This window comes from Phenylobacterium sp. (assembly GCF_036963605.1).
Taxonomy (GTDB): domain Bacteria; phylum Pseudomonadota; class Alphaproteobacteria; order Caulobacterales; family Caulobacteraceae; genus Phenylobacterium.
This window is the reverse complement of sequence record NZ_JBALUY010000016.1, coordinates 1-46,258: the sequence shown is the minus strand read 5'-3', so window position 1 is coordinate 46,258 and position 46,258 is coordinate 1. Positions and strand designations below refer to the sequence as shown.

Sequence of the window (46,258 nt, the reverse complement as noted above, 5' to 3'; positions counted from 1 at the left end):
TGCCGTCGACCCGGCCCATCAGAAGCCCTTCAGGTCAGGGTCGAGGGTCTGGCCCTCGTCCAGCTGGACGCCGAAGCTGTTCAGCATCATCGAGACCTGGGTGTACTGGCCGGCCGAGAACACCACGTCCATCTTCTGCTTGTCGCTGAAATGGGCGTTGAGCGCCTTCCAGGTCGCGTCGGTGATGAACTGGTCGTGGTGCAGTTCGTCGGCCGCGCGGATCAGGGCCGCATCGGCGGCGCTCCAGCCTGGGGCGTCGGGGCCAGCCTTTATGCGGGCGACCTCTTCGTCGGTGAGGCCCGCCTGCTTGCCGATGGGCACATGCTGCGTCCACTCATAGCCGGAGCGGCACAGAAAGCCGATGCGCAGGATGACGATCTCCCGCTCCCGGGCCGGCAGGCCGTTGCGGCGCGACAGGATGTAGTTGCCCCAGCCCATGAAGCCCTTCATCGCCTTGGGCTCGCGCACCAGGGTGCGGAAGATGTTGAGGACCCGGCCGCGCTCGGCCATAGGCGCCAGCAGCTCGCGCTGATCGGCGTCCATGTCCTTGTCGGCGAGGGGTTCAATTCTGGGCTTGGCCAGGCGCATGGGTCGTCCTCCGGTCGTTTCCTGCGACGTACCGACATCGCACCCCTCGCCCCGGATTTCTAGGCTCCGGTGTGCTCAGGGGGCCGCGTACGCAGCATCTTCGCCCCAGTCATGGGACGGTGGCCCCACCAGGGGCAAACACCCCTGACGCCTGGACGCCAGCGTAGATCAGACCTTGGAGGGCGCCGCTTCGCCGACTGGCGTATCCGACGCTGCGGCCCGCCGAGGCGCCTTGTGGCTGATCGCCAAGCCGATAATCGTCGGGATAAGGATGCCTGGCAGGCCTTCATAGACCTGCACGTGCCAGCCCTGCATCCGCCACAGGAAGGCGATGGCGACACCGCCCAGCATCAGGGCGATGGCCGTCGGCTGGTTCAGCCGCCGGCCCAGGGACTGGACAATCATCAGCGGGCCAAAGGCGCAGGCCAGTGTCGACCACGCCAGAATGACCAGGCTGAACACGCTGCGCGATCCGCTGAGCGCGAACACCAAGGCCATGATGGTCACGCCTGCAGTGACCATTTTCATGATCCAGGGCTTCTGGATGCGGCCGTCTGCCAGATCACTGGTGATCGCCGCCGAACAGGCCAGCACCAGGGAGTCGGCGGTGGACATGGTCGCCGCGAAGATTCCGGCCAGGACCACGCCGACCAGGGCGGCAGGAAGGAGCTCCACGGCCATGGTCGGCAGGGCAAGTTCAGGGTCCAGGGCGCCGAGGTCCGGCAGATAGAGCCGCGACATCAGGCCAACGCCGGTGGCCAGCAGATAAAAGACCGTGAAGTAGCCATAGTACCAGCCCCGGGCCGCGGCCATGTCATCCGGCGTCTTGAGGGCCATGAATCGAACCATCACATGCGGCTGGCCGATGACGCTGACGCCGGCGAACATCCAGCCCACGACGAACAGCGCCATGCCGAGCAACCCAGGAAACAGCAGATCGGCCGGGAAGAGGTCGAGGAAGCCGGGGATGGCCGCCATTTCCATATAGGTATTGTCGATCCCGCCGCGTCCGGCGACCGCCACCCAGAGCAGCATGGTCATGGCGAAGATCATGACCAGCGACTGGGCCGCATCCGTCCAGATCGACGCACGGATGCCGCCGACAGCGCTATAGGCCAGGATCAGGGCCGCCGAGATCATGGCGCCGGTCTGCGGCGTCCAGCCCAGCACCCCTTGCAGAGCCTTGCCTCCAGCCGCGATCTGGGCGGCGGCATAGGCGCCGAGGAAGACCACCGCGATGACCGCAGCGATCTTGCGCCAAAGGCCGAAGTCCTGCCCCGACCAGTTGGCGACCACCGCGCCGAACGAGACCTGGCCAGACGATTCCGTCACCTCACGCAGGCGGCGGTGAATGAAGATGGAGGCTATGAAGTCGCCAAGAATCCAGCCGATCATCAGCCAAATGGCGGCCAGCCCTGTGGCATAGGTGAAACCAATCACCCCGATGAACATGTAGCCCGAATTGTTCGTCGCCACCGCCGACAGGCCCGCCATCGCGGGGTGCACGCTGCTGCTGGCGAGGTAGTAGTCCTTCTTGGAGGCCTGGGCCTTGCGCACCGATGCCAGGCCAATCCCGACGAAGGCGGCCAGGCAGAGCAGGAAGACGATCATGGTCATGGGGCAGGCCCGGAAGATTTGAAAATGGTCAGATAAAAAAAGCGAAAGGCCCGCGGCGCTGACGCCGCGGGCGAAAACAAGAAGTCAGGCTGCGCTTCGAAGCGGCCGGGCTAAGGCGTCGTCCTCTTCGACCAGGCGTCGATGGAGCGCGGTGACAGCGGCGTCGTAGCCATCTTCGGCCACGACAAACTGGATGTCCACCCGACGGGACAGCTGCTGCAGCCCCAGGATCTCGACACCGGCCTCGCCGAGCGCGAGCGTGGCCCGACTAGTCAGGTTGGGCACGTTCAGGTCGCTGCCGATGGCCGCGACGATGGCCACCTTGCGGGTGGAGACCGCGGCGTTGGGGAACAGCGTCTCCAGGTCGGCGATGACCCGTTTGACCTGCTTCGGATTGGCGTCGAGATGGTGGGTGATGGTGTTGGCGTTGGAGGCCTTGGACACGATGCGGACGTCGTGGCGTGACAGCACATCCAGAATGCCGGCGTCGTAACCCTTCACACCGACCATGTCCTGCTCCAGCAGCTCAAGGGTCGTGACCCCCTTCATGCCGGCGATGATCTCCACCCGCGGGGTCTCCGAAACGAAGTCGCCGCAGATCGAGGTGCCCTTGTCCTCGGGTTCGAAGGTGTTCTTGACGATCAGCGGGATGCCGGCGTGGCGCAGGCCCCGGGCGGCGCGGGGATGGATCGCCTCCATGCCCAGATTGGCCAGCTGGTCGGCCACGTCATAGTTGGTCCGGCCGATCTTGCGCACCGCATCCTGGCCGACCAGGTTCGGGTCGGCGCTGGAGAGATGGAACTCCTTGTGGATGATAGCTTCCACAGCGCCGGTCAGCACGCCGACCCGGCTGAACACCACCTCGCTGTAGCCCCGGCCAAACTCCCGCATCAGCCCTTCGCGGCGCTGGGCGAAGCCGGTGACGATCGGAAGCTCCCGGGCCACGTCCACGTCCTTGAAGGCGTCCTGGATGCGCTCGTCCAGGGTCAGGGGCCGCTTGTCATGCCAGGCGGTCAGATCCACGAACCGGGCGTTCACGCCGCGGCGGCGCAGCTCCAGCGTCAGATTGTGGGCGCTGTGGGCCTCGCCCAGGGAGGCGAGCATTTCCCGAGCCGCGCCCAGCTGAGTGTCCAGGCGGAAGTGACCGTGGGCGCACAGACGCTGCAGGTCGGTCAGCGCCGAGCGCGCATCCTCGATGCGGGCCAGGATGAACTCATCGGCCGGCCGGCGGTCTTCGCTATCGCCAAAACGATCGGCATTTATGGCGAGCATGTCAGCCTGCACCCGGGCCAGGGCGTCCAGCCAGGCCGACGCCTCCATGGCCGAGGCCCCGGCGAACAGCGCGTAGACCCCAGGCCTGCCGGTCTTCTTGTGCTCGAGCAGGCCATTGGTCATGCCGGCATAGGCCGAGACCACGAAGATGCGGCCGTAGAGCTCAGGCCCCTTTCGGTCGGCGATCAGAATGTTTTCCAGCACTGCATCGGTGTTGGAGATCGATGTGCCGCCGATTTTCTCGACTGTATGTCCGCTCATCAGGCCGCCCTTACCTGTTTGGCCAGGCTCCCGGAGACGGGAACCAGCCGTTGTGTATGCTTGCGCGCGCCGACAAACTCCGGACGCGGCGTCTCAGCCCCGAAGGGCGCGACGAGGCGATTGGCCTCGGCGTTGTAGACCATGAAGGCGTTGGCCCTGGGGAACGGCGTGATGTTGCCGTTCGACCCGTGCATGGTGTTGCAGTCGAAGATCACCACCGAGCCTGCCGGGCCGGTGGGCGCCACGATGCCATGCTGCTCGGCCAGCTTGGCCAGGCTGTCACGGTCGGGCACGCCGTACTCCTGCTTGCGCAGGGACTGCTTGTAGTGATCGTCCGGCGTCTCACCGACGCAGGTGACGAAGGTCTTGTGCGAGCCGGGCATCAGCATCAGCGGCCCGTTGAACTCGAAATTGTCCACCAGCTGGACCGACATGGAGATGGCCCGCATGCGCGGCATGCCATCCTCGGTGTGCCAGGTCTCGAAATCGGAGTGCCAGTAGAACTCCTTGCCGTCGAAGCCGGGCTTGTAGTTCAGCCGGGTCTGATGGAGGTACACCTCATCGCCCAGGATGTGATGGGCGATGGAGACCAACCGCTCGTCGGCGGCCAGGCGGCCGATCAGGGCGCTCTGCCGATCGATGGCGAAGATCGAGCGCACGGCGCCGGACGCCGGCTCGGCGATCACGGTTTCGGGGTCGATGGAATCCGGCAGGCCACGCAGGCGGTTCATCTCCGCCTGCAGGGCGGCGATTTCCTCAGTCTCGAAGACGTTCTGCAGCACCAGGAAGCCGTCGCGTTCGAAGGCTTCGTGCTGGGCCTGGCTCAGCGGCGACTCATAACGCCACGGGCTGTGGATGACGGGGTCCTTGCGTTCAAGCCATGTCGGCTGGTCGGCGACCCGCGAGGGGTAAAGATCGGTCATGAAAGGCTTCCTTTCGCCTCTGGTCCCACCCCGGCGGCCATCTCGGCGCCGGGGGCGGGCTCACGGTTAAAGGGGGATGGGCGCAGACCCCGACGGGACCGGCGCCGAAGCCTCAGACGGTTTCGGCTTCCAGCGGATAGGCGCCGGTGTCGTCGTGCACTTCCAGGCCGTTCAGCGGCGGATTGAAGACGCATGCCATCTTCATCTCGCTCTTGGCGCGCAGGACGTGCTTGTCGTGCTTGTCCAGGGCGTACATCACACCGGGCTTGATCGGATGAACCTCGCCCGTGGCGAGATCCTCGATCGAGCCCTCCCCGGAGACGCAGTAAACCGACTCCAGGTGGTTCTGGTAATGCATGGGCAGCTCGGCGCCCTCGTAGATGGTGGTCAGGTGGAAGGAAAAGCCCATCTTGTCGTCCTTCAGCAGGAGACGGGTGCTTTCCCAGCCCTGGGAGACCACGCGACGTCGGGTCTGGTTGGCTTCATTCAGGTCACGAACGATCATGTTTGAACTCCTTTAGGCCGCCGAACCGAGCGCTTGGCGCCCAGCCACTTCGGCCACACAGTCAGCAAGAATATCGAGGCCGGCGTCGAGGTCGGCGTCGGTGATGTTGAGGGGCGCCAGCACCTTCAGGATCTGATCGTGGGCGCCGCTGGTCTCGATGATCAGGCCCCGCTTGAAAGCTTCATCGACCACGGGATCGGAGATCTCGCCCGAGCCCACGTCCAGGCCGCACATCATGCCCCGGCCTTTCACGCCCTTGACCACGCTGCGGTTCTGGAGGGCGATCTCGCGCAGACGCTTGCGCAGGCGCTCGCCCTTCGTCTGAACTTCAGCGGCGAAGCTGTCGTCGGACCAGAAGGTGTCGATGGCCGCCTTGGCGGTGACGAAGGCGTGGCAGTTGCCGCGGAAGGTGCCGTTGTGCTCGCCCGGCTTCCACTGATCGAATTCCGGCTTCACCAGCACCAGGGCCATGGGCAGACCCATCCCCGAGAGGGACTTGGCCAGGGTGACGATGTCAGGCTTCAGACCCATGCCTTCAAAGCTGAAGAACTCGCCCGTGCGGCCGCAGCCGGCCTGAATGTCATCGACGATGAAGAGGGCGCCGTGCTTGTGGGCGATCTTCTCGATCTTACGCAGCCAGTCGGCCGAAGCGACGTTCAGACCGCCCTCGCCCTGGACCACCTCAACGATGATCGCGGCCGGCTTGTCGACGCCGCCCGACGGGTCGCTGAGCATCTGGTCGAGCTGGGCGGCCGTATCGACGCCCTCCCCGAAATAGCCGTCATAGGGCATGCGGGTCACGCCGCTGAGCGGCGTGTGCGCGCCCGTGCGGTGGTGGCTGTTGCCGGTGGCCGCCAGGGCGCCCAGGGTCACCCCATGGAAGCCGTTGGTGAAGGCGATGACATTGGTGCGTCCGGTCACCTTGCGCGCCAGCTTCAGGGCCGCCTCAACGGCGTTGGCGCCGGTGGGGCCGGTGAACTGGGCGCGGTAGTTCATGCCGCGGGGCTTGAGGATCTTGCCCTCCAGCGCCTCGAGGAACTCGGCCTTGGCGCGGGAATGCATGTCCAGGCTGTGCACCACACCGTTGCTTTCGATGTAGTCCATCAGGGCGCGCTTCATGGCCGGGTGGTTGTGGCCATAGTTCAGCACCGAGCAGCCGGTGAGAAAGTCGATATAACCGCGGCCTTCCCGGTCATACTGCCAGGAGCCCTCGGCCCGGTCGAAAACGGCGGGGAAGCTGCGCGAATAGGAGCGAACCTGGGATTCCATCCGCTCAAAGGTGGCGAAGGGGCGCGGTTCGCGGGTCTGGGTTTCGGCGTCGTACATGTTGATTTCCCTTCCTTGGGGTCGGGTCCGTGAATGGGTTTAGGCCGCTGGGCGGCTCGGAATGGTCAGCGCGTCCCGCTCGAAGGGGCCGATGGTGACCAGGTGTTCGGTGTCGTGGCCGGACGGAAAATGCCGGTCCTTGAGGAACCAGGGCGCGTCGCTGAGCGGCGCCGACAGCTTCCGGGCGATCCCCTTGAACAGGCCCCAGGAGGCCGCGTTGTCCGGGGTGATGGTGGTCTTGATCCGGGTCACGCCCTCGCACGCGGGACGCTCAAGGATGTGGCCGATCATGCGACCGGCCAGGCCCAGGCCGCGGGCCTCGGCGGCGACGGCCACCTGCCAGACGAAGAGCACATCGCGCTCTTCAGGGGGACGATAGCCGGACACCCACCCGACCAACCGCCCGTCCCGCTTCACCGCCACGCAGGTGTCGGCGAAGTGCGTGCATTGCAGGAGGTTGCAATAGACGGAGTTCTGGTCGAGCGGCGGACACGCCGCGATCAGGGCGTGAACGTCAGGACCGTCCCCGGCGCCGGGCGCCGCGAAGTCCAACCTACCCCCCGAGCGCTCGGCGACGCCCAACCCCTGGGTCATCGACTGATTGCTCTCAATTTCCATGGCTGTTATTTGGTTCGTCGATCTAACTATGTCAACCCCGACTGCCCAGCGTTTACGCACCAAATCGGCAGCGGTTCCCGGCATTCGCGGGAAAAGCGTGCATATCGTTGAGAAATCATCAGCACGTTTCGTTTATCCTTCAAATCATCCCGATCCTATGAATTCGAGACGCTTGCGTCACCGAGGCATCTGGAGGATCACCAAGGCCGCAAAGACTCAGCGAACCCTTGGGGAATCAGGATGGAAGGCCGCGTCAGCGACGCCCTGGTGGCGATCCGCCGGATCGTGCGGGCGGCGGAGTTCGCCTCCCGCGACCTCTCGCGCAGCACCGGGCTCACCCCCTCACAGTTGATCGTCCTGCAGATCGTGGCCCGGGAAGGCGAACCGGGCGCCGGCGCGATCGCCGAGGCCGCCCGGCTGAGCCAGGCCACCGTCACCGCCCTGCTGGACAAGCTGGAGGCCCGCGGCCTAGTGGTGCGCCACCGTCGCAGTGAGGACCGGCGACGGATTTCAGTGGAGCTGACGCCCGAGGGACGCCGCACCCTGGCGGAGATGCCCGACGTCCTGCAGGACCGCTTCGCCGCCCGCTTCGAAAAGCTGGCCGACTGGGAGCAGGCCTCGGTCATCGCCGGCCTGGAACGGGTGGCAGCCCTGCTGAACGCCGAAGGCATCGACGCCTCGCCGGTCCTGGACGTCGGGGCTTTGGATTAGAAGGCGGGCGCACCGCACCCCATCACGTCATTCTCGGCCTTGTGCCGAGAATCCCTTTCGCCGCCCGCGCCTCCCTTCGACAGGGATGCTCGCCACAGGGGACGAGCATGACGAGGTGTGGGCGAATGGCGGGGGATCGCGAGCCGAAGTTCACCCAGCGACTCCGCCCCTCAGCCCTTCAACCGCTCCGCATGGAAGGCCACGTGGTCGGCGATGAAGCTGGCCATGAAGAAGTAGGAGTGGTCGTAGCCGTCCTGGCGGCGCAGGGTCAATTTCTGGCCGGCGGCGGCGCAGGCGGCCTCCAGGAGTTCGGGCTTGAGCTGATCGGCCAGGAAGTTGTCGCCTAGGCCCTGGTCCACGAGGATGTCGTCGAACCGGCCCTGGGCGGCGCCGGCCTCGATCAACAGCGCCGCGTCATGGTCCGCCCAGGCGGCGCGGTCCTCGCCCAGATAGGCCGAGAAGGCCTTCTCCCCCCAGGGGCAGCGGGTGGGCGAGCAGATGGGCGCGAAGGCCGAGACGGAGCGGAAGATGTCCGGATGGCGCAGGGCCAGCGTGAGCGCGCCGTGGCCGCCCATGGAGTGGCCGGAGACGCCGACCTTCTCCCGCGCGATGGGGAACTCGGCGGCCACCGTATCCAGCAGTTCGCCGGTGACATAGGTCTCCATCTGGAAGTGCGGCGTCCAGGGCGCCTGCGTGGCGTCCACATAGAAGCCCGCCCCCTGGCCGAGATCATAGGCGGGGTCATCGGCGACGCCCTCGCCGCGCGGGCTGGTGTCGGGGGCCAGGATGGCCAGGCCGTGGGCGGCGGCCGGGCCATAGGCGCCGGCCTTGGTGGTGAAATTGTCCTCGGTGCAGGTCAGACCCGAGAGCCAGACGAGCATGGGGAACGGCCCCTCCCCCTCCGGCAGGAAGAGGGAGAAGCGCATGGGCGTGCCGGTGACGGCGCTCTGGTGGCGAAGATAGCGCAGGGTCCCGCCATGGACGCGATGCTGCTGGAGAACCTCAATACTCATCGGATGACCTCAGAAGACCACGACGCTGCGGATGCTCTCGCCCGCATGCATCAGGTCGAAGGCCTTGTTGATGTCTTCCAGCGGCATGGTGTGGGTGATCATCGGGTCGATCTCGATCTTCCCGTTCATGTACCAGTCGACGACGGTCGGCACGTCGGTGCGCCCACGGGCGCCGCCAAAGGCCGTGCCCTTCCAGACCCGCCCGGTGACCAGCTGGAACGGCCGGGTGGCGATCTCCTTGCCGGCCTCGGCCACGCCGATGATGATGCTCTCGCCCCAGCCGCGATGGCAGGCCTCGAGCGCCTGGCGCATCACCTGGACATTGCCGGTGCAGTCGAAGGTGTAGTCGGCGCCGCCGCCGGTCATCTCCACCAGATGGGTGACCACGTCCCCGGAAATCTCCTTGGGATTGACGAAGTGGGTCATGCCGAACCGCCGGCCCCATTCCTCCCGGTCGGGATTGATGTCGACGCCGATGATCATCGAGGCGCCGACCATGCGCAGGCCCTGCAGGACGTTCAGCCCGATGCCGCCCAGGCCGAACACCACGGCGTTGGCGCCGGGCTCCACCTTCGCGGTGTTGGTCACCGCGCCCACGCCGGTGGTGACGCCGCAGCCGATGTAGCAGGCCTTGTCGAAGGGGGCGTCGGACCTGATCTTGGCCAGGGCGATCTCCGGCAGGACCGTGAAGTTCGAGAAGGTCGAGCAGCCCATATAGTGGTGGACCATCTGGCCCTTGTAGGAGAACCGGCTGGTGCCGTCGGGCATGACGCCCTTGCCCTGGGTGCCGCGAATGGCCGTGCAGAGGTTGGTCTTGCGCGACAGGCAGCTTTTGCACTGGCGACATTCGGGTGTGTAGAGCGGGATCACGTGGTCGCCGGGCTTCAGGCTGGTGACGCCGGCGCCCACCTCGACCACCACGCCCGCGCCCTCGTGCCCGAGGATGGAGGGGAAGACCCCTTCGGAATCCAGGCCGTCCAGGGTGTAGGCGTCGGTGTGGCAGATGCCCGTAGCCTTGATCTCCACCAGCACTTCGCCCGCCTTGGGCCCCTCCAGATCCAGTTCAACGATCTCCAACGGCTTCTTGGCTTCGAAGGCGACGGCGGCGCGGGTCTTCATGGGGGGCTCCTTAGGCTGACCCGCCTTCGGTGGCGCCTCGCGGGCGACAGATCAAGCCGGTTAGGGAAGACATGGACCGGGCCGCGGGCCTAGACTTGCCGCCGAGCGGACGGAGAGGGATGCGGCGATGCGGCGTCAGACGACGCAACCGACCACTTGGGGCCTGATGGCGGGACTTCTCCTGCTGATCGCCGCCGTCTGGATCACCTACGCCCCAGCCGCCCGCGCCCAGGAAGGTCCTGGGCCTCTAGTCCTCGTCCTTGAGCTGGACGGCGCCGTCGGCCCCGGAACCGCCGAATATCTCAGCCAGGGCCTGGAAACCGCCCGCGAGCGATCGGCCGAGCTCGTGGTCATCACCATGGACACGCCGGGCGGCCTGGACTCCTCCACGCGCGACATCATCGCCGACATCCTGGCCTCGCCCGTACCGGTGAGCGTCTTCGTGGCCCCGGCTGGATCCCGGGCTGCCAGCGCCGGGACCTACATCCTCTATGGCAGCCATCTGGCGGCCATGACTCCTGGCGCGCACCTGGGCGCCGCCACCCCGGTGCAGATGGGCGGGAGCAGCCCCTTGAGCCCCGCCCAGCCCGAGGGCGAAGAGGGTGAAGCCGCCCCCGCCAAGGGTGGCGACGCCATGACCGCCAAGATCACCAATGACGCGGTGGCCTATATCCGCTCGCTGGCAGGCCTCCAGGGCCGCAATGCTGAATGGGCCGAGCTGGCTGTGCGCGAGGCTGCGACCCTTACCGCGCGGGAGGCCTTTGATCAGCAGGTGGTCGAGATCCTGGCGCGCGACCTGGACGACCTGCTGACCCAGGCCGACGGCCGGACAGTGCAGCTGAACGGCGACCCTCGGGTGCTCAGCACCGCCGGCGCGACCGTGGAGCGGTTGTCGCCGGACTGGCGCGCAAGGGCGCTGGCCGTGATCACCAATCCCAACATCGCCTACATCCTGCTGATGATCGGAATCTACGGCCTGATCTTCGAGTTCATGTCGCCTGGCGCGGTGGGACCGGGGGCGGTCGGGGCCGTCTGCCTGGTGGTGGGACTGTTCGCCCTCAACATGCTGCCGGTGGACTATGCAGGCGCAGCCCTGATGCTGCTGGGGGTCGGCCTGCTGGTGGCTGAGGCGGTGATGCCAGGGCTCGGCGTCTTCGGGGTCGCCGGCGCGATCAGCCTGGCCATCGGCTCCATGCTGCTGATCCGCGACATGCCGGGCTACCGTCTCTCGCCCTATGTGGTCTTCGCCACGGTGGGCGTCAGTCTCGCCTTCTTCCTGATCGCCCTTCGCTCGGCCCTGAAGGCCGCGCGGCTCCAGGTGATCACCGGCGCGCAATCGCTGAGCCACGCCCTGGGTGAGGTGCGCCACTGGGCCGGCGGTGAAGGCCTCGTCCACACCCAGGGCGAGGACTGGCAGGCCCGCTCGCCGGCCCCTCTGGTCACAGGCCAGAAGGTGCGCGTCACCGGTCGGGACGGCCTCACCCTCATCGTCGAACCCGCCCCGGAAACCGAGCCACCGGCCGCCTGACGGCCAAAGGAAGGAAAGCCCATGTTCGATATCGCCAGTTACGGCGCACTTCTGATCCTCGTCATCGTCGTCCTGCTGCAGGCCGTGAAGGTGATGCGGGAATACGAACGTGCGGTGGTCTTCACGCTTGGGCGCTTCTCCGGCGTCAAGGGACCAGGCCTGATCCTGCTGATCCCGGTCGTGCAGCAGATGGTTCGGGTCGATCTGCGCACCATCGTGCTCGACGTGCCAAGCCAGGACCTGATCAGCCGCGACAACGTCTCGGTGAAAGTCTCGGCGGTGATCTATTTCCGGGTCATCGACGCCGACCGGGCGGTGATCCAGGTGGAGAACTACATGGACGCCACCAGCCAGCTGGCCCAGACCACCCTGCGCTCGGTGCTCGGCAAACACGACCTGGACGACATGCTCGCCGAACGGGACAAGCTCAACCAGGACATCCGCTCAATCCTCGACAGCCAGACCGAGGAATGGGGCATCAAGGTCGCCAATGTGGAGATCAAGCACGTCGACATCGACGAGAGCATGATCCGCGCCATCGCCCGCCAGGCCGAGGCCGAACGGAACCGGCGCGCCCGCGTCATCAACGCCGAGGGCGAAAAGCAGGCGGCTCACGCCGTGCTGGAGGCCGCTCAGACCCTGGCCACCATCCCCGAGGCCATGCAGCTGCGTTACCTGAACACGCTGTCCGACATTGGGGCCGACAAGAACACCACCATCGTCTTCCCCATGCCCATGGAGATCGGCACGGCGCTGGCCAACATGGCCAAGCCGAAGGCCTGATCCTTAGGCTGAGGCGACCACGCCCGCGTCGTGAAGGCGGGCGATCTCTCGGGCGTCCAGGCCCAGGAGATCGCCCAGCACCTCCTCGGTGTGGGCGCCCAGGGCCGCGGCCGGCGCTGGCGGCTGGCGCTCGTCCTGCGGCAGGCTCGCCGCATAGCCCGGCGCGGGATAGGTCGCGCCGCTGGGCTGGGTGAGGTCCGAGAAGATCGGGTTGTCCTTGAACAGGCGCGGGTCGTCCATCGCCTGGGCCAGGGTCTGGTACGGCCCCCAGCAGACGCCGAGCGCATCGAACCTTGGCAAGAGGTCCGCGCTGTCGGCGCGGGCGAACCCGGCCTCGAAGATCGGCATCAGCGCATCGACATGGGCGAAGCGCACACCCTCGTCCTTGCGGAAGTCGACGCCGCGCGACGCCTCCACCGCCGCCACGGCCTCGCCCACGCCGAGCACCTCGATCAGGCCGGTCCATTGGCGGGGCGTGATGGCCACCACCATCAGCCGTTGGCCATCGCGGGTGAGGAAGTCACGGCCGAAGGCGCCGAACAGGGTGTTGCCCTGGCGAGGCCGCTCGCCCTCGCCGGCCAGGATCTCGGCGGTCATGCCCATATTGGCCAGGGCCGAGGCCGCCACATCGGACAGGGGAATGCGGATCTCGCGCCCCCGCCCGGTGCGATAGCGATCCAGCAGGGCGGCGGTCAGGTTGAAGGCCGCAAAGGCGCCGGTCAGCAGGTCCCAGGCCGGCAGGACGTGATTCACCGGCCGCGGATCGTCAGGATGGCCGGTCATCAGCGGCACGCCCACGGCGCTGTTGATCGTATAATCGACGCCCGGACCACCGTCGGCCCAGCCCATGACCCGCACGCAGATCACGTCGTCGCGGATGGCCTTCAGCCTGTCGTAGGCGAGGAAACCCTCGACCGGGAAGTTGGTGACGAACAGGCCGGCGTCCTTGCCCGGGGCGGCGGCCAGGCGCTGGGCCAGCTCCCGGCCCTGGGGGCTGGACAGGTCGATGGCCACCGACTTCTTGCCCTTGTTCAGCCCCTCCCAGTAGAGGCTCGATCCATTGGCGGCGAGCGGCCAGCGGCGGAAGTCGGGCCCCCCGCCGATATTGTCGAACCGGATCACCTGGGCGCCCAGCTGAGCCAGATAGAGCCCGCAGGTGGGGCCGGCGATGAAGGCCGAGCCCTCGACCACGGTCAGGCCCTTGAGCAGGTCGTACATGGCGGCGTCCTCCTGTCGATGCCGGCGGCGGTCAGGGTCCGGCCATAACATGCGGCCGGGTTGACGCCAGGGGCGCCCTGGCCGACCGCGCCCGGTCAGTGTCATATCCTGCGCCGACGACTCGCAAAGCCCGTCCGGAGGATGCTTGGCCCAGTTCCGCTCGCTCCTGTTCACGCCGGCCAGCCGGCCCGACCGCTTCGACCGCGCCCTGGCCAGCGGCGCCGACGCCGTCTGCCTGGACCTGGAGGACGCGGTCGCCCCGCCGGACAAGGCGACGGCGCGATCGGCCGCCCTGGACTATCTGGCGAGCCGCCCAACCGGCGAGGTCAAGGTGGGCCTGCGCCTCAACGGCCGCGCCACCCCCTGGTTCGATGACGACCTGAAGGCCGCCGCCCACGCCCGGGCCGACTTCTTCATGATCCCCAAGGCGTCCGGCGCTCAGGAGTTCGCCATGCTGCAGCGGGCGCTGGGCGAGGCCCGCCCCTTCTGGCCCCTGGTGGAGACCCCTGAGGGCCTGATGCGCGCCTGGGAGATCGCGGCGGCCCCGGCCGTGGGCGGGGTGCTGTTCGGCGCCTTCGACTACAGCGCCGAGGTGGGCTGCGAGATGGGCTGGGAGCCGCTGTTGTTCGCCCGCAGCCAGATCGCCGCAGCCTGCGCCCGGGCCGGGGTCGAGGCCCTGGACGCCCCGCCGGCCGCCGTCGGCGAAGATGAGGCGCTGCTGGCCGAGACCGACCGCGCCCGGCGCCTGGGCTTCACCGGCCGGGCCTGCATCCACCCTAGCCAGGTCGGGCCGGTCAACGCCGCCTATACGCCCAGCGCCGAAGAGCTGGCCAAGGCCCAGGCGGTGGTCACGGCTTTCGACACCGCCGCCGGGGGTCCGGCCCTCTTGGACGGAAAACTGATCGAACTGCCCGTGGCCCGCGCCGCGCGGCGGATCCTGGAACGGGCGAGAGGATAAAGCCGATGAAGACCGTCAAGGAAATCGCGCCGGGGCGCTACCGGGAGACCTTCGGCCGCTACTATGACGACTTCGTCGTCGGCGATGTCTATGAGCACCGGCCGGGCAAGACGGTGACCGAGGCCGACAACCACCTTTTCACCCTGCTGACGCTCAACACCCATCCCCTGCATTTCGACGCCGAGTACGGCAAGCAGACGGAGTTCGGCAGGAACCTGGTGGTCTCGACCTATACGCTGGCCCTGCTCATCGGCATGAGCGTCAGCGACTGTTCCCAGAAGGCCATCGCCAATCTCGGCATGGACGAGGTCAAGTTCCCCGCCCCGGTCTTCGCCGGCGACACCCTCTATGGCGAGAGCGAGGTGCTGGCCAAGCGCGAGAGCAAGTCGCGCCCCGGCCAGGGGATCGTCACCATCCGCACCCTGGGCAAGAACCAGGAAGGCAAGGTCATCGCCACCTTCCGGCGCGACATGCTGATCCCGGCCCGGGGCCAGGCGGTCGAGGATAAGCCCGGCAGTCACTACTGAGCCGACAACAAAAAGAACGAGGGGAACGCCATGACCGCACCCAAGGACGCCACAGAGGCCACCCTGCGCGCCCACGCGACGCTCATGGAGCATCTGCCAGCCGATGACGGTCAGGACTTCGCCGACGCCCGCCGCGGATTTATGGGCTCCATTCCCGACGCCCGGATCGGGGGCGCCACAGGCGGCGTGGTCTGGAACATGGGCGCCTTCGCCTTTGAAGAGGCCGAAGAGCCGCCGCCCACGGTCAATCCCAGCCTGTGGCGTCAGGCCCGGCTGAACGCCCTGCACGGCCTCTTCGAAGTGACCCCGGGCGTCTATCAGGTCCGCGGCTTCGACCTGTCGAACATCACCTTCATCGAGGGTGAGCGGGGCTACCTCGTCATCGATCCGCTGATCTCGGCTGAGCCGGCGGCCGCAGCGCTGGCCCTGATGCGCAAGCACCGCGGCGACAAGCCGGTGACCGGCGTCATCTACACCCACAGCCATGTGGACCACTATGGCGGCGTGCGCGGGGTGATCTCCGACGACGACATCGCCGCCGGCATGCGGATCATCGCGCCGGAGGGCTTCCTGGAGGAGGCGGTCAGCGAGAACGTCCTGGCCGGCAACGCCATGGGCCGGCGGGCCACCTACATGTACGGCGCCCTGCTGGCCCGCGACGCCCGCGGCCACGTAGACTCCGGCCTCGGCAAGACCACCTCCATGGGTTCGGTCAGCCTGATCCCGCCCACCGAGAGCATCAGCGAGACGGGGAGCAAGCTCACCATCGACGGGATCGACATCGAGTTCCAGGTGACGCCCGACACCGAGGCGCCGGCGGAGATGAACTTCTTCTTCCCGCAGTTCGGCGCGCTGTGCATGGCCGAGAACTGCTCCTGCCACCTGCACAACATCTATACGCCCCGGGGGGCCCAGGTGCGCGACGCCAAGCGCTGGGCCTATTATATCGACGAGGCCGCCGACCTGTTCGGCGACCGCACCGAGGTGCTGTTCGCCAGCCACCACTGGCCCCGCTGGGGCCAGGACCGAGCGCGGAAGTTCCTGAAAAAGCAGCGCGACCTCTACAAGTTCATCCACGACCAGACCCTGCGGATGGCCAATCACGGGATGACGCCGCTGGAGATCGGCGAAGCGCTGAAGCTGCCGCCCAGCCTGGAGGCCGAGTGGTACACCCGCGGCTATTACGGGACGCTCAATCACAACGCCAAGGCGGTCTATCAGCGCTATCTGGGCTGGTTCGACGGCAACCCGGCCAACCTGCATCCCCATCCGCCGGTGGAGGCGGGCAAGCGCTACGTCGATCTGGCTGGCGGGCCTGAGCCTCTGCTGGCCAAGGCCCGTGAGGCCTTCGCCGCCGGAGACTATCGCTGGACCGCGCAGCTGGTGAACCACCTGGTCTTCGCCCAGCCTGACAACGCCGAGGCCCGCGAGCTGCAGGCCGACGCCCTGGAGCAGATGGGCTATCAAGCGGAATCTGGCCCCTGGCGGGCCTTCTATCTCACCGGCACCCAGGAGCTGCGCAACCCGCGGCCGCCCTCCCCCACCCCGCGCCAGGGCGCCGCCGGCCAGATCCGCAACCTGCCGGCCGAACAGCTACTGGACTCCCTGTCGGTGCGGCTGAACGGCGAGCGCGCCGGATCGCTGGAGCTCGCCCTCGATCTCACCTTCACCGACACCCAGGAGCGCTTTGGACTCAGTGTCGAGAACGCCGTGCTGCATCACGGCCGCGATCGCATGGCGCCCGACACCGCCCCCGTCCGCCTGAGCCGATCGACCCTGGTCGCCCTGGTGCTGGGCGAGCTGGAACTTGAGGCCGCGCTCGCCGATGGCGCGGTCGAAACCGCCCAGCCCGATCGCTTGGCCGCCCTCCTGGCCTGCCTCGACCGCTTCGACTTCTGGTTCGAGATCGTCACGCCCTGAGGCGCCGAAACTGAAGGCGCCTTCAGACAATCTGCGTATGGCGAATTTATTTCCTACTGACTCCATGGGTATTGTGGTGTTTAGCTGCATCTCTCGTCGAATGGGAGATCGACATGCAGACAGCACTTGGACGCCGAACGTTGCTGCTGGGGCTGGCTGGCGGAGGATTCGCCGCCCTTACGGCCTGCGGTCAGAGGAAGGCCGACGCGGCCGCCGCCCAGCTGCTGAATGTCAGCTATGACCCGACCCGGGAATTCTATCGCCAATACAACGAGTTGTTCGCCAGGAACTGGGCGGATGGGCTGGTCAGGGTCGAGCAATCCCACGGCGGCTCGGGCAAGCAGGCGCGTTCTGTGGTCGATGGCCTGGACGCCGACGTCGTCACCCTGGCGTTGGCCGCCGACATCGACGCCATCGCCGAGCGGGGCCTGATCTCGCCTGATTGGGCCAGCCGCCTGCCCGACAACGCCGCCCCCTACACCTCGACCATCGTCTTCCTGGTACGGAAGGGAAATCCCAAGCAGATCGCCGGCTGGGCCGATCTGGTGAAGCCGGGGATCGAAGTGATCACCCCCAATCCCAAGACCTCCGGCGGCGCCCGCTGGAACTATCTGGCGGCGTGGGATCACGCGCTGAAGCAGCCCGGCGGCACGCCGGCCAGCGCCAAGGCCTATGTGGCCGAACTGTTTCGCCATGTGCCGGTGCTCGACACCGGCGCGCGCGGCGCCACCACCACCTTCGTCCAGCGCGGCATCGGCGACGTGCTGCTGGCCTGGGAAAACGAGGCCTTCCTGGCCGTCGAGGAACTGGGTCCTGAGAGCGTCGACATCATCGTTCCGGCCACCTCCATCCTGGCCGAGCCGCCAGTGGCGGTGGTCGACAAGGTGGTCGAGCGGCACGGGACGCGCGCGCTCGCCGAGGCCTATCTGGCCGGCCTCTATGGGCCCGAGGCCCAGGCCCTGGCGGCCAAGCACCACTTCCGACCACGTAACGCCGACATCGCCGCACAAAACAGAGACAAGTTCCCTGACCTTGTGCTCAGCACCATCGCCGATTTCGGCGGCTGGAAAACCGCCCAGGCCGAGCACTTCGCCGACGGCGGCGTCTTCGACCAAATCTACAGCCCGTCATGACGGCGGCCCTCACCCTTGCGGGCCGGCCCCAGGCCCGTCCCTGGCGCCAGTCCAGCGTCCTGCCGGGCTTTGGACTGACTCTGGGCTTCACCCTGCTCTGGCTCAGCCTCATCTTCCTGCTGCCGCTCTCGGCCCTGATCCTTCGGCCCTGGGAGCTCGGGCTCTCGGGCGTCTGGGCGGCGGTCACTGAACCCCGGGTCCTGTCGGCCCTGCGCCTCTCCTTCGGCGCCGCGGCGCTGGCGGCGCTGGTTAACGGCGTCCTCGGCCTGCTGATCGCCTGGGCCCTGGTCCGGTACGACTTCCCCGGTCGGCGGCTCGCCGACGCCCTGGTGGACCTGCCCTTCGCTCTGCCGACGGCGGTGGCCGGCATCGCGATGACCGCCATCTACGCCCCCAACGGACCGCTGGGCGCCATCCTCTCGGATCTGGGGCTCAAGGTGGCCTACACGCCGCTTGGCATCATCGTCGCCCTGATTTTCGTCGGCTTGCCCTTCGTGGTCCGCACGGTCCAGCCGGTGCTCGAGGATCTCGACCGGGACGTAGAGGAAGCTGCTCGGACCCTCGGGGCCTCCTCGCCCCAGACCACCCTGCGCGTGGTGCTTCCCGCCCTTGCGCCCGCGCTCCTGACCGGCTGCGGCCTGGCCTTCTCGCGGGCGGTGGGGGAGTACGGCTCGGTGATCTTCATCGCCGGCAACATGCCGATGAGGTCCGAGATCGCGCCACTGCTGATCGTCATCAAGCTGGAGCAGTTCGACTACGCCGGCGCCGCAGCCGTCGGCCTGGCCATGCTCGTCCTATCTTTCGGGACGCTGTTCGTCCTCAACATGGTCCAGGGCGCCTTCGCCCGACGGGGAATGGCATGAGCTTGGCCTCTCTGAGCGGCCGCGCCGCCGGCCCCCTGATCATCACAGGCGCGCTCGTAGCCCTCGGCCTCGTGGTGCTCCTGCCCCTCGTCATGGTGTTCGCCGAGGCCTTCCGGATGGGTCTATCGGGCTATTTCGCGGTCTTCGACCAGTCCGACACCTGGGCGGCCCTGCGCCTTACCCTGCTGATCGCCGCCATCTCCGTGCCCCTGAACGCCATTTTCGGCCTGGCGGCGGCCTGGACGATCGCCAAGTTCGAGTTCCGGGGAAAGAGCCTGCTGACCACGCTCATCGACCTGCCGTTTTCGGTCTCGCCCGTGGTGTCAGGCCTGGTCTGGGTGCTGCTGTTCGGCGCCAACGGCTGGTTCGGCCCGCTGCTGGAGGAGCTGGGCGTCCGGATCATCTTCAACACCACGGGGGTGATCCTGGCCACGGTCCTGGTCACCCTGCCCTTCGTCGCCCGCGAGCTCATTCCGCTGATGCAACAGCAGGGCGCCGACGAGGAGATCGCCGCCATCACCCTCGGCGCCGGCCCCTGGACCACCTTCGTCCGCGTCACCCTGCCCAATGTGAAGTGGGGCCTCCTCTACGGGGTCCTGCTCTGCAACGCCCGCGCCATGGGCGAGTTCGGCGCCGTCTCCGTCGTCTCCGGGCACATCCGGGGCCTGACCAACACCCTGCCGCTGCATGTGGAGATCCTCTACAATGAGTACGACTTCGTCGGCGCCTTTGCGGTGGCCACCCTCCTCGCCGGGCTCGCCCTGGTCACCCTCATCATCAAATCCGCCCTGGAATGGCGACACGCCGGCGAACTGGCCGCAACCCGCCGTCACTGACGCCGCCATGCCGCTGATCATCGACAAGGTGTCCAAGCGCTTCAGCGATCATGCGGCGCTGGACCGGGTGTCCCTGGAAGCCCGTCCAGGGGAGTTCGTGGCGCTGCTCGGGCCGTCCGGATCGGGAAAGACCACGCTGCTACGCGTGCTCGCTGGGCTGGAGCGCCCGGACCAGGGGGCGGTGTGGTTCGACGGCGAGGACCTGCTGGCCATGGACGCCCGTGCCCGGCGCATCGGCATGGTGTTCCAGCACTATGCCCTCTTCCGGCATATGAACGTGGCGCAGAACATCGCCTTCGGGCTGCAGGTGCGGCCTGCCAGGAGGCGGCCTTCGCGCGCCGAGATCAGCGCCCGCGTCGAGCGGCTGCTGGCCCTGGTGCAACTGGACGGTCTGGGCGGGCGCTACCCTTCCCAGCTTTCCGGCGGTCAGCGGCAGCGCGTGGCCCTGGCCCGCGCCCTGGCGATCGAACCGCGGATGCTGCTGCTGGACGAGCCCTTTGGCGCGCTGGACGCCAAGGTGCGTCGCGATCTGCGGGTCTGGCTCCGGCGGATTCACGACGAGACCGGTCTGACCACGATCTTCGTGACCCACGACCAGGAGGAAGCCCTCGATCTGGCCGACCGGGTCGCCATCCTTCGGGATGGGCGGATCGAGCAGGTCGATACGCCCGAGCGCATCTACGAGGCGCCCGCCTCGGCCTTCATCTTCGATTTTGTCGGCGAGGGCGTTCAGCTGCCCGGCGAGGTCTCCGACGGGATGCTGACCTTGGGCGAATGGCGCACCCCAGCCCCAGCCAGCGCACCCCCCGGGCCGGTCATGGTGAGTTTCCGCGGTGAGAGCGCAGAGGTGCTTCCGGCCCGGGCAGAGGGACTGCCTGGTCGGGTGATCAGCGTTCTGCGGCGCGGCGGATCGTCGCGCGCGACCTGTGAGATCGGTGGCCAAACCCTTGTCCTGAACACCCCTCAAACCCTTGCCACGCCTGGACTTGAGGTTCGGGTGGCGCCCCGCTCATACCTTCTTCACCCACTGTGACGCTTAAGCTTAAGACAACATTTGCGGCTTAGCTCGCTCACGGCGGAACGACATCGAACGTCGTTGTCCGAATAGAGAGAATTCTGAACCATGACGCTGAAGACCTCGCGCGCCGTCGGCGCATCGCTGCTCGTGCTGGCGAGCGCCGCCGCCGCCAGCCCCGTCGCCGCCCAGGCCGCCCCCTGGACGCTCCATGAGGCGGTCGGCGCGCCTGAAAACCTGAAGCTCTCCGGCTCTATCCGGGCCCGCTATGAGACCCTGGAGGGCCAGTATCGACCGGCCTATGGCGACGGCTCGGACCAGGGCCTGGTGCTACGCTCCACGCTCTTCGCCGAACTGGACCTGACGCCGCTCCGCATCGGCGGTGAGATCATCGACGCCCGGGTCTATCTGAACGACCGCGGCTCGCCCACTGGCACAGGCGACGTCAACGCCCTGGAGCTGGTGCAGGCCTATGTGGCGGTGGACGCCAACGACCTGTTCGTCACCGGATCCGAAGCCTCGCTCACGGCCGGTCGCTTCACCATGGACCTGGGCTCCCGGCGCCTGGTGGGACGCTCGTCCTATGGCAACGCCACCAACGCCTTCGCCGGCCTGCGCGCCGACTGGAGCGCCGATGCAGCCGGCGACGTGACCCTGTTCTACACCTATCCTCTGCAGAAGCGTCCCAGCGACCGGGCCAGCATTCTGGACAATGAGATCGAGACCGACCGCCAGAATGACGACCTCGTCTTCTGGGGCGGCATGTACACCACGCCCACGTTCGCCGATGGCGGCAAGCTGGAGCTCTTCGCCTTCCGCCTGGAAGAAGAAGATTCCCCCCGCGTCGCCACCCGCAACCGCCGGCTGACCACGGTGGGCGGACGCCTGGTCCGCAATCCGGCCAAGGGCCAGTTCGACTACGAGATGGAGGGCGGCTGGCAGACCGGCGAGACCCGCAACTCCACCAGCGCCGCCGATCGGCGCGACCTGGACGTGGACGCCCAGTATCTGCACCTGGAAGTGGGCAAGACCTTTGACGCCGCCTGGTCTCCGCGGGTGTCGCTGGAATACGACTTCGCCAGCGGCGACGAGAGCGCCACCGACGGCGACTACAACCGCTTCGATGGCCTGTTTGGCCCCCGCCGTCCGGACTTCGGTCCGCCCGGCGCCTACGGCCCGCTCGGCCGCTCCAACCTGAACTCGCCGGGCGTGCGCCTGGAGGTCGCGCCCAACAAGCGCTGGGACGCCATGGCCTTCTACCGCGCCCTCTATCTGGACGAAGCGACCGATTCCTTCGCCAACACCGGCGTGCGCGACGCCACCGGCCGCTCGGGCGACTTCGCCGGCCACCAGTTCGAGGCCCGCGCCCGCTACTGGGTGGTACCCAAATCCACCCGCCTGGAGTTCGGCGTGGCCAAGCTGTTCAACGGTGAGTTTCTGGACGACGCGCCCAACGCCACCGGCGGCGAAACCCTGTTCGGCTATGTGGAGCTGAACCAGACCTTCTAAGGCGTCCGCTCCCGCACGCCTCTGACTGGGCAGGGTTGGATGGCTCTACGGAGCCGCCCGACCCTGCCATCTTCTTTTGGGCCGCCGGCTGTTTATGGGCCTGGAGAAGCCAGCGCCGCTGGCGTGATGGGGACGGCCTCCCCATCTGCCAACAAGCCTGACCATTTGGAGAGACCCGTGCCCCTGACCCTCTATGACGCCTCGATCCCGGTCTATGTGCAGATGCTGCGCAACCTGGCGGCCCTGCTGGACAAGGCTGAAGCTCACGCCAACACCACAGGCCTGCCGCTGTCGGAGTTGACCGAGGCGCGGCTGGCGCCCGATATGCATTCCCTGGTGGGCCAGATCCAGCTGGCCAGCGACGCGGCCAAGGGCGGCGCAGCGCGACTGTCCGGGATCGCCCCGCCCAGCATGCCCGACACCGAGACGACCTATGACGACCTGAAGGCTCGCATCGCCAAGACCCTGGCCTTCGTGGAGAGCATCAAACCCGACCAGATCAGCGACGATCTGGAGCGCACCATCGAACTGCCCCTGCCCAAGGGGACCATGACCTTCACGGCCAAGGACTTCGTCCTCACCTACGCCCTGCCCAACTTCATGTTTCATGTGACCACAGCCTACGCCCTGCTGCGCCACAAGGGCGCGCCGATCGGCAAGCTGGACTTCCTGGCCGGCGCCCGCCGCGGCTGAACAGGATGTGCCTGGGGCGGCCCGCTAAAGGTCGCCCCACATGCGCAGCAGGTTGTGATAGGTGCCGGTCAGCGAGACCAGTTCCGGCGCGCCGGCGCCCACCTTGCCCGCCAGCTGCTGGATGGCGATGTCCATCTGGAACAGCAGGCTGCGCTGGGCGTCCTCCCGGACCATGCTCTGGATCCAGAAGAAGCTGGAAATCCGCGCGCCGCGGGTCACCGCGCTCACCTGATGCAGGCTGGAGGCCGGATAGAGGATCATGTCCCCGGCCGGCAGCTTGACCTCGTGGACCCCATAGGTGTCCTCCACGAGCAGCTCCCCCCCCTCATAGTCGTCCGGTTCGGTCAGGAAGAGGGTGGCTGACAGGTCGCTGCGAATCCGCACCGCGCCGTCGCGGCTTTGGCGCACGGCGTTGTCCACGTGCAGCCCGAAGGTCTGGCCGCCGCCATAGCGGTTGAACAGCGGCGGAAACACCGTCTGCGGCAGGGCGGCGGTGACGAACAGGGGATTGCGCGACAGGGCGTCCAGAATGCGCTCTCCCGCCGCTCGGGCCTCGGGCGCGGCCTCGGGCAGTTGCTCGTTGCGCTTGGCGAGCGCCGATTGCGTGCCCGAGGTCACATTGCCGTCGACCCAGTCGCCGGCGTCGATGAGACGCCGAAGGTCGGCCACCTCGGCCTTGGTCAGCACCTCTGGAATATGCAGCATCATGGCGAAGCTCCTGGCCTGCCCGTCTTAGGCCGAACAGGCCCCGCAGGCGAACCCGCGGGGCCTTCGTCGAGCGCCGGTCCTGGTGGGGTCAGAACTTGGCGTTCAGCGTCAGCATGGCCTGGCGCGCGGGGCCGTAGTCAGCGTGGTGAACACCGTTGGTACGGGCGATATAATCCTCATCCGTCACGTTCTGGACGTTCAGCTGCAGGTTCAGGCGCGGGTTGATCTGATAGCTGGCGAAGGCGTCGAAGCGCCAGTAGTCCGGGGCGTAGACTCCGTTGCCGCCGCCGCCGGCCCCGCCCTGGTTGCCGCCGAAGCTGTCGGAAACATAGTAGGCGCCGCCGCCCAGGCTGATCGCGTCGGTCACCGCATAGGTCGAGAACAGGCTGAAGCTATGCTCCGGCGTGTTGGCCAGTTGATCGCCGACATTGGCGTTGTCGTACGCGCCCTTGACCAGCTCGCTGTCCATATAGGTGTAGCCGCCGAACACCGACCAAGCGGGGGTCACCTGGCCCGTGACGGCAAGTTCCAGGCCGCGGACCTCGGTTTCGCCGGCCTGGGCGTAGACGCCGGGCTCGATCTGGATCTGGGCGTTCTCACGGGTCACCTGGAAGATGGCCGCCGAGGTGGTCAGACGTTCGCCGAAGAAGGCCCACTTGACGCCAACCTCGGCGGACTTGGTCTCTTCCGGGTCGAGCACGTCATTGCCGAGATTGCCCGACCCCGTCGAAGGCGCCCCGTTCTGGTCGCCGCCGGAAATGGTAGGCGGGGTCGATGCCGTGCCGTACGAGATGTAGATGCTGCCATTGGCCGTCGGTTTGTAGACGAGGCCCGCCTGATAGTTGGTGAAGCTCCAGTCGGCTTCGCCGTAGGTCGTCTCGCCTGTCCTTGAGATGCTGCTGCCCTCCACGGCGTACTCGTCGTGGCGGACTCCCAGGTTCAGCTTCCAGCGCTCGCCGAAGGAAAGCGTATCGAAGAGGTACACCCCAACCGTGCGTGTGCGGCTGTCGGCCGCCGGACCACGGACGATGGTACCTTCCCACGGGTCGGAGGGATTGGGCGCGTAGACCAGCGTGCAGTCGCCCGTGCCCGCGCCGGTGAAGCCCGTCGGGCACGGCGAGCCGGAAATCGTCGTCACGGTGTAGGAGGCGTTCTCGTTCTTCTCGCGCGAAAGTTCGAGGCCGACATCATAGCTGTGCTCTATGGCGCCGGTGGTGAAGCGGCCATAGATGTCGGCCACCGCCGCCACCGTGGTCGCCGGATTCCAGCGCGACTTCAATCCACGCTTCATCCACCATTCGCCGTCCACGAACTGGGCCGAGCCGCCGTCGCCGGGATTGGTGACCACATAGTCGTTGAGCGTCTTGGAGTAGCGGAAGACGCCGCGGAAGGTCATGGCCTGGTTGATGTCGTGCTCGCCGGTCAGGGTGGCGATATCGGCCGTGGTTTCCTGGTAGTCGCGGGCGGTGAGCCCGTAGAAGGAGTCCCGCGGCACGTCGAGGATGCCGGTTTCGGTCGGCGTGACGCCCGGCAGCTTGCGCGACAGCGGCACGCCATAATCGGGCATGTCGTTGCGGGTCAGGTGATAGTAGCTCAGCGTCATCCGGCTGTCGGTGCCCAGGCCCAGGGCGGCCGCGACGGCCGCGCCCCAGGTGTCGAAGTCCACCGCGTCGCGCTTGGGCACGTCGCCCTGGGCGCCCATCAGGTTCACCCGCACGGCGCTGGTGTCGCCCAGGACATAGTTGGCGTCGATCGCTCCGCGCAGGTAGCTGTCAGTGCCCACGCGCAGGCTGGCGCTGGTCGCCTCGACCAGCTTGGGCTGCTTGCTGGTCAGATTGATGCTGCCGCCGCCGGAGCCCCGGCCGTTATAGGCGGAGTCCGGCCCCTTGATGACCTCGACCTGCTCCAGATTGAAGATGTCGCGGACCTGACCGCCCGAGTCGCGCACGCCATCGACGAACACGTTGTTGCCCGAGGCCTGGCCGCGAATGAACGGACGGTCGGCCAGGGGCTGCCCCCCCTCGCCGGCGCCGAAGGTGATGCCCGGCGAGGTGCGCAGGATGTCCTGCAGCGAGGTGGCGGCGGTCTGTTCGATCACCACCTGCGGAATGACGGTCACGCTGCGCGGTGTGTCAATCAGGTCGGCGGTGAATTTCGGCGAGACCGGCTCGGCCGCCATATGGCCTTCCACCTCGACACCCGCCACCTCGTGGGGAACGTCGTCGGCCAGGGCGTTCGGCGCCAGGGCCAGGCCCGCCAGGCCGGCGACCGCCGCCGGCGTCCAAGCACGTCGTGAATAGGCGCGTACGCCGGATGTCCGCTTCAGCATTTTTTTGGAGCCCCCAAGACTCGGGTGAGATTGCGAGGCATTCCTATGTCTAAGCGGCCCAATTCACAATGCGAATCTTTCGCATTTTCGTCGCAATGTTCGGAACGGGGTTCGGCGAAACGCCGCCACGCCTGCCGGCGGACGTCCGCCACGGGCGCGCCAACCCAACGGCCGCACGACGGCGGCCGTTGGAAAGTTGATCGCGCGCGACTATCGGGGCAGCTTGCTCGCGCCCATGAGGTAGGCGTCCACTGCCTGGGCCGCCTGGCGTCCTTCCCGGATCGCCCAAACCACTAGGGACTGGCCCCGGCGCATGTCGCCGCAGGCGAAGATGCGGGGCTCCGAGGTGCGATAGTCGTCTACCGAGGCCTTCACATTGCCCCGGGGATCGAGGTCGACCTTGGCCTGGTCGACGAAGCCCTCGTGGCGGGGACTGACAAAACCCATGGCCAGGAGGACCAGGTCGGCCTTGAGCTGGAAGGTGCTGCCTTCGATCTCGCGCATCACCATGCGGCCGTCGTCGCCCTTGACCCACTCCAGGCGGGCGCATTCCAAGGCCTCGATCTTGCCGTCCTTGCCGATAGCCCGCTTGGTGGCGACGGCGAAGTCGCGCTCGCAGCCCTCTTCGTGGCTCGATGAGGTGCGCAGCTTCAGCGGCCAGTCGGGCCAGGTCATCAGCTTGTTCTCGCGGACCGGCGGCTGGGGCATGATCTCCAGCTGGGTGACCGAGGCCGCCCCATGGCGGTTCGAGGTGCCGATGCAGTCCGAGCCGGTGTCGCCACCGCCGATGACCACCACATGCTTGCCCTTGGCCGACAGGGTGCCGTTCGGGGCCGCCACCTCCTCGGAATCGCCGGCCACGCGGCGGTTCTGCTGGGTCAGGAAGTCCATCGCGAAATGGATGCCTTCCAGCTCGCGGTTCTCCACCTCGAGGTCGCGGGGCTTCTCGGCGCCGCCGGCCATGACCAGCACGTCGTAATCATCCAGCAGGCGCTGGACCGAGACATTCACGCCCACTTCGAAATTGGTCCGGAAGATGACCCCTTCGGCCTCCATCTGGCGCACCCGACGGTCGATCAGGTGCTTCTCCATCTTGAAGTCCGGGATGCCGTAGCGCATCAGGCCACCGATCCGGTCGCTCTTCTCGAAGACGGTCGGCGCATGGCCGGCGCGAGCCAGCTGCTGGGCGCACGCCAGGCCCGCGGGGCCAGAGCCGACCACCGCGACGCGCTTGCCTGTGCCGCGCGGCGAGGGCTGCGGCGTGATCCAGCCTTCTTCCCAGCCCTTGTCGACGATCTGGCATTCGATCGTCTTGATGGTCACCGGCGTGTCGACGATGTTCAGGGTGCAGGCGGCCTCGCAGGGCGCGGGGCAGACACGGCCGGTGAACTCCGGGAAGTTGTTGGTCGACTGCAGGTTCTCGAGCGCCGCCAGCCACTGCTCGCGATAGACGAGATTGTTAAAGTCCGGGATCTGATTGTTCACCGGACAGCCGTTGTGACAGTAGGGAATCCCACAATCCATGCAGCGGGCGGCCTGCTTCGTCAGCTCGGGCTGCGCCAGCGGGCGCACGAACTCGTTCCAGGTCTTCAGGCGCGACTCGGGCTTTTCGTAGCCGCGGTCCTGACGTTCGATCTCAAGGAAGCCTGTGGGCTTTCCCATGGGCGGTACTCCGATCTTCAGTCTTATTCGGCGGCGACGGCGGCGGCGGCCTTGCGTTCCTGGGCCAGGTCCAGCAGGGCGCGACGGTAATCGGTCGGCATCACCTTGCGGAAATTGGCCAGCTCGGCGTCCCAGTTGTCCAGGATCATCCGGGCGCGCGCACTACCGGTATAGAGCAGATGGCGCTCGATCAGGATACGCAGCCGCTCAGCGTCATGGGCGAGCACATCGCCCATGCCATTGTCGTCCACCGAGGGGGACTTCTGCCGTGGCCGCTGGGCCTCGTCGGCGGGGTCCACGGCGCCGGCCGGCGCAACGGATTCCAGCTCGACCATGGCCATGTTGCACAGCTCGGCGAAGCGGTTCTTCGGGTCATAGACATAGGCGACACCGCCGGACATGCCGGCCGCGAAGTTGCGCCCGGTATCGCCCAGCACCACCACCACGCCGCCGGTCATGTACTCGCAGCCGTGGTCGCCCAGGCCTTCGACCACCGTGACGGCGCCGGAGTTGCGGACGGCGAAACGCTCGCCAGCCACGCCTTCGAAATAGGCCTCGCCGGCGACGGCGCCATAGAGGACCGTATTGCCGATGATGATGTTCTGGGTCGGCTCGCGCTTGGAGTTCGGCGGTTGGCGCACGATGACGCGACCGCCCGACAGACCCTTGCCCACATAGTCGTTGCTGTCGCCGATCAGCTCCAGGGTCACGCCCCGGGCCGAGAAGGCCCCGAAGCTCTGGCCGCCGGTGCCGCGGAAGGTGAGCGAGATCGTGCCATCCGGCAGGCCGGCATGGCCGTGGGCCATGGCCACCTCACCCGACAGCATGGCGCCGACGGTGCGATTGATATTGCGGATCTCGAACTCGCCACGGACCGCCTCGCCCCGCTCGATCGCCGGGCGCGCTTTTTCGATGAGCTTGTGGTCCAGCGCCATTTCCAGGCCGTGATCCTGGCGCTCGGTGTTCCACAGGCCCTTCGGGTTCTCCAGCGGGGCCTGATAGAGCAGGCGCGAGAGGTCGACGCCGCGAGCCTTCCAGTGATCGACCGCAGGGGCAGCGTCCAGCAGGTCCACCCGGCCGACCATCTCGTTGATCGTCCGGAAGCCGAGCTGGGCCATGATCTCCCGCAGCTCTTCGGCCACGAAGAAGAAGTAGTTGATCACGTGTTCGGGCTGGCCGTTGAACCGGGCCCGCAGGACCGGGTCCTGGGTCGCCACCCCCACCGGACAGGTGTTGAGGTGGCACTTGCGCATCATGATGCAGCCGGCCGCGATCAGCGGGGCCGTGGCGAAGCCGAACTCGTCGGCCCCCAGCAGCGCGCCGATGGCCACGTCGCGACCGGTGCGCAGGCCGCCGTCCACCTGCACGGCGATGCGGGTGCGCAGGCCGTTCAGCAGCAGGGTCTGCTGGGTCTCCGCCAGGCCAATCTCCCAGGGCGAGCCGGCGTGGGTCAGCGAGGTCAGCGGCGAGGCGCCGGTGCCGCCTTCGAAGCCGGAGATGGTCACATGGTCGGCCCGGGCCTTGGAAACCCCGGCGGCGACAGTGCCCACGCCGACTTCCGAGACCAGCTTCACAGAGATGCGAGCCTTGGGATTGACGTTCTTCAGGTCGTGGATCAGCTGGGCCAGATCCTCGATCGAATAGATGTCGTGGTGCGGCGGCGGGCTGATCAGGCCCACGCCCGGCGTCGAATGGCGCACCTTGGCGATGTTCTTGTCGACCTTGTGCCCGGGCAGCTGGCCGCCCTCCCCGGGCTTGGCGCCCTGGGCCATCTTGATCTGGATGTCGTCGGCGTTGACCAGATACTCCGCCGTGACCCCGAAGCGGCCCGAGGCCACCTGCTTGATCTTGGAGCGCATGGAGTCGCCGTTGGGCAGGGGCGTGAAGCGATCGGGCTCCTCGCCGCCTTCGCCGGTGTTCGACCGGCCGCCGATGCGGTTCATGGCCATGGCGAGCGTGGTGTGGGCCTCACGGCTGATGGAGCCGAAGCTCATCGCGCCGGTCGAGAAGCGCTTGACGATCTCGCTGGCCGGTTCGACCTCGTCCAGCGGGATCGCCTTATCGGCCAGCTTGAAGCGCATCAGGCCGCGGATGGTCAGCAGCCGCTCGCTCTGCTCGTTGATGCTGGCGGCGAAGGCCTTGTACTCGTCGGGCAGGTTGCCGCGCACGGCGTGCTGCAGACGGGCCACCGAATCCGGCGTCCAGGCGTGGGCCTCGCCCCGCAGGCGGTAGGCGTAGGAACCGCCGACATCGAGCATGTGGCGATAGATCGGGTTGTCGCCATAGGCGTCGCGGTGGCGACGGACAGCTTCTTCTGCGATCTCGCCCAGGCCGACGCCCTCGATGGTCGAGGCCGTGCCGGTGAAGTACTTCTCGATGATCTCGGAGTTCAGGCCCACGGCGTCGAAGATCTGCGCCCCGCAATAGGACTGGTAGGTCGAGATGCCCATCTTGGACATGACCTTCAGAATGCCCTTGCCGACGGCCTTGATGTAGTTCTTGCGCGCCTGCTTGGCCGAGATGTCGAGCTTGTTCTCGACCCGCAATTGTTCGATCGTCTCGAAGGCCAGATAGGGATTCACGGCCTCGGCGCCGTAGCCGGCCAGGACGCAGAAGTGGTGCACCTCGCGCGCTTCGCCGGTCTCGATGACCAGGCCGGTCTGCATGCGCAGGCCCTGGCGGATCAGATGATGGTGAACCGCGGCGGTGGCCAGCGCCGCCGGGATCGGAATGCGGTCGGCGCTGACGCCCCGATCCGACAGGATCAGGATGTTCATGCCGGCCAGCACCTCGTCGGTGGCCTCGCGGCACAGGCGCTCCAGCGCACGCTCCAGTCCGCCAGCGCCCTCATCGGCCGCCCAGGTGGCGTCCAGCGTGGCGGTGCGGAAGGCCCCGTCGAGCAATTCGTTGATCGAGCGGATCTTGGCCAGGGCCTCGTTGGTCAGGATGGGCTGGGCGACTTCAAGCCGCTTGTGCGAACCGGCTTGGCGACCAAGCAGGTTCGGACGCGGCCCGATCATCGAGACCAGACTCATGACCAGTTCCTCGCGGATCGGGTCGATCGGCGGGTTGGTGACCTGGGCGAAGTTCTGCTTGAAGTACTCGTAGATCAGCTTCGGACGCTGGGAGAGCACGGCGATGGGCGTATCGACGCCCATGGAGCCGATCGGATCATCCCCCATGCGAGCCATGGGTTCGAGGAAGAACTGCTGGTCTTCCTGGGTGTAGCCGAAGGCCTGCTGGCGATCGAGCAGGGCCGGATCGTCGGCCAGCACGGGTTCGACCTCTTCGGCGTCGTCGAGGTCTTCCAGCTTGAACTGGGTTTCGGCCAGCCATTCCTCATAGGGCTTGGCGCCGGCCAGCGAGGCCTTGATCTCCTCGTCCTCGATGATGCGCCCCTCCTCCATGTCGATGAGGAGCATCTTGCCCGGCTGCAGCCGCCACTTGCGGACGATACGCTCGTCCTCGAGGGGCAGCACGCCGACCTCCGAGGCCATGATCACATGGTCCTGGTCGGTGATGACGAAGCGTGCCGGACGCAGGCCGTTGCGGTCCAGGGTGGCGCCGATCTGGCGGCCATCGGTGAAGGCCACGGCCGCGGGGCCGTCCCACGGCTCCATCAGGGCTGCATGGTACTCGTAGAAAGCCTTGCGCTTGGAATCCATCAGCGGATTGCCGGCCCAGGCTTCCGGGATCAGCATCATCACCGCATGGGCCAGCGAATAGCCGCCGGCCAGCAGCAGCTCGAGCGCGTTGTCGAGGCAGGCGGTGTCCGACTGGCCGTGCGGGATCAGCGGCCACATCTTGTCGAGGTCGGCGCCCAGCAGGTCGGACTCCATCCCGCGGCGACGGGCGTTCATCCAGTTCACATTGCCGCGGACGGTGTTGATCTCACCGTTGTGGGCCATGAACCGATAGGGGTGGGCCAGCCGCCAGGACGGAAAGGTGTTGGTCGAGAACCGCTGGTGGACCAGGGCCAGGGCGGATTCCGCGAGAGGGTTGGCCAGGTCCTCGTAGAAGGTCCCCACCTGGCCGGCCAGCAGCAGGCCCTTATAGACCACGGTGCGGGTCGACAGGGACGGCAGATAGAGATCCTTCAGGCCCGGCAGGCCTTTCTTTTCCGCCAACTGGGCGATCGGGTTCTGGACCTGCTTGCGCACGGCCAGCAGCTTCCGCTCGTGGGCGTCCTGATCCTTGATGGTCGGGCCGCGGCCGATGAAGGCCTGGCGGATCACCGGCATGGCGTCGAGCACGGCCTGGCCGATGCCGTCCAGGTTCACCGGCACGTCGCGCCAGCCCAGCACCGGCTGCTTCTCGACCTTCATGAAGTGTTCGAACTGGGCCACGGCGACCTCGCGCGCGGCTTCGTCGTGCGGCAGGAAGCACATGGCCACGGCGTATTCGCCGGCCGGCGGCAGATCGACGCCGTTGTCCTTGGCCCAGGCGCGATAGAGCGCGTCGGGAATCTGAACCAGAATCCCGGCCCCATCGCCGACCAGCGGGTCGGCGCCCACCGCGCCGCGGTGGTCCAGATTGACCAGAATCTGCAGACCCGCCTGCACGACTTCATGCGATTTGCGGCCTTTGATATTGGCTACAAACCCAACGCCGCATGCATCATGCTCGTTACGCGGATCATACAATCCCTGCCGCTCTGGCGCCCCCATATGGACTCCCTTCCACTTGCTACGGGCGTGCGTTGACGCGGCCCCGAGGGGCCGTTTCGGACGCACGTTTGAACCGCGCATTTACCCGGCAAGAACATCCCTTGTCGATGGGGCAGAAGCGTCTGAATTGAAATGATCTTCCAAGTTGCGGCTTCTGGTAGCGCTCTATCGCCCCAAACAGCCCCTGGTCGCCCGCCCGGCGATCATGGCCGCAGCCAGCGGCTGCGGGCCGTGGGGCGGACGGAGACCGGGCCAGACGACCCCCTCGCACGCCGTGATCACAAACAAGCGATGTCGGCTCAGGCAGGCTCGGACCCCACAGGCGCCTGGCGTCTTGCAATTCATCTGCGGATGCGATTGGAGACCGGCGCGTTACTGCGCTATTTTCCCGCCACCGGATTCGAGGAGTGCCTGATGACCGACCAGATCGAACGGCCCTGGGCCCTGATGCGCCATCACGCCGGATGGGCCGACGTCTTCCATATCGAGAAGGAAGCGGGTGACTCCGTGACGGGCTTCTATCCCGACCGCGAAACGGTCGGACCGCCCGTCAGCTATTCCGTGCGCGCCGTGCTGGCCCGCTTCCCGACCATGGAGGCCGCCCGCGCCGCCCGCGAAGGCGCCGTGGCCGAGTGGCGCAAGCATGACGCCGGCGTCCAGGAGGCCGAGGAAAAGCTTCGCGCCGCCGAAAAGGCCCGCGAGGACGCCTGGCTGGGCTGCCTGCGCGAGGCGGCCGACCGCTCGGTGGGCTAAGGCTCCCGCTAGACCCGAACAGAGCCCCCGTCGCCCTCAGGCGGCGGGGGTTTTCTGTGGGACGCCGCCTTTAGTCGGCTTCGCGGTACTTGGTGTGGCAGGTCTTGCAGGCGGCGCCGACCTGGGCGGCCTGCTTGCGGGTCGCCGCAGGATCGCCGGCCTTGGCCAGGGCGGCCAGCCGATCGGTCTGCGCCCTCAGATTGGCCGCGGCGTCAGCGAATCCCGCGGCGTCGCTCCAGACCTCCGCCCGGGCTGCGGTCTTGGCGCCGGACTCCACGCCGCTGCCCCGGGGAAACCAGGTGGGAACCTGGGCGGCGTGGCCTTGCAGGCGGCCCGCGGCGGCCGCGACGGCGGCCATGTCCGGCTTGCCGCGCTTCAACTCGTCATTGATCGCCTTGAAGCTCGCGCCGATCTGCTTGAATCCGGCCTGCCGGGCGCTGACGGCCTTTTCGGCGGCGTCCCCCTGCGCCAGGGCTACGCCGGAAAGGGCCACGCTGGCGCAGGCCGCCAGGACCAGGACCGAACTGCGCCGGGCGTTTCGCAACATCATCTGGTCATTCCCCGACCGTGAACACTGGGCAGACATTGAGGGCCATGGCGAAGCGGCGTCAATTGGCCGGCGCGCCGCGACGCTGGGCCTCGGCGATCAGCGCGCCACAGGCGGCGTCCTCACCCAGGCCCGGATCGACAAAGGGCAGCAGCGCTGCGAGCGGGGCGGCGATGGCGGCCAGGGCGACGGCGACGCCGCCCTGGGCGATCGCGCCGCCGGCCTCCACCCCGACCTTGGGCGACAGCATCGGTCCACTGACCGTCACCGGCGCCAGGAGGCGAACCAGCCGCGGCTCCTTGGCCTCGCCGTCCAGGCGCAGGTCGAGGCGCTCGCGGCCCAGATCGATCTCCCCTTCCCCGCGGCCGATCACCGGCTCGGTGTCGAAGACGATCTGATTGGACCTCAGCACCCCGTCGCGGGCGCGGAAATGGGCGACGGCGCACCGCACCGGCGTCTTGCTCTGGTCGTCGGTGAGCAAAAGGCCTAGGCCCCGGGTGACGTTGATGCCGATCAGTTCGGCGAAGGCTTCGCGGATTTCACCCCGTGGAACCACCAGCAGCACCTCGCCATCGGCGTCGGCCATTGTCCGGTGGACCGAGGCGCCGGCGCCGCGCAGCTTCACCCGGCCGACGAGATCTCCACTCAGCGGCGCGATTCCGCCGTCGGCGACAGGCAGCAGTTGTTCCAGGCGCGCCCCACTGAGGCGCATGTCCAGCTCCGTCACCGGCGTGTCTTGCCGGGCGTCAAGCTTGATCTGGCCGGCGAAGGCGCCCTGCGGCAGGGAGAAAACCACCTCGTCGGCGTCCAGCACCCCGGCCTCGAGGGTCAGATGCACCCGCGCCCCGCGCAGCGGCAGGTGCGGAGCCTCTATGGCGTCGGCGCGATAGGTCAGCTCAGCGTCCATGGCTCGGATGCGTTCGACCTGCAGGGTGGAGTCCGGGAAGATGCGCTGTTCGGCGCGTAGCTGCCGGGCCACGGCCAGCTGGCGATCGGACGCCGTCTCCCCCTGGCCCGTCGAAGGCGCGCCGCCGAACACGGTGGCGAGGTCGTCGAAGTCTAGTAACTTGGATCGGAGATCAGCCGACAGGAAGGGGCGCTCGCCGCTCACATCGACACGGATGTCTCCCGCCAGATCGCTGTCCCCCAGGCGACCACCCAGGCCGTCGAGCCGATAGATCTGCCCCTCGCGCACCAGACGCCCAGACAGGCGATAGGGCGGGGTGTTGGGCAGAGCCAGGCCCGTCAGGCCATAGAGATCGGAAAGGTCGGGTCCTTCCGCCGTCAGGTCGAGACCAAACCGACCCAGGTCGAACGGCTCAGGCAGGGCGCCCTTGGCGGTCACCTTCGTCGCGCCGGCCCGGATATCGACATTGAACGGATAGGGCTCGCCGGGATCGATATTGATCAAGGGGCCGCCCTCGACCCTCAGGCGAAAGGCCTCGCGGTTCAACTCGCCGTCACCGGCCAGTCGGAAGCCGCCGTCGCCGCCACGGATTTCACGGGCCGACACCGCGCCGGAAAACCGGACGCCCCGCTGCTCGTCGCGCATCTCGATCTGACCGTCCTCGATGATGAAGCGGCGGATGGCGGGCAGATCCAAAGGTTCGCTCTCGCGGCCATCGTCCTTCGAAAAGTCCCAAGTGGTCCGCCCCTCGGCGTCGCGGCGCAGGCGGACCACCGGCCGGGTCGCCTCCAGGCGGCTGAGGATGGTGCGCCCCCGGAACAGCGGCAGGATCTCCATCTGGATGGTCAGGCGATCGATCTCGATGGTCTTGCCGTCGCCGGCCCATTCGGGATCGCCGATGCTCAGGCCGTTGATCGTCGCTGTGGGCTTGAGCGACCAGGGCCTGGCCTCCAGGTCGCCGGCCAGGATCACCTCGCGTCCCGTCCGCGCCGAGGCGAAGGCGCCGATGGGGCCGCGAAGCAGGTTCCAGTCGAACAGCAGCAGAAACAGCGCCATGACCAGCACCAGCCCGCCGATCACCCCGCCGAAGATCGCCAAGCCGCGCTTCTGGCTCTGGCGCGCCTCAGGCGTGGCGGAACGCCGGCGGACATCAGCGGCCCAGGCGCGAAAGCCCGCCGCGTGGACGCGGCCGCGCTCACGGAGCAGGGTCAGCCGGAGGCCGACGGGATTGTTGCGGTTCAGACGGGGCAAGGGGCGGCTCCAGAGGCGTCAGCAACAACGCGCCAGATCCCCTTCGGTCTCCCCTCAGTGCGAAACCCCCTTCGCTGCAACCGCCGCGCGTAGGGTGATCAGGATGATCCTGATGTCGAAGACGAGGCTCCGCCGGGCCATATAGTCGGCGTCGAACCGCACCTTTTCGGCGATGGGCAGGTCGTCGCGGCCATTGATCTGAGCCCATCCCGTGACGCCTGGCCGTAGGCGATGCACGCCGGCCTCCGTGCGCAAGGCTACCAGGTCGTCCTGGTTGAACAGGGCCGGACGCGGCCCCACCAGACTCATCTGGCCGATCAGCACGCTCCAGAGCTGGGGGAATTCGTCCAGGCTGGTCCGACGCAGCAGGCGGCCCAGCGGCGTGATCCATTGCTGCGGATCATCCAGCAGGTGGGTGGCGACGTCGGGCGTATCGATCCGCATGCTGCGGAACTTGGGCATCAGAAAAAGGCGGTTGTTTCGGCCCACTCGCCGCGACCAGTGGATCGCCGGCCCCGGCGAATCCAGCCGCACCGCCATGGCGATGACCAGCAGCACGGGCCACAGGACCAGCAGCCCGGCCAATGCCGCCATCATGTCGAAGAGCCGCTTGATCACGCCGTCCCCCGTGAACCGAGACCGACCCATAGGCCCGCCGCCCGACGCATTCCAGAGCTCAGCCGAGGGACCAGACCCGAGCCTGGCCGCCGGCTTCGCCAGCCGTGACCCATTCGGCGGCGGCCTGCAATTGCGGCGCAAGGCCCTCAGGCGGATGAATCAGCACCAGGGCGCAGCCGTTCATCGTCATGGGGTCGCCCAGGGCCCGCATCCTGGCCTCGACCACCAGCATGGGAGCCGGCTCGCAGGCGTCCTCCAGGTCGCGCAGGAAGGCGTCGAAGGTCTCCAGGTCCTTGAGCGGCAGCCAGATCAGGAAGGTGGTCCCGGGCGCAAGCGCCAGGGCCTCGCTCGCCAGGACGGCGATCCGGTCGTAGTCATCGGCCTTCTCGAAGGGCGGATCGATCAGCACCAGATTTCGCGCCGCCGGATCCAGGGCGTTGGCGGCATGGGAGAACCCGTCGCCGCACAGGGTGCTGACGCCCGGCCTGTCACCAACGACTTCGGCCAGCCGCGCGTGTTCCTGGGGCTGCATCTCGCAGGCCAGATAGGTGTCGCCCGGCCGCAGGGCCCGGGCGATCAGCCAGGGTGAACCGGGGTAGAGCCAGGGCTCGGCTGAGCCGCCGTTCGCCGCCCTGACGGCCTGGACCAGATTATCGAGCGCGCCAGGCCGGTCGGTCGCCGCCATCATCCGCATGACGCCCGCCTGCGCCTCGCCGGACCGCTGGGCCTGGGGGCCGCGCAGGTCGTAGAGACCAGACCCGGCATGGGTGTCGATGATCTGCAGGGGGATTGCGTCGGCCTGCATCACGTCCAGCAAATGCAGCAGGGCGGCATGCTTGACCAGATCGGCGAAGTTGCCGGCATGGAAGGCGTGGCGGTAGTTCAAGGCGACCTCGGCGACGCGAAGGAGGAACCGGCGCGGTTCCTACCACGTTGCTCGCCGCGCCGGGCGCCCGGCCTGTGAGGAATCCGCCGCATGCCGCGCGATATCGCCGAACTCAAGTCCGAAACCCGCGCCGCTGGCCTGACCTATGTAAATCCGGACGATCCGGGCATCTCCCGGCGCCCTGGGAAGGGCGGCTTTTCCTATCTGGACGCCAAGGGCCAGCCCGTGAAGGACGAGACCACCCTCGCCCGCATCCATGCCCTGGTGATTCCGCCCGCCTGGACAGAGGTGTGGATCTGCGCCAGCCCCCGCGGCCACATCCAGGCCACCGGCCGCGATCAGAGGGGGCGGCGGCAGTACCGCTATCACGACCGCTGGCGCGAGACTCGCGACCTGGCCAAGTTCGAGCGGGTGGCCGCCTTCGGCCGCGCCCTGCCGCGCCTGCGCAAGCAGGTGGAGGCCGATCTCGCCCGGCGCGGCCTGCCCCGGGAAAAGGTGCTGGCCGCGGTCATCCGGCTGCTGGAGGTGACGCTGATCCGGGTCGGCAATGACGAATATGCCCGCACGAACAAGAGCTTCGGCCTCACCACCCTTCGCGACCGGCATGCGAAGATCAGCACCCGCGGCGTCACCTTCGCCTTCCGCGGCAAGTCCGGCAAACAGCACGAGACGGCCTTTCAGGACCGCCGCCTGGCCCGGGTGGTCAAGTCCTGCCAGGACCTGCCCGGCCAGCGGCTGTTCCAGTACCTGGACGCGGACGGCGCACGCCACGCCGTCGAATCCGCCGACGTGAACGCCTACATCCGCGAAGCCATGGGCCTGGAGGTCAGCGCCAAGGATTTCCGCACCTGGGCGGCCACCGTCTCGGCCGCCCGCGCCCTGGTGGAACACGGCGGTTGCGGAACCAAGACCGAGACCAAGCGCAACCTGAACACCTGCATCAAGGCGGTGGCGGGCCTGCTGGGAAATACGCCGGCCGTCTGCCGCCGGGCCTATATCCATCCGCTGGTCCTGACGGCCTATGAAGGGGGCGAGTTACCACTCAAGGCCGCCGCCACGGCCAGGGCCTTCGAGCTCTCGGTCATCCGCTTCCTCGAGCGGGCGGCCCAGGTGAGTCCTGAGGACGACGCGCCCAGGGGTCGTGATCGCGGCAAGAACCCGTGACAAGCCGCCGCGGTGTCCGGCAGGATGGGTCAAAAGCCGGCCGCCCGGATTTCGGAGTGGCCCGTAGGGAGATCATCATGTCGCTGACGCTCTATTCCGGGGATCTGAGCCCCTATTCCGCCCGCGTGCGGATGCAGATCTACGCCAAGGGCATCACCGACATCGAGATCGCGCGCCCGGCCACCTTTGGGACGCCGCAGTTCCGCAAGGACTATCCCATCGGCCGCATCCCTGTGCTGGAGGGGGATGGCGGGCCCATGGCGGAGTCCGAGGTCATCGCCGAGTATCTCGAGGAACGCTATCCCGAGCCCTCCATGCTAGGGGCCACCCCGCGGGAGACCGCCCAGATCCGCACCCTCGCCCGCATTGGCGACATCTACATCATGAACAACATGTTCATGCTCTCGCCCCAGTCCCGGGCCGACACCCGCAACCAGGGGATTGTCGACCTGCTGGGCGGCCAGGTGGTGCGCAACGTCAAGGCCCTGGAAAAGCTGATCGGCGAGGACGGCTTCGCCTGCGCAGGCCGCCTGACCCTGGCCGACTGCGCCATCGTGCCAGGCCTCTTCCTGGTGGAGAACGTCCTGCCGTCGGTGGGCATGGACAATCCCATCCCCTCAACCCCCAAGGTCGCCGCCTACTGGGCCGCCATCCAGCAACAGGCGCCCGCCGCCAAGGTGCTGGAAGAGCTGCACCGGGGGCTGGAGGAACGGCGTGAACTGATCCGCAGCGGCGTGTTCCAGAAGATGATGGCCAAGGCCGCCGCCGACATGGCCGCCGCGGAAAGCGGGTCCGCCTAGCGCCAGGCGGGCGCCTGAGCCGTTCGGAGGAAGAGGTTCAGGGGCCCAGGACAGCTGACGGATCGCCCCCCTGAGCCTTCAACCCTTCGCTCACATTGGCGATCGTCCGCGTCATGTCAGGGGCGCGGGCGGCCGCGAGCAGGGCGTCGAGCGCAGCCCGATCTTGGAGCCTGCCGGCGGCGATCACCGCCACGGGGCGGCGCATGGCGCTCATGTCCTTGGTCGGATCCGCATCGAGCAGGATGAGGTCGGCCCTCACCCCCGGCCGAACCAGCCCGCCGCTGTCGTCGGCCTCAAGCGTCAGCGCCGCGTTGGTCGTGGCCGCGCCCAGGGCCTGGGCCGGCGTCAGACCGGCGTCAATCATCAGGTCCAGCTCATCGATCAGAGAGACCCCTGGCGCATTGGCGAAGATCCCGGAGTCGCTGCCGGCCACCAGGCGGACGCCGGCCTCATGCAGCGCGAGCGTGGCGGCCTGATAGAAGGCGAAGTCGGCCCGGGCGGTCTCCACATCTTCGGCCGCCCAGCGGGCGTAGTTGGGGGCTTCCTGGGCGACGACCAGGGGGTTGAGCAGCTGCATGTCGGGGCCTTTGACGAATTCGCCCTTCGTCTCTGCGACCCGCAGCAAATTGTAGAAGGCGACCAGGGTCGGATCGACCACCGCCTTTGACGCCGCCAGCCGCGCGGCCAGCGCGCGCATGGCGTCCAGGTCTCGGCGGTTCCTCAGTCCATGCCAGACGATCGTCTCCGCGTGTTCGAATGTGGCGAAACCGTCGTCCAGCAGTTCCTCGAAAGCGATGTCGAACGGGGCCTGGGCGGGCACGCCAGGCCCGCGCCGCCCCTCGGGCGAATGGCCCATGATCTCCATGTCCAGCTCCCGGGCCTCGTCGCGGATCGCCTCATAGGCCTCCCGCGAGAGGTTCGAATAGACCTTCAGCGTGCGGAAACCGGCCGCGTGCTGCCGATGCACGGCCGCGCGCGCCTCGTCTGCCGTCTCCACCCGTTCGTGGATGATCTGAAAATTCGCGCCCGTGCTGTTGAGAATCGGACCGGAGGTGACGAGCCGTGGGCCGACCACCGCCCCGGACTCGATCTCCTGGGCGAGGCGCAGGTGGAACGGCATGCCCGAGAGGTTGCGGATCTGGGTGACGCCATGGGCCAGATAGGCGCCTAGCTCCACCTGGTCCCACAGATGGACATGCATGTCGGTCAGGCCGCGCATCAGATAGAGGCCGCGACCATCGATCAGGGTTTTGGGGGCCGCTTCACCATCGTTCGGAGCCGCCTCCACGATGCGGTCGCCATCGATCCAGACCGTCTCGCCGGCGCGACGCACCACGTCGATTCCGTCGAATTCGAGTATCTCCGCACCCGATATGACTATGGATTGAGCTTGAGCCCGTCCCGTCAGGAGGCCGCTTAACGTGATGGCCGTAATCGCAAGCGCGGCTAAGTATATACGTGGCATGGGCGTATATTTCCAAACATAGGAATCATCGCCCGCAGCGCCGCGGGCGTTGTAGCCTAACATTGGCATGCGGCGCGGCATAGCGCACCGGCACTTTGCTTTGCCTAGCCTCTCCGCCACAGCTCAAAACTGATGTTACAATCAGGTTCAACACGAGGCCGAGAGGCCCCGTCTCATCGGCGCAGGCTGTAGCCCACCCGGATCGTTCGGGGGGCGGCCAAGGTCAGGAGGCCGTCGCCCGTCACCTGGGCCTCCACTTCAGCGTCGAGCAGATTGTCCGCAGCCAGGTAGACCTCGGCGTCGACGCCTGTTCGCCAGGCGGCGCGCAGGTCCAGCGTGGTGACCGAAGCCAAGCTGCGGCTATTGAGATCGTCCTCATACCGCTGGCCTTCATGCCGGACCTGGCCCGACAGGCGGAGGCGCTCGGTGAGCGCCCAGTCGATGCCGAGGGTGGCGGCGAACTCGGGCGTCTGGGCCGGCCGCAGGCCCGTGAGCTGAGGCGCAACGCCTCCCCCGTCCACCTCGGCCCGTGTCGCGACGGCGGCGGCGCGCAGGTCCAGCGCGCCCCAGCTCCGCTGTGCGGACACCTCCAGCCCCAGGGCGTCGATGGCGCCGGCGTTCTGGCGCTGGCGCAACACCCCGCCGGCCGGGACGAAGCCGGCGATCGGGAAGGTCCCTGGCCCATCGCCGATCGTCACGTTGGTGATCGGGTCGTCCAGGCGATTGAAGAAGACGCCGAGCGACCATCGCAGCGCGCCTTCGCCCCCGAGAGCCGCCTCGAGTCCATACAGCCGCTCCGGCTCAAGATCGGGGTTGGCCTCGGTGATGTCATTGCCGACCCGGAAAGGCCGATGGAGTTCGTTGAGGGTCGGCGGGCGGAAGCCGGAATAGGCCGCGCCGCGCAGATAGAGGTTATCCGTCAGCGCCAGGCGGGCGCCTACACGCCCGGTGGGGGTCGAGCCGCTGGAGTCCTCCGCCCGGGAGTCCAGCAGAATGGCGCCGCCGTTCAGGTCACGCTCGATCCGACGCGCGTCGCGCGCCGACCAGCCATCCAGGCGCAGGCCGCCGGTCAGCAGGAGGCGATCGGCTTGATAGGTGGTCTCGCCATAGACGCCGCCGACCAGGGTCCGGCCGCCCGCCACCCGGCCGCGGGTGAAGCCGTCGCCCAGATTGCGGAAAAACTCCCGGGTCTCCCCGTCACTCACACGGACATCGCCGCCGAGCTCCCAGGTCCAGCCGCCCGACACCTGGCGCCAGGCCGCGTTGGCGCCATAGCCCAGGGCGGGCGTGGCCAGCTGCTGGGCGGCCGGGCGGCTGGCCGAGCGATCAGGCTCCACCGCGGCGAAGCGGTTCTTGAGGTCGCTGGTCCGCAGCCAGACCTGGACGCGCCAGCCGCCTGCGTCGGTTTGCGAGGGCTGGGCCAGGGACAGGGTTGCTGACCCACCGCTGGCCTGGGAGCCGACACCCTCGACGCCCCCGCCCCGGCGCTCCTCGTAGGCGTCCAGGCGGAAGGCGGCCTGCACGCCGGCCACCTCGCCCTGCAGCCGCGCGGCGGCGGAGACCTGGTTGAGGCCGGCGGGCTGGTCGACCCGTCCACGGCCGGCGCCGCGGATCGGCACGTAGCCCTCCGTCGTCGACCCCGAGACCACGGCCAGCAGGTTCTCCATCCCCAGGGCGGCGGCGGCCCGGTAGGTCCCGCGAGAACCTGCGGACACGTCCAGAGCAGAGAGCCCCTGCGCCGGCGCCCGTTCGCTGAGCGCCACCACCCCGGTCAGGGCGCCCGCCCCATAGGGACCCGCGCCCGAGCCCTTGATGATCTGGGCCGCCGCCAGGCCCTCCGGCGGCAGGGCCGACCAGATCACCCAGCCGCCAAAAGGATCGTTCTGGGGCGCGCCATCCAGGGTCACCAGGGTGCGCCCGGCGCCGGACGGCGCGATGGCCCGCAGGGAGAGGCCCTGGATGGTCGGATTGGCCACCTCGCTGCCCGTTCGGCGAAACAGGGCGACGCCTGGCTCGCCACGCAAGGCCTCGTCGAGGCGTGGCGCGGTCGCCAGGGTTTCAATCCTCAGGGTTGTGAGGGCGAAGGCGGCGTCCCCGGGGCTGGGCGCCAGCCGCGGCGCCGTGACCTGCAGCTCGGAAATCAAAGGGGGCGGCATGTCGGGCATGAAAGCGGCTCCGGAACTGCGAGGTCGGGTCACGAGTGGGTGACTTGGGTCCCAGTCATTAGGAATTTGGACAGGCTGCGGCCTGCAACCTGCGATACTGACACGCACCGCCAGCAAGAAGCTTCGAGTTCACCCATGGCTGTCCCCGACACCAGCGCCATCATATCAAGCCTGCTCGCGGCCAGCCGCTGGTGGAGCGGATCGACGATCACCTACAGCGCGCCCAGCGCGGGCTCAACCTGGCCTACCTATGATGCCGGGAAGGAACCAGGCGTCGCAGGCTACGGTGTCCTGAACGCCTCGCAGGTCCAGCAGTTCAGAGCCGCCATCGACGCCTGGGACAAGGTCGTCGCCGTCAACTTCATCCAGACCGACGATGTGGCCTCGCCAGGTCAGATCCGCGTGGCTTTCACAGACGTCGACGCCCTGGGCGATGGAGACGAGGATCTCTGGGGCTACGCCTACTATCCGCCCAGCTATGGCGGCGGCGGAAGCGCCATCTCCGGCGATATCTGGATTGACCAGTCGCACGTCACCTCTGACTTCGCCCAGGGCGGCAACGACTTCAGTTCGCTGGTTCATGAGATTGGCCACGCGATCGGCCTGAAACATCCTTTCGAGGATGGGGCGGTCCTGCCGGCGGCCTATGACAACAGCCGCTACACGGTCATGGCCTACACTGACGCCACGGACAGCCTCTACTGGCAGGTCGAAGCCACCGCCACCGGTGTCCGCATCACGCCCACCCGGGTCGCGCCCGAGACCCCCATGGTGTTTGACGTCCTCGCCGCCCAGAACCGCTACGGCGCCGACTCCACGACGGCCGCCGGAAATACGACCTACGCCTGGGACGAGAGCCGGCCCTTCTTCCAGACCGTCTATGACGCCGGCGGCGTCGACACCTTCGATCTCTCCAGTCACAGCCGCGGCTCGATCATCGACCTCGCGCCCGGCGCCTATTCGTCCATCGCCCAGTTCTCGGCCCAGGCCCAAATCGCCCAGATGCTGATCCGTTTCCCCTGGGCGGCGGACTTCTTCAACGAGCATATCCTGGGCCCCGAAACCTACACCTGGTCGGACAATCTCGGGATCGCCTACAACACGGTGATCGAGAATGTTATCGGCGGCTCCGGCGCGGACACCATCCTGGGCAACAGCGCCGACAATGAAATCCGTGGCGGCGACGGGACCAGCTATCTGCGCGGCTTCGACGGCAACGACCGCCTCTGGGGGGGATCGGCCTTCGACGACATGCACGGCAATGTGGGCGCCGACACCCTATGGGGCGCCGGCGGCGACGACTGGGTGGTGGGCGGCAAGGACGACGACCTGCTCCATGGCGAGGCCGGCAGCGATATCGTCTATGGAAATATCGGCAATGACACCTGCCATGGGGATGACGGAAACGACCTGATCCGCGGCGGCCAGAACAACGACGTCCTCTATGGCGGGGCCGGGAACGACTGGATGTCCGGGGACAAGGGTGACGACACCCTTGCCGGCGGCGCCGGCGCCGACATTTTCAACACCTTCGGCGACGCCGGCCTGGACCGGGTTCTGGACTTCAGCAGCGCCCAGGGCGACCGGGTGCGGTTCGACCCCGGCACGGTCTGGGAGCTCGGCTTTTCCGGTTCGGACGCCGTGATCAACATGACGGGCGGCGCGCAGATGATCCTGGTCGGCGTCACCGCCGCCACCCTCGGGGACTGGCTCGTCGCCTGAGCCTCCAAAGGTCGGTGGACTCAGGCCTCCGGCTGTGGCTGTCCTGCGGCCATGTGCAACGAGTATCTGAAGCGGGCCGCGGCCACCGATCTGGCCGAGCTGTTCTCCGAGTACGGCGTCCCGCTCCGGATCGACGAGGCGGCGTCGAACCGCTCCCTGGATGAGCCGATCCGGCCCACCGAACGGGCGACCATCCTGCGACCGATCGACCCTGCCCAGCCCCAAAATGGCCTGGAGATGCTCGACCTGCGCTGGTGGCTGGTCCCGGCCTTCCACAAGGGACCGGTGAAGGACTGGCGAGCCATGAGCACCAATGCGCGGATCGAGACGGCGGACACCAGCCCCGCCTTCAAGGACGCCTATCGCCGCCGCCGCTGCCTCGTGCCGCTGACCAGCTTCATCGAATACTCCGAGCCGGCAGGCTGGAAGAAGGGACAACCCAAGCAGCGGAACGAGATCAGCTGGGCGGGCGAGGATATCCGCTTCTTCGCCGGCCTCTGGGAGCGATCCGCCCCCACCGATTTCCCCCACGGCCTGGAAAGCTTCGCCTTCATCACCGGCCCTGCGCCGGCCGACATGGCGACCATCCACGATCGCGGCCCCCCGGTTCTGACTCTGCGTCAGGGCCTGGCCTGGCTGGACCTGAAGGGTTCGGGCAAGGCCGCCTTCAAGACACCCCCGCCGGCCGGAACCTTCGACGTGCAGGTGCGTCCTCGCGAGCAGTTGATGTCGCCGGAAATGCGCCGCCTGCTCTGACACGCCGCGCCTTGGGCGCCGGCTCCGATATGTTCTATATAAGTTCCAATGTCCTTTCCTGAATCAGCTCCCCCGGCCCCTGCGCCGAAGATCAGCGACCTCGCCCGTGTGGGCGGGCCCGGCCACCAGCCCGACTATCTCCAGGGCCTGAACCCCGAGCAGCGCGAGGCGGTGGAAACCGTCGAGGGTCCGGTCCTGGTCCTGGCCGGCGCCGGCACCGGCAAGACCCGTGTGCTGACCACGCGGCTGGCCCATATCCTGACCACCGGCCGCGCCAAACCCTGGGAGCTGCTGGCCGTCACCTTCACCAACAAGGCCGCCCGCGAGATGCGCGAGCGGATCGCCGCCATCATCGGGCCTGAGGCCGAGGGCCTGCGGTGGCTAGGCACCTTCCACTCGGTCGCCGCCCAGATCCTGCGCCGGCATGCCGAGCTGGTCGGCCTGAAGTCCAGCTACACCATCCTCGACACCGACGATCAGGAGCGGCTGCTCAAGCAGCTGCTGGAGGCCGAGAACATCGATTCCAAGCGCTGGACGGCCAAGGCCCTGGCCGGCCTGATCGACCACTGGAAGAATCGCGGCTGGACGCCAGACCGCCTGCCCCCGGCCGAGGGCGCGGCCTTCGCCAACAATCGCGGCCAGGCGCTCTACCGGCTCTATCAGGAGCGGTTGCGGGTGCTGAACGCCTGCGATTTCGGCGACCTGCTGCTGCACAACATCACCATCTTCACCTCCCAGCCGGACGTACTGGCCGAGTATCACGATCGCTTCAAATTCATCCTGGTAGACGAGTACCAGGACACCAATGTCGCCCAGTACCTGTGGCTGCGCCTGCTGGCCCAGAAGCGGCAGAACGTCTGCTGCGTCGGCGACGACGACCAGTCGATCTATGGCTGGCGGGGCGCCGAGGTGGACAACATCC

38 protein-coding genes are annotated in these 46,258 nt (G+C 67.6%); 18 read left to right on the top strand and 20 right to left on the bottom strand.

The features are described 5' to 3' along the window. Positions 1-18: 18 nt before the first annotated feature. The 7 genes from V7702_RS04925 to ectA all read right to left on the bottom strand — a co-directional run bounded on the left by V7702_RS04925 (position 19) and on the right by ectA (position 7,110). The gene (locus V7702_RS04925; protein WP_335649025.1) at positions 19-588 is read right to left on the bottom strand and encodes a carboxymuconolactone decarboxylase family protein; all 570 of its coding nucleotides are present in this window, start codon (positions 586-588) and stop codon (positions 19-21) included. Positions 589-756: 168 nt separating this feature from the next. Beyond that, positions 757-2,205 carry a sodium/proline symporter gene (locus V7702_RS04920; RefSeq protein WP_335649024.1) on the bottom strand — a complete coding sequence of 483 codons (1,449 nt, stop codon included), beginning with the start codon at positions 2,203-2,205 and terminating at the stop codon, positions 757-759. Positions 2,206-2,289: 84 nt separating this feature from the next. Next, positions 2,290-3,738, bottom strand: a complete 1,449-nt coding sequence (locus tag V7702_RS04915) for an aspartate kinase (RefSeq protein ID WP_335649023.1) — start codon at positions 3,736-3,738, stop codon at positions 2,290-2,292. Continuing rightward, on the bottom strand, positions 3,738-4,661 hold the full coding sequence (gene thpD / locus V7702_RS04910) for an ectoine hydroxylase (RefSeq protein ID WP_335649022.1): 924 nt from the start codon (positions 4,659-4,661) through the stop codon (positions 3,738-3,740). Before thpD ends, V7702_RS04915 begins: the two co-directional genes overlap by 1 nt. Before the next feature lie 112 nt (positions 4,662-4,773). Continuing rightward, positions 4,774-5,166, bottom strand: coding sequence for an ectoine synthase (locus V7702_RS04905; RefSeq protein WP_335649021.1), 393 nt, complete (start codon positions 5,164-5,166; stop codon positions 4,774-4,776). 12 nt (positions 5,167-5,178) lie between these two features. After that, a complete protein-coding gene (ectB, locus tag V7702_RS04900; protein WP_335649020.1) occupies positions 5,179-6,492 on the bottom strand; it encodes a diaminobutyrate--2-oxoglutarate transaminase in 1,314 nt (437 codons plus the stop codon). Positions 6,493-6,531: 39 nt separating this feature from the next. Beyond that, positions 6,532-7,110, bottom strand: coding sequence for a diaminobutyrate acetyltransferase (gene ectA, locus V7702_RS04895; RefSeq protein ID WP_335649019.1), 579 nt, complete (start codon positions 7,108-7,110; stop codon positions 6,532-6,534). A 240-nt stretch (positions 7,111-7,350) separates the two neighbouring features. Here ectA and V7702_RS04890 point away from each other — a divergent pair, with 240 nt between their 5' ends. Continuing rightward, positions 7,351-7,821 carry a MarR family winged helix-turn-helix transcriptional regulator gene (locus V7702_RS04890; RefSeq protein ID WP_335649018.1) on the top strand — a complete coding sequence of 157 codons (471 nt, stop codon included), beginning with the start codon at positions 7,351-7,353 and terminating at the stop codon, positions 7,819-7,821. A 170-nt stretch (positions 7,822-7,991) separates the two neighbouring features. On the opposite strand, the gene fghA is transcribed toward V7702_RS04890, so the two are convergent. Then, a complete protein-coding gene (fghA, locus tag V7702_RS04885; RefSeq protein WP_335649017.1) occupies positions 7,992-8,834 on the bottom strand; it encodes an S-formylglutathione hydrolase in 843 nt (280 codons plus the stop codon). Between the two features lie 9 nt (positions 8,835-8,843). Next, the gene (locus V7702_RS04880) at positions 8,844-9,953 is read right to left on the bottom strand and encodes an S-(hydroxymethyl)glutathione dehydrogenase/class III alcohol dehydrogenase (protein WP_335649016.1); all 1,110 of its coding nucleotides are present in this window, start codon (positions 9,951-9,953) and stop codon (positions 8,844-8,846) included. 166 nt (positions 9,954-10,119) lie between these two features. Between V7702_RS04880 and V7702_RS04875 the strand changes: the two genes are divergently transcribed. Both V7702_RS04875 and V7702_RS04870 read left to right on the top strand, forming a co-directional pair. Then, complete coding sequence (locus V7702_RS04875) at positions 10,120-11,481, top strand: NfeD family protein (protein ID WP_335649015.1); 1,362 nt, start codon at positions 10,120-10,122, stop codon at positions 11,479-11,481. Between the two features lie 21 nt (positions 11,482-11,502). Then, positions 11,503-12,264: a slipin family protein gene (locus V7702_RS04870; RefSeq protein ID WP_335649014.1), complete on the top strand. Its 762-nt coding sequence runs from the start codon at positions 11,503-11,505 to the stop codon at positions 12,262-12,264. Between the two features lie 3 nt (positions 12,265-12,267). Here the strand turns inward: V7702_RS04870 and V7702_RS04865 are convergent, their stop codons facing one another. Next, complete coding sequence (locus V7702_RS04865; RefSeq protein WP_335649013.1) at positions 12,268-13,482, bottom strand: CoA transferase; 1,215 nt, start codon at positions 13,480-13,482, stop codon at positions 12,268-12,270. Positions 13,483-13,627: 145 nt separating this feature from the next. Here V7702_RS04865 and V7702_RS04860 point away from each other — a divergent pair, with 145 nt between their 5' ends. The 9 genes from V7702_RS04860 to V7702_RS04820 all read left to right on the top strand — a co-directional run bounded on the left by V7702_RS04860 (position 13,628) and on the right by V7702_RS04820 (position 22,936). Continuing rightward, entirely contained in the window at positions 13,628-14,440 is an 813-nt protein-coding gene (locus tag V7702_RS04860) for an HpcH/HpaI aldolase/citrate lyase family protein (protein WP_335649012.1), read from the top strand. Positions 14,441-14,445: 5 nt separating this feature from the next. Beyond that, on the top strand, positions 14,446-14,967 hold the full coding sequence (locus V7702_RS04855) for a MaoC family dehydratase (protein WP_335649011.1): 522 nt from the start codon (positions 14,446-14,448) through the stop codon (positions 14,965-14,967). Positions 14,968-14,997: 30 nt separating this feature from the next. Further along, positions 14,998-16,887 (top strand): alkyl/aryl-sulfatase, encoded by a 1,890-nt coding sequence (locus V7702_RS04850; RefSeq protein WP_335649010.1) that lies wholly within the window; start codon positions 14,998-15,000, stop codon positions 16,885-16,887. Positions 16,888-17,000: 113 nt separating this feature from the next. Continuing rightward, positions 17,001-18,020 carry a sulfate ABC transporter substrate-binding protein gene (locus tag V7702_RS04845; protein WP_335649009.1) on the top strand — a complete coding sequence of 340 codons (1,020 nt, stop codon included), beginning with the start codon at positions 17,001-17,003 and terminating at the stop codon, positions 18,018-18,020. Beyond that, positions 18,017-18,883, top strand: coding sequence for a sulfate ABC transporter permease subunit CysT (cysT, locus tag V7702_RS04840; protein ID WP_335649008.1), 867 nt, complete (start codon positions 18,017-18,019; stop codon positions 18,881-18,883). Before V7702_RS04845 ends, cysT begins: the two co-directional genes overlap by 4 nt. Beyond that, complete coding sequence (gene cysW, locus V7702_RS04835; RefSeq protein ID WP_335649007.1) at positions 18,880-19,719, top strand: sulfate ABC transporter permease subunit CysW; 840 nt, start codon at positions 18,880-18,882, stop codon at positions 19,717-19,719. Before cysT ends, cysW begins: the two co-directional genes overlap by 4 nt. A 7-nt stretch (positions 19,720-19,726) precedes the next feature. Next, complete coding sequence (locus tag V7702_RS04830; protein ID WP_335649006.1) at positions 19,727-20,752, top strand: sulfate/molybdate ABC transporter ATP-binding protein; 1,026 nt, start codon at positions 19,727-19,729, stop codon at positions 20,750-20,752. A 90-nt stretch (positions 20,753-20,842) separates the two neighbouring features. Beyond that, positions 20,843-22,243, top strand: a complete 1,401-nt coding sequence (locus V7702_RS04825) for an alginate export family protein (protein ID WP_335649005.1) — start codon at positions 20,843-20,845, stop codon at positions 22,241-22,243. 177 nt (positions 22,244-22,420) lie between these two features. Next, entirely contained in the window at positions 22,421-22,936 is a 516-nt protein-coding gene (locus tag V7702_RS04820) for a DUF1993 domain-containing protein (RefSeq protein WP_335649004.1), read from the top strand. Between the two features lie 24 nt (positions 22,937-22,960). Here V7702_RS04820 and V7702_RS04815 read toward each other — a convergent pair whose 3' ends face one another. The 4 genes from V7702_RS04815 to gltB form a co-directional block, all read right to left on the bottom strand. Continuing rightward, complete coding sequence (locus V7702_RS04815) at positions 22,961-23,644, bottom strand: Fe2+-dependent dioxygenase (protein ID WP_335649003.1); 684 nt, start codon at positions 23,642-23,644, stop codon at positions 22,961-22,963. Positions 23,645-23,732: 88 nt separating this feature from the next. Beyond that, positions 23,733-25,973, bottom strand: coding sequence for a TonB-dependent receptor (locus tag V7702_RS04810; RefSeq protein ID WP_335649002.1), 2,241 nt, complete (start codon positions 25,971-25,973; stop codon positions 23,733-23,735). 210 nt (positions 25,974-26,183) lie between these two features. Further along, the gene (locus tag V7702_RS04805; RefSeq protein ID WP_335649001.1) at positions 26,184-27,635 is read right to left on the bottom strand and encodes a glutamate synthase subunit beta; all 1,452 of its coding nucleotides are present in this window, start codon (positions 27,633-27,635) and stop codon (positions 26,184-26,186) included. Between the two features lie 23 nt (positions 27,636-27,658). Beyond that, a complete protein-coding gene (gene gltB / locus V7702_RS04800; protein ID WP_335649000.1) occupies positions 27,659-32,302 on the bottom strand; it encodes a glutamate synthase large subunit in 4,644 nt (1,547 codons plus the stop codon). Between the two features lie 414 nt (positions 32,303-32,716). On the opposite strand from gltB, the gene V7702_RS04795 reads away from it, so the two are divergent. Then, positions 32,717-33,055, top strand: a complete 339-nt coding sequence (locus tag V7702_RS04795; protein ID WP_300573079.1) for a hypothetical protein — start codon at positions 32,717-32,719, stop codon at positions 33,053-33,055. A 70-nt stretch (positions 33,056-33,125) separates the two neighbouring features. On the opposite strand, the gene V7702_RS04790 is transcribed toward V7702_RS04795, so the two are convergent. The 4 genes from V7702_RS04790 to rlmJ form a co-directional block, all read right to left on the bottom strand. Continuing rightward, positions 33,126-33,605, bottom strand: coding sequence for a c-type cytochrome (locus tag V7702_RS04790; RefSeq protein ID WP_335648999.1), 480 nt, complete (start codon positions 33,603-33,605; stop codon positions 33,126-33,128). A 58-nt stretch (positions 33,606-33,663) separates the two neighbouring features. Further along, positions 33,664-35,760: an AsmA family protein gene (locus tag V7702_RS04785; RefSeq protein ID WP_335648998.1), complete on the bottom strand. Its 2,097-nt coding sequence runs from the start codon at positions 35,758-35,760 to the stop codon at positions 33,664-33,666. A gap of 54 nt (positions 35,761-35,814) precedes the next feature. Further along, entirely contained in the window at positions 35,815-36,375 is a 561-nt protein-coding gene (locus V7702_RS04780; RefSeq protein ID WP_335649026.1) for a sugar transferase, read from the bottom strand. 61 nt (positions 36,376-36,436) lie between these two features. Then, the gene (gene rlmJ / locus V7702_RS04775) at positions 36,437-37,264 is read right to left on the bottom strand and encodes a 23S rRNA (adenine(2030)-N(6))-methyltransferase RlmJ (RefSeq protein ID WP_335648997.1); all 828 of its coding nucleotides are present in this window, start codon (positions 37,262-37,264) and stop codon (positions 36,437-36,439) included. A 90-nt stretch (positions 37,265-37,354) separates the two neighbouring features. Here rlmJ and V7702_RS04770 point away from each other — a divergent pair, with 90 nt between their 5' ends. Continuing rightward, positions 37,355-38,428, top strand: coding sequence for a DNA topoisomerase IB (locus V7702_RS04770; RefSeq protein WP_335648996.1), 1,074 nt, complete (start codon positions 37,355-37,357; stop codon positions 38,426-38,428). A 77-nt stretch (positions 38,429-38,505) separates the two neighbouring features. After that, positions 38,506-39,228 carry a glutathione S-transferase family protein gene (locus V7702_RS04765; protein WP_335648995.1) on the top strand — a complete coding sequence of 241 codons (723 nt, stop codon included), beginning with the start codon at positions 38,506-38,508 and terminating at the stop codon, positions 39,226-39,228. A gap of 37 nt (positions 39,229-39,265) precedes the next feature. Here the strand turns inward: V7702_RS04765 and V7702_RS04760 are convergent, their stop codons facing one another. Beyond that, on the bottom strand, positions 39,266-40,564 hold the full coding sequence (locus tag V7702_RS04760) for an amidohydrolase family protein (protein WP_335648994.1): 1,299 nt from the start codon (positions 40,562-40,564) through the stop codon (positions 39,266-39,268). Positions 40,565-40,866: 302 nt separating this feature from the next. After that, on the bottom strand, positions 40,867-42,858 hold the full coding sequence (locus V7702_RS04755) for a TonB-dependent receptor (RefSeq protein ID WP_335648993.1): 1,992 nt from the start codon (positions 42,856-42,858) through the stop codon (positions 40,867-40,869). A 135-nt stretch (positions 42,859-42,993) separates the two neighbouring features. Here V7702_RS04755 and V7702_RS04750 point away from each other — a divergent pair, with 135 nt between their 5' ends. From V7702_RS04750 to V7702_RS04740, 3 genes are all read left to right on the top strand, one after another. After that, entirely contained in the window at positions 42,994-44,580 is a 1,587-nt protein-coding gene (locus V7702_RS04750) for a M10 family metallopeptidase (protein ID WP_335648992.1), read from the top strand. Positions 44,581-44,631: 51 nt separating this feature from the next. Continuing rightward, positions 44,632-45,336 (top strand): SOS response-associated peptidase, encoded by a 705-nt coding sequence (locus V7702_RS04745; protein ID WP_335648991.1) that lies wholly within the window; start codon positions 44,632-44,634, stop codon positions 45,334-45,336. A gap of 48 nt (positions 45,337-45,384) precedes the next feature. Further along, the coding region (locus V7702_RS04740) for an ATP-dependent helicase (RefSeq protein WP_335648990.1) at positions 45,385-46,258 on the top strand (874 nt) is incomplete at its 3' end.

Bases quoted from the DNA above. Each gene is read 5' to 3' on its own strand.
- ectB (WP_335649020.1), bottom strand. From the start codon at position 6,492: ATGTACGACGCCGAAACCCAGACCCGCGAACCGCGCCCCTTCGCCACC.
- V7702_RS04770 (WP_335648996.1), top strand. From the start codon at position 37,355: ATGCCGCGCGATATCGCCGAACTCAAGTCCGAAACCCGCGCCGCTGGC.
- V7702_RS04905 (WP_335649021.1), bottom strand. From the start codon at position 5,166: ATGATCGTTCGTGACCTGAATGAAGCCAACCAGACCCGACGTCGCGTG.
- V7702_RS04810 (WP_335649002.1), bottom strand. From the start codon at position 25,973: ATGCTGAAGCGGACATCCGGCGTACGCGCCTATTCACGACGTGCTTGG.
- cysT (WP_335649008.1), top strand. From the start codon at position 18,017: ATGACGGCGGCCCTCACCCTTGCGGGCCGGCCCCAGGCCCGTCCCTGG.
- V7702_RS04845 (WP_335649009.1), top strand. From the start codon at position 17,001: ATGCAGACAGCACTTGGACGCCGAACGTTGCTGCTGGGGCTGGCTGGC.
- fghA (WP_335649017.1), bottom strand. From the start codon at position 8,834: ATGAGTATTGAGGTTCTCCAGCAGCATCGCGTCCATGGCGGGACCCTG.
- V7702_RS04855 (WP_335649011.1), top strand. From the start codon at position 14,446: ATGAAGACCGTCAAGGAAATCGCGCCGGGGCGCTACCGGGAGACCTTC.
- V7702_RS04870 (WP_335649014.1), top strand. From the start codon at position 11,503: ATGTTCGATATCGCCAGTTACGGCGCACTTCTGATCCTCGTCATCGTC.
- V7702_RS04750 (WP_335648992.1), top strand. From the start codon at position 42,994: ATGGCTGTCCCCGACACCAGCGCCATCATATCAAGCCTGCTCGCGGCC.
- V7702_RS04755 (WP_335648993.1), bottom strand. From the start codon at position 42,858: ATGCCCGACATGCCGCCCCCTTTGATTTCCGAGCTGCAGGTCACGGCG.
- ectA (WP_335649019.1), bottom strand. From the start codon at position 7,110: ATGGAAATTGAGAGCAATCAGTCGATGACCCAGGGGTTGGGCGTCGCC.
- V7702_RS04825 (WP_335649005.1), top strand. From the start codon at position 20,843: ATGACGCTGAAGACCTCGCGCGCCGTCGGCGCATCGCTGCTCGTGCTG.
- V7702_RS04815 (WP_335649003.1), bottom strand. From the start codon at position 23,644: ATGATGCTGCATATTCCAGAGGTGCTGACCAAGGCCGAGGTGGCCGAC.
- V7702_RS04805 (WP_335649001.1), bottom strand. From the start codon at position 27,635: ATGGGAAAGCCCACAGGCTTCCTTGAGATCGAACGTCAGGACCGCGGC.
- cysW (WP_335649007.1), top strand. From the start codon at position 18,880: ATGAGCTTGGCCTCTCTGAGCGGCCGCGCCGCCGGCCCCCTGATCATC.
- thpD (WP_335649022.1), bottom strand. From the start codon at position 4,661: ATGACCGATCTTTACCCCTCGCGGGTCGCCGACCAGCCGACATGGCTT.
- V7702_RS04880 (WP_335649016.1), bottom strand. From the start codon at position 9,953: ATGAAGACCCGCGCCGCCGTCGCCTTCGAAGCCAAGAAGCCGTTGGAG.
- V7702_RS04795 (WP_300573079.1), top strand. From the start codon at position 32,717: ATGACCGACCAGATCGAACGGCCCTGGGCCCTGATGCGCCATCACGCC.
- V7702_RS04875 (WP_335649015.1), top strand. From the start codon at position 10,120: ATGGCGGGACTTCTCCTGCTGATCGCCGCCGTCTGGATCACCTACGCC.
- V7702_RS04745 (WP_335648991.1), top strand. From the start codon at position 44,632: ATGTGCAACGAGTATCTGAAGCGGGCCGCGGCCACCGATCTGGCCGAG.
- V7702_RS04850 (WP_335649010.1), top strand. From the start codon at position 14,998: ATGACCGCACCCAAGGACGCCACAGAGGCCACCCTGCGCGCCCACGCG.
- V7702_RS04790 (WP_335648999.1), bottom strand. From the start codon at position 33,605: ATGATGTTGCGAAACGCCCGGCGCAGTTCGGTCCTGGTCCTGGCGGCC.
- V7702_RS04925 (WP_335649025.1), bottom strand. From the start codon at position 588: ATGCGCCTGGCCAAGCCCAGAATTGAACCCCTCGCCGACAAGGACATG.
- V7702_RS04890 (WP_335649018.1), top strand. From the start codon at position 7,351: ATGGAAGGCCGCGTCAGCGACGCCCTGGTGGCGATCCGCCGGATCGTG.
- V7702_RS04920 (WP_335649024.1), bottom strand. From the start codon at position 2,205: ATGACCATGATCGTCTTCCTGCTCTGCCTGGCCGCCTTCGTCGGGATT.
- V7702_RS04865 (WP_335649013.1), bottom strand. From the start codon at position 13,482: ATGTACGACCTGCTCAAGGGCCTGACCGTGGTCGAGGGCTCGGCCTTC.
- V7702_RS04915 (WP_335649023.1), bottom strand. From the start codon at position 3,738: ATGAGCGGACATACAGTCGAGAAAATCGGCGGCACATCGATCTCCAAC.
- gltB (WP_335649000.1), bottom strand. From the start codon at position 32,302: ATGGGGGCGCCAGAGCGGCAGGGATTGTATGATCCGCGTAACGAGCAT.
- V7702_RS04830 (WP_335649006.1), top strand. From the start codon at position 19,727: ATGCCGCTGATCATCGACAAGGTGTCCAAGCGCTTCAGCGATCATGCG.
- V7702_RS04765 (WP_335648995.1), top strand. From the start codon at position 38,506: ATGTCGCTGACGCTCTATTCCGGGGATCTGAGCCCCTATTCCGCCCGC.